Origin of the sequence: Anoxybacillus andreesenii (assembly GCF_030813005.1) — a bacterium.
GTDB lineage: Bacteria > Bacillota > Bacilli > Bacillales > Cytobacillaceae > Robertmurraya > Robertmurraya andreesenii.
Window position 1 is genome coordinate 346,029 of the sequence record NZ_JAUSTU010000001.1, and the last position, 57,671, is coordinate 403,699.

At 40.0% G+C, this 57,671-nt stretch carries 57 protein-coding genes (2 of these 57 cut by a window edge); 39 read left to right on the forward strand and 18 right to left on the reverse strand.

All coding sequences use genetic code 11. From position 1 onward, the window contains the following. The 4 genes from J2S07_RS01735 to J2S07_RS01750 form a co-directional block, all read right to left on the reverse strand. A protein-coding gene (locus J2S07_RS01735; protein ID WP_307148666.1) for a DL-endopeptidase inhibitor IseA family protein crosses the window boundary here: on the reverse strand, positions 1-250 show its start. Its footprint begins 338 nt before the window's first position; 250 of the gene's 588 nt are visible here — the first part of the coding sequence; it begins with the start codon at positions 248-250; its stop codon lies beyond the left edge, outside the window. A gap of 135 nt (positions 251-385) precedes the next feature. Beyond that, the gene (locus tag J2S07_RS01740) at positions 386-2,065 is read right to left on the reverse strand and encodes a DL-endopeptidase inhibitor IseA family protein (RefSeq protein ID WP_307148667.1); all 1,680 of its coding nucleotides are present in this window, start codon (positions 2,063-2,065) and stop codon (positions 386-388) included. Between the two features lie 97 nt (positions 2,066-2,162). Continuing rightward, positions 2,163-3,488, reverse strand: a complete 1,326-nt coding sequence (locus J2S07_RS01745; protein WP_307148668.1) for a sensor histidine kinase — start codon at positions 3,486-3,488, stop codon at positions 2,163-2,165. Positions 3,489-3,529: 41 nt separating this feature from the next. Next, a complete protein-coding gene (locus J2S07_RS01750) occupies positions 3,530-4,231 on the reverse strand; it encodes a response regulator transcription factor (RefSeq protein ID WP_307148669.1) in 702 nt (233 codons plus the stop codon). A 201-nt stretch (positions 4,232-4,432) separates the two neighbouring features. On the opposite strand from J2S07_RS01750, the gene J2S07_RS01755 reads away from it, so the two are divergent. Beyond that, on the forward strand, positions 4,433-6,133 hold the full coding sequence (locus tag J2S07_RS01755) for a methyl-accepting chemotaxis protein (RefSeq protein ID WP_307148670.1): 1,701 nt from the start codon (positions 4,433-4,435) through the stop codon (positions 6,131-6,133). A gap of 91 nt (positions 6,134-6,224) precedes the next feature. Here J2S07_RS01755 and ilvD read toward each other — a convergent pair whose 3' ends face one another. Continuing rightward, a complete protein-coding gene (gene ilvD / locus J2S07_RS01760; RefSeq protein ID WP_307148671.1) occupies positions 6,225-7,904 on the reverse strand; it encodes a dihydroxy-acid dehydratase in 1,680 nt (559 codons plus the stop codon). Positions 7,905-8,112: 208 nt separating this feature from the next. Here ilvD and J2S07_RS01765 point away from each other — a divergent pair, with 208 nt between their 5' ends. The 3 genes from J2S07_RS01765 to J2S07_RS01775 all read left to right on the forward strand — a co-directional run bounded on the left by J2S07_RS01765 (position 8,113) and on the right by J2S07_RS01775 (position 9,818). Further along, positions 8,113-8,697: a DUF1836 domain-containing protein gene (locus J2S07_RS01765; protein ID WP_307148672.1), complete on the forward strand. Its 585-nt coding sequence runs from the start codon at positions 8,113-8,115 to the stop codon at positions 8,695-8,697. Then, a complete protein-coding gene (trhA, locus tag J2S07_RS01770; protein ID WP_307148673.1) occupies positions 8,694-9,332 on the forward strand; it encodes a PAQR family membrane homeostasis protein TrhA in 639 nt (212 codons plus the stop codon). Before J2S07_RS01765 ends, trhA (J2S07_RS01770) begins: the two co-directional genes overlap by 4 nt. 180 nt (positions 9,333-9,512) lie before the next feature. Further along, on the forward strand, positions 9,513-9,818 hold the full coding sequence (locus tag J2S07_RS01775) for an iron-sulfur cluster assembly accessory protein (RefSeq protein WP_307148674.1): 306 nt from the start codon (positions 9,513-9,515) through the stop codon (positions 9,816-9,818). 36 nt (positions 9,819-9,854) lie between these two features. Here J2S07_RS01775 and J2S07_RS01780 read toward each other — a convergent pair whose 3' ends face one another. Beyond that, complete coding sequence (locus tag J2S07_RS01780; RefSeq protein ID WP_307148675.1) at positions 9,855-10,220, reverse strand: group I truncated hemoglobin; 366 nt, start codon at positions 10,218-10,220, stop codon at positions 9,855-9,857. A 376-nt stretch (positions 10,221-10,596) separates the two neighbouring features. On the opposite strand from J2S07_RS01780, the gene J2S07_RS01785 reads away from it, so the two are divergent. Then, a complete protein-coding gene (locus J2S07_RS01785; protein WP_307148676.1) occupies positions 10,597-11,253 on the forward strand; it encodes a 5-bromo-4-chloroindolyl phosphate hydrolysis family protein in 657 nt (218 codons plus the stop codon). Then, positions 11,250-12,422, forward strand: a complete 1,173-nt coding sequence (locus J2S07_RS01790) for a toxic anion resistance protein (RefSeq protein ID WP_307148677.1) — start codon at positions 11,250-11,252, stop codon at positions 12,420-12,422. Before J2S07_RS01785 ends, J2S07_RS01790 begins: the two co-directional genes overlap by 4 nt. Positions 12,423-12,520: 98 nt before the next feature. Here the strand turns inward: J2S07_RS01790 and trhA (J2S07_RS01795) are convergent, their stop codons facing one another. Then, on the reverse strand, positions 12,521-13,165 hold the full coding sequence (gene trhA / locus J2S07_RS01795; protein WP_307148678.1) for a PAQR family membrane homeostasis protein TrhA: 645 nt from the start codon (positions 13,163-13,165) through the stop codon (positions 12,521-12,523). Positions 13,166-13,292: 127 nt separating this feature from the next. After that, on the reverse strand, positions 13,293-13,568 hold the full coding sequence (locus tag J2S07_RS01800) for a YqhV family protein (RefSeq protein WP_307148679.1): 276 nt from the start codon (positions 13,566-13,568) through the stop codon (positions 13,293-13,295). Between the two features lie 164 nt (positions 13,569-13,732). Here J2S07_RS01800 and tgl point away from each other — a divergent pair, with 164 nt between their 5' ends. The 8 genes from tgl (at position 13,733) to J2S07_RS01840 (ending at position 21,509) form a co-directional block, all read left to right on the forward strand. Continuing rightward, entirely contained in the window at positions 13,733-14,455 is a 723-nt protein-coding gene (gene tgl / locus J2S07_RS01805; protein ID WP_307148680.1) for a spore coat transglutaminase TGL, read from the forward strand. Positions 14,456-14,545: 90 nt separating this feature from the next. Further along, positions 14,546-14,650 carry a YjcZ family sporulation protein gene (locus J2S07_RS01810; RefSeq protein WP_307148681.1) on the forward strand — a complete coding sequence of 35 codons (105 nt, stop codon included), beginning with the start codon at positions 14,546-14,548 and terminating at the stop codon, positions 14,648-14,650. A gap of 27 nt (positions 14,651-14,677) precedes the next feature. Then, on the forward strand, positions 14,678-14,821 hold the full coding sequence (locus J2S07_RS01815; protein WP_307148682.1) for a YjcZ family sporulation protein: 144 nt from the start codon (positions 14,678-14,680) through the stop codon (positions 14,819-14,821). 249 nt (positions 14,822-15,070) lie between these two features. After that, the gene (locus J2S07_RS01820; protein WP_307148683.1) at positions 15,071-16,651 is read left to right on the forward strand and encodes a peptide chain release factor 3; all 1,581 of its coding nucleotides are present in this window, start codon (positions 15,071-15,073) and stop codon (positions 16,649-16,651) included. Between the two features lie 151 nt (positions 16,652-16,802). After that, on the forward strand, positions 16,803-18,182 hold the full coding sequence (nhaC, locus tag J2S07_RS01825) for a Na+/H+ antiporter NhaC (protein ID WP_307148684.1): 1,380 nt from the start codon (positions 16,803-16,805) through the stop codon (positions 18,180-18,182). A 171-nt stretch (positions 18,183-18,353) separates the two neighbouring features. Continuing rightward, on the forward strand, positions 18,354-19,520 hold the full coding sequence (locus J2S07_RS01830) for a DUF5667 domain-containing protein (RefSeq protein WP_307148685.1): 1,167 nt from the start codon (positions 18,354-18,356) through the stop codon (positions 19,518-19,520). Between the two features lie 142 nt (positions 19,521-19,662). Continuing rightward, positions 19,663-20,406 carry an RNA polymerase sigma factor SigI gene (sigI, locus tag J2S07_RS01835; RefSeq protein WP_307148686.1) on the forward strand — a complete coding sequence of 248 codons (744 nt, stop codon included), beginning with the start codon at positions 19,663-19,665 and terminating at the stop codon, positions 20,404-20,406. Further along, a complete protein-coding gene (locus J2S07_RS01840) occupies positions 20,403-21,509 on the forward strand; it encodes an anti-sigma factor domain-containing protein (protein WP_307148687.1) in 1,107 nt (368 codons plus the stop codon). The genes sigI and J2S07_RS01840 overlap by 4 nt, the downstream gene beginning before the upstream one ends. Positions 21,510-21,565: 56 nt before the next feature. On the opposite strand, the gene J2S07_RS01845 is transcribed toward J2S07_RS01840, so the two are convergent. The 4 genes from J2S07_RS01845 to J2S07_RS01860 form a co-directional block, all read right to left on the reverse strand. Then, positions 21,566-21,763, reverse strand: coding sequence for an alpha/beta-type small acid-soluble spore protein (locus tag J2S07_RS01845; protein ID WP_307148688.1), 198 nt, complete (start codon positions 21,761-21,763; stop codon positions 21,566-21,568). Between the two features lie 250 nt (positions 21,764-22,013). Then, entirely contained in the window at positions 22,014-23,336 is a 1,323-nt protein-coding gene (locus J2S07_RS01850; protein WP_307148689.1) for a (Fe-S)-binding protein, read from the reverse strand. Next, the gene (gene glcD, locus J2S07_RS01855) at positions 23,333-24,745 is read right to left on the reverse strand and encodes a glycolate oxidase subunit GlcD (RefSeq protein ID WP_307148690.1); all 1,413 of its coding nucleotides are present in this window, start codon (positions 24,743-24,745) and stop codon (positions 23,333-23,335) included. Before glcD ends, J2S07_RS01850 begins: the two co-directional genes overlap by 4 nt. Positions 24,746-24,865: 120 nt before the next feature. After that, the gene (locus tag J2S07_RS01860; protein WP_307148691.1) at positions 24,866-25,990 is read right to left on the reverse strand and encodes a CdaR family transcriptional regulator; all 1,125 of its coding nucleotides are present in this window, start codon (positions 25,988-25,990) and stop codon (positions 24,866-24,868) included. A gap of 150 nt (positions 25,991-26,140) precedes the next feature. Here J2S07_RS01860 and J2S07_RS01865 point away from each other — a divergent pair, with 150 nt between their 5' ends. Beyond that, on the forward strand, positions 26,141-27,496 hold the full coding sequence (locus J2S07_RS01865; RefSeq protein WP_307148692.1) for a TrkH family potassium uptake protein: 1,356 nt from the start codon (positions 26,141-26,143) through the stop codon (positions 27,494-27,496). 48 nt (positions 27,497-27,544) lie between these two features. Here J2S07_RS01865 and J2S07_RS01870 read toward each other — a convergent pair whose 3' ends face one another. Further along, on the reverse strand, positions 27,545-27,883 hold the full coding sequence (locus J2S07_RS01870; protein WP_307148693.1) for a DUF3905 domain-containing protein: 339 nt from the start codon (positions 27,881-27,883) through the stop codon (positions 27,545-27,547). Positions 27,884-28,009: 126 nt separating this feature from the next. On the opposite strand from J2S07_RS01870, the gene ykzP reads away from it, so the two are divergent. Then, complete coding sequence (gene ykzP / locus J2S07_RS01875; protein WP_307148694.1) at positions 28,010-28,171, forward strand: protein YkzP; 162 nt, start codon at positions 28,010-28,012, stop codon at positions 28,169-28,171. Beyond that, on the forward strand, positions 28,171-28,308 hold the full coding sequence (gene ykzE / locus J2S07_RS01880; RefSeq protein ID WP_307148695.1) for a protein YkzE: 138 nt from the start codon (positions 28,171-28,173) through the stop codon (positions 28,306-28,308). Before ykzP ends, ykzE begins: the two co-directional genes overlap by 1 nt. A 12-nt stretch (positions 28,309-28,320) precedes the next feature. On the opposite strand, the gene J2S07_RS01885 is transcribed toward ykzE, so the two are convergent. Further along, positions 28,321-30,081 carry a B12-binding domain-containing radical SAM protein gene (locus J2S07_RS01885; RefSeq protein ID WP_307148696.1) on the reverse strand — a complete coding sequence of 587 codons (1,761 nt, stop codon included), beginning with the start codon at positions 30,079-30,081 and terminating at the stop codon, positions 28,321-28,323. Between the two features lie 129 nt (positions 30,082-30,210). Beyond that, the gene (locus tag J2S07_RS01890) at positions 30,211-31,902 is read right to left on the reverse strand and encodes an L-lactate permease (protein ID WP_307148697.1); all 1,692 of its coding nucleotides are present in this window, start codon (positions 31,900-31,902) and stop codon (positions 30,211-30,213) included. 327 nt (positions 31,903-32,229) lie between these two features. On the opposite strand from J2S07_RS01890, the gene J2S07_RS01895 reads away from it, so the two are divergent. The 13 genes from J2S07_RS01895 (at position 32,230) to J2S07_RS01955 (ending at position 46,194) form a co-directional block, all read left to right on the forward strand. Next, positions 32,230-32,967 (forward strand): FadR/GntR family transcriptional regulator, encoded by a 738-nt coding sequence (locus J2S07_RS01895; RefSeq protein WP_307148742.1) that lies wholly within the window; start codon positions 32,230-32,232, stop codon positions 32,965-32,967. A gap of 258 nt (positions 32,968-33,225) precedes the next feature. Continuing rightward, entirely contained in the window at positions 33,226-33,942 is a 717-nt protein-coding gene (lutA, locus tag J2S07_RS01900; RefSeq protein ID WP_307148698.1) for a lactate utilization iron-sulfur protein LutA, read from the forward strand. 39 nt (positions 33,943-33,981) lie between these two features. After that, on the forward strand, positions 33,982-35,409 hold the full coding sequence (locus tag J2S07_RS01905) for a LutB/LldF family L-lactate oxidation iron-sulfur protein (protein ID WP_307148699.1): 1,428 nt from the start codon (positions 33,982-33,984) through the stop codon (positions 35,407-35,409). Further along, the gene (locus J2S07_RS01910) at positions 35,409-36,125 is read left to right on the forward strand and encodes a LutC/YkgG family protein (RefSeq protein WP_307148700.1); all 717 of its coding nucleotides are present in this window, start codon (positions 35,409-35,411) and stop codon (positions 36,123-36,125) included. The genes J2S07_RS01905 and J2S07_RS01910 overlap by 1 nt, the downstream gene beginning before the upstream one ends. 326 nt (positions 36,126-36,451) lie before the next feature. Further along, positions 36,452-37,465, forward strand: a complete 1,014-nt coding sequence (locus J2S07_RS01915) for a 2-oxoacid:acceptor oxidoreductase family protein (protein WP_307148701.1) — start codon at positions 36,452-36,454, stop codon at positions 37,463-37,465. After that, a complete protein-coding gene (locus tag J2S07_RS01920; protein WP_307148702.1) occupies positions 37,465-39,747 on the forward strand; it encodes a thiamine pyrophosphate-dependent enzyme in 2,283 nt (760 codons plus the stop codon). Before J2S07_RS01915 ends, J2S07_RS01920 begins: the two co-directional genes overlap by 1 nt. A gap of 170 nt (positions 39,748-39,917) precedes the next feature. Then, a complete protein-coding gene (locus tag J2S07_RS01925) occupies positions 39,918-41,438 on the forward strand; it encodes a PAS domain-containing sensor histidine kinase (protein WP_307148703.1) in 1,521 nt (506 codons plus the stop codon). Beyond that, entirely contained in the window at positions 41,401-41,895 is a 495-nt protein-coding gene (locus tag J2S07_RS01930) for a methylated-DNA--[protein]-cysteine S-methyltransferase (protein WP_307148704.1), read from the forward strand. Before J2S07_RS01925 ends, J2S07_RS01930 begins: the two co-directional genes overlap by 38 nt. Before the next feature lie 216 nt (positions 41,896-42,111). Beyond that, positions 42,112-42,354 (forward strand): aspartyl-phosphate phosphatase Spo0E family protein, encoded by a 243-nt coding sequence (locus J2S07_RS01935; RefSeq protein ID WP_307148705.1) that lies wholly within the window; start codon positions 42,112-42,114, stop codon positions 42,352-42,354. 367 nt (positions 42,355-42,721) lie between these two features. Beyond that, positions 42,722-43,543 (forward strand): electron transfer flavoprotein subunit beta/FixA family protein, encoded by an 822-nt coding sequence (locus tag J2S07_RS01940; RefSeq protein ID WP_307148706.1) that lies wholly within the window; start codon positions 42,722-42,724, stop codon positions 43,541-43,543. 50 nt (positions 43,544-43,593) lie between these two features. Then, a complete protein-coding gene (locus J2S07_RS01945; RefSeq protein WP_307148707.1) occupies positions 43,594-44,622 on the forward strand; it encodes an electron transfer flavoprotein subunit alpha/FixB family protein in 1,029 nt (342 codons plus the stop codon). Next, the gene (locus tag J2S07_RS01950; RefSeq protein ID WP_307148708.1) at positions 44,615-45,910 is read left to right on the forward strand and encodes an FAD-dependent oxidoreductase; all 1,296 of its coding nucleotides are present in this window, start codon (positions 44,615-44,617) and stop codon (positions 45,908-45,910) included. Before J2S07_RS01945 ends, J2S07_RS01950 begins: the two co-directional genes overlap by 8 nt. Beyond that, entirely contained in the window at positions 45,910-46,194 is a 285-nt protein-coding gene (locus tag J2S07_RS01955; protein WP_307148709.1) for a ferredoxin family protein, read from the forward strand. Before J2S07_RS01950 ends, J2S07_RS01955 begins: the two co-directional genes overlap by 1 nt. Before the next feature lie 86 nt (positions 46,195-46,280). Here J2S07_RS01955 and J2S07_RS01960 read toward each other — a convergent pair whose 3' ends face one another. The 3 genes from J2S07_RS01960 to J2S07_RS01970 form a co-directional block, all read right to left on the reverse strand. Beyond that, positions 46,281-46,730, reverse strand: a complete 450-nt coding sequence (locus J2S07_RS01960) for a YndM family protein (protein WP_307148710.1) — start codon at positions 46,728-46,730, stop codon at positions 46,281-46,283. Positions 46,731-46,842: 112 nt separating this feature from the next. Further along, positions 46,843-48,012 carry an MFS transporter gene (locus J2S07_RS01965; protein ID WP_307148743.1) on the reverse strand — a complete coding sequence of 390 codons (1,170 nt, stop codon included), beginning with the start codon at positions 48,010-48,012 and terminating at the stop codon, positions 46,843-46,845. 182 nt (positions 48,013-48,194) lie between these two features. After that, positions 48,195-49,703 carry an ATP-binding protein gene (locus tag J2S07_RS01970; protein WP_307148711.1) on the reverse strand — a complete coding sequence of 503 codons (1,509 nt, stop codon included), beginning with the start codon at positions 49,701-49,703 and terminating at the stop codon, positions 48,195-48,197. A gap of 167 nt (positions 49,704-49,870) precedes the next feature. Between J2S07_RS01970 and J2S07_RS01975 the strand changes: the two genes are divergently transcribed. From J2S07_RS01975 to ccmA, 9 genes are all read left to right on the forward strand, one after another. Then, positions 49,871-50,308 (forward strand): MarR family winged helix-turn-helix transcriptional regulator, encoded by a 438-nt coding sequence (locus tag J2S07_RS01975; RefSeq protein WP_307148712.1) that lies wholly within the window; start codon positions 49,871-49,873, stop codon positions 50,306-50,308. A gap of 123 nt (positions 50,309-50,431) precedes the next feature. After that, on the forward strand, positions 50,432-52,126 hold the full coding sequence (locus J2S07_RS01980) for a M3 family oligoendopeptidase (protein WP_307148713.1): 1,695 nt from the start codon (positions 50,432-50,434) through the stop codon (positions 52,124-52,126). 295 nt (positions 52,127-52,421) lie between these two features. Then, on the forward strand, positions 52,422-53,393 hold the full coding sequence (locus J2S07_RS01985; RefSeq protein WP_307148714.1) for a hypothetical protein: 972 nt from the start codon (positions 52,422-52,424) through the stop codon (positions 53,391-53,393). 1 nt (position 53,394) lies between these two features. Then, positions 53,395-53,841 (forward strand): cytochrome c maturation protein CcmE, encoded by a 447-nt coding sequence (locus J2S07_RS01990; protein ID WP_307148715.1) that lies wholly within the window; start codon positions 53,395-53,397, stop codon positions 53,839-53,841. Positions 53,842-53,861: 20 nt separating this feature from the next. Further along, positions 53,862-55,847, forward strand: coding sequence for a heme lyase CcmF/NrfE family subunit (locus tag J2S07_RS01995; RefSeq protein WP_307148716.1), 1,986 nt, complete (start codon positions 53,862-53,864; stop codon positions 55,845-55,847). 2 nt (positions 55,848-55,849) lie between these two features. After that, positions 55,850-56,320, forward strand: coding sequence for a cytochrome c-type biogenesis protein CcmH (locus J2S07_RS02000; RefSeq protein WP_307148717.1), 471 nt, complete (start codon positions 55,850-55,852; stop codon positions 56,318-56,320). A gap of 12 nt (positions 56,321-56,332) precedes the next feature. Then, positions 56,333-56,692, forward strand: coding sequence for a hypothetical protein (locus J2S07_RS02005; RefSeq protein WP_307148718.1), 360 nt, complete (start codon positions 56,333-56,335; stop codon positions 56,690-56,692). 2 nt (positions 56,693-56,694) lie between these two features. Next, positions 56,695-57,036: a hypothetical protein gene (locus tag J2S07_RS02010; RefSeq protein WP_307148719.1), complete on the forward strand. Its 342-nt coding sequence runs from the start codon at positions 56,695-56,697 to the stop codon at positions 57,034-57,036. A 19-nt stretch (positions 57,037-57,055) separates the two neighbouring features. Beyond that, positions 57,056-57,671, forward strand: partial view of a heme ABC exporter ATP-binding protein CcmA gene (gene ccmA, locus J2S07_RS02015; RefSeq protein WP_307148720.1) — the 5' portion only. It continues 89 nt past the right edge of the window; only the first 616 of its 705 coding nucleotides appear in the window; it begins with the start codon at positions 57,056-57,058; its stop codon lies beyond the right edge, outside the window.

Sequence of the window (57,671 nt, forward strand, 5' to 3'; positions counted from 1 at the left end):
GGTAGAAGGTGTCATTCAGCTGAAAAGACTTATATTCACCCTCGCCATATGCTCCACCATTTTGGATGTATGTCCTCTTTTCCACCCATTGTTGAACGAGCTTTAACACCTCCTTATTGGATATTTCTTGTTTGTTCCCTTCATGGGCTACCACTGGTTTTTCTTTTGCTGCTGATATGTTTTCATGGATAAAGGGAACGGCCATCATGGTAATTGCCAGGCCAGCTGCAACGATTATTCTTATCTTCATTACTATCACCTCTGATTTCTTTGTACGGTCTAATTGTAGTTCGAAATTGAGGGTGATAAGTTAAGAAATGGTAAAGAAAGGTTTGAAATGTGGTAACAAATATTCATAAAAAAAATGACGGCAATTTGCCGTCACTTAAAAAGTTATGGGATTGGAGGAGATTCTCCAGCCGTCTTCTGTTTTCATGAAAGAGATTGGAATAATCTCAAAGGCAAACGAATTTCCAATCGGAACCTTAAGATCAAATTGGGTTTCTGTTTCCAAAATCTGATGCTTTGCAATGGAGGCTTTAAGATAGTTTAGTAGGGAGCCTCCATCCGCATTAGGCTGGGCGAGCCTGCCATTATGCTCAATAATTTTCATGCTTTCAATATAGCTTTGAATCGCTTCACGTGTAAAAGAATCTGACAGGTACGCAAAAAGCTTTTCAAAGGAATCTAGGTCGGGGCCGAGATATCGATAATCTAGTTCATTTACCTTAAAGCTTTGAATTGTATCGGATTCTACAGCTCCCCCAGCATTTACATAGGCCTTCTTCATCGTCGCATCATGAACTTTTTTGATAAGAAGCTCTTCCTCTACACTCCTATGCTTTGTAAAGGGAGGACCTATTTTAATACTTGCAATGATCTCATCCAAATAGGAAGCGGCTTGATCGAATAGAATGTTCGAGCCATCCAAGTTTTCCTTTCGCTCGATCGTATAGAAATGCTCATCCGTTTCCGTCAATAATGGAAAAGTTAGATCTTCCTTTAGGGTGAAATCCTTTGAGTATATCTCAACAGTAAATAAAGGGGTTTTTGTTGTTGAATCTGTGAAATTAACATTCAACTTATACTCAAAGTTTTGTCCCTGCTGCCCTTCAATCGTGATATTGTTCGTCAGCTCTTTAGGAATGGATAAAGTCAAATTGCTTGCCGAGTCATAGAGTTCCACGTCATTCTGTTGGGCAACCTGTATTTTCTCTTGCAACTCCACAAATTTATCATAGGAAGGAACGGTAATATTAAGGGACATTCCTTTTCTAATAATATCTGCCGCTAACTGTGGCTGCTTGGCTTTTAACCATGCATCCGCCAAATAATAGTAATAATAGGCTGTGTCCGGCACTTCTTTGATTCTTTCTTGGTAGTAGCTTGCGATGGTAGAGAAATAAGATTCATAGAGCTCTTGATCGGGAACAAATGAGCCGTTATCCCATTTCCATATTTCAATATCGTAAACATCTGCAAAGGAACGTTGCCAGGTTGCGATTCTATACTGATCATTCGCGTAAATGAGATCGAGCTCGTTATAGTTTAATTGAGTCAGCTTTTCAAATTTCTTATCCTGATAGCTATAAATATCAAGTATAGAGCCAAAGGATGCCCCCATCATAAAGCCGATTAACAACTCAGGTTTGCCATCCCCAGTGATATCTGTTGTACTACCCCAACTGATATCATATCCAGGACCTTCGACATGACCGGCTTGTTTCCATGTATTTTCCTCTTTTTGAAGAATAATTGCACCGGTGTTATCTGATTTGATACTAGATTTATAGAAGAAGACAATTTCATTTACCCCATCTTGATCAAAATCCGCTTCTAGAATAGGGCTAACCCCAACAGGTTCATTGGGGGTAAAAAGAGATGTCCCCTGTGGAAGAAATGGAGCGATAACCTGGCTGTAATTATTCCCTATCTGACTGCGTTCTTTAGCTTGAGCGGGCGCTTTTATGAGACTTACTGGTTCTGGGAAGAGATTACAGCCACTTAGCAGTAAAGGGATGAGAAAGATTAGTCCGAGCTTGCCGCATATTTTTGCGATATTCATCTACCTCCATTCAAGTAGTATTTTTGTTTCAATATAATCGGTTCATGTTCGAAAAGATATCTATTCTGGTAAAGAAATGGTTAAGAAAAGGTAACAATTACAAAGGCAGCATGATTTCAACTGTTGTACCCATTCCAACTTTACTTGTTAAGGTGATTTTTCCTTGGTGGACATGAATTATTTCTTGACAGATAGCTAGTCCCAGTCCCGTACCAGACATCGTTGATCTCCCTTTATGAAATTTTTCTTTCACCAATTGTAGCTCTTCCGGTGGAATTCCTTCCCCAGAATCAATAATTGATATGAAAACATTTGGATGTTTGATTTCAACAGAGATCATGATGTTTCCATCCGCAGGAGTAAATTTAAGTGAGTTATCCAATAGGTTAATGAACACCTGTTTTAATCGGTTAAAATCTCCTTTTATCGTTACATCAGCGTCACCAACTTTTTCAAGATGAATTCCCTGTCTTTCGGCTCTTGGAAGCAGCTGTGTAACAACCTGGTCAAGAAGCATATCAATGGAAACCTCTTTGAATTGATACTCTACCTTTCCGGAAGAAAGGCTTGATAAATCAAGTAAATCTCCAAGCATTAGTGACAGACGCTCGCTCTCGTTGGAAATAATCTCTAAGCCTTCTTTAATAAACACATCCTCTGACATAGAGTGGAGGGTAATCGCCCAGCCTTTCACCGATGTTAAAGGGGTACGTAGCTCGTGCGATACAGAGGCGATAAATTCATTTTTTAAACGCTCATGCTTTTCCACTTGTTCCGCCATATAATTTAGCGTATTTGCTAGTTTTCCTATTTCATCGGTATTTTTATTGGAGATTCTTGTGGAAAAATCCCCAACCGCCATCTGTTCAGCTGCTGTCGTAATAACTTTAAGGGGCTTTGTAATCGAATTAGCGATAAAGTAACTAATGGTAACCGCGATGGCAATAACCAGTAAGCCAATGCTCACAAGTCTCCATGCGTTTTGCTGAAAAACTTGCTCAATTGGCTCCATAGACGTCGTCAGTCGAATGGCACCATACTTATTTTGTTTCATGGAAAGGGGGTATGAAACGGACAATATTTTTTCATTATCTAATAAGCCTTTATAATAACCGGTCTTTCCACTTAATGCGGTGGATACATCTTCAAAAGCTGTCAGGTTATTGGCAGAGGAGCGATAATTCTCCGCAATGATCTCACCGTTTGGATCCACGACTTGAATATGGGCATCGATCAAAAAATTGAAGCTTTGGAGAAGAAGTGATGCCCGCTCTCCAAATGATTCATTCTGGAGGTCCCTTTCATAAAAGGATGTAAAAACAGCCCCTTGATCTCTTAAAGTTTGTTTGACTCCTTCCACATAGTAGTACCTAAGAGCAAACAGAATGAAGGCTTCAAAAATAACCACGGTGATGATAATCAATAACAAGTAGCTCCAGACTAATCGTGTTTTGATCCCTGTTTTCATACGCTTTCAAGATCTTGGAAGCAATATCCAAATCCCCATATGGTTTTGAGGTAGTCTGGGGTTGAAGGTGTTTCTTCAAGCTTTTCTCGTAATCTACGAATATGAACATCTACGGTCTTTGGATCGCCATAATAGTTTTCTCCCCATATTTCATCTAATAGTTCATTTCTTGTGATCGGCTGGTTAACCCTTTGGAAAAACAGCTTCATGAGCTGAAATTCTCTGGCAGTTAACTTTAGTGGAATCCCAGACTTATAGACCTTCTGAGTTTTTAGATCTAGAACAAACGGGCCAACCGCATCCTTTTTTTCAAGAGTGCTATCATTTCTTGTAGTACGTCTTAGCACGGTGCGAACTCGAGCAACCAGCTCCAATGGATTAAAGGGCTTGACAATATAATCGTCTGCTCCAAGCTCTAATCCTGTTATTTTATCCATATCCTGACCTCTTGCTGAGAGAATAATAATGGGGAGATAAGGAAAGTGCTCCCTTAATTTTGAGCAGATTTCAAATCCATCCATATCGGGAAGCATTAAATCTAGGATCACGAGATTCGGATTTTTCTCTTTAACCGTTTGCAAGACATGCTCTCCTGCTCCTAGTTCAATTACGTTAAAATTTGACCTGCTAAGGTTAAAGCTAATGAGCTTTCGAATCGGCAATTCATCCTCAACAATTAAAATGGTTTCTTGATTCATTGTTATACCTCACATTTTTAATTAATACCTTTATTTCCCTATTTTACCATGATGAGAAAAATAATAAATCTATCAATGGATAAAATCTGTATTTAGAGGGGTCCCAGTTTTGACATTTTTGTGATCGTTTTCACGGAAAGGCTAGTACAAATTATATAAACTGATACAATACAGAATGAGTAAAGAATAAGGAGATATTTTATGAGAAAGAAACGCTTTAGGTTGAAACTTGGCCAAAAAATTAATCTCATTGTGCTAGGAATCATCTTGTCTTTAGCCGTCGTCATCGGAATCGTTGTCGTGCAACAGGTTACGAGTGGTATTAAGGAGATTGCGACTGAAAAAGCGAGAGGGGATTTAAACTTAGGTAAAAGCTATTTGGATGCGAAGTTTCCTGGGGACTGGGTGATTAAAGATGGAAGCCTTTTCAAGGGTTCTGTCAAAATCAATGATAATTTTGACATCGTTGATGAGTTGGGAGAGAAAACAGGAGATACAGTTACCATTTTCCAGGGGGATACCCGTGTTGCAACGAATGTGATGATGGAAGGGAAGCGAGCTGTTGGTACGCAGGTCTCACAGGAGGTTGCAAATAAAGTCTTAAAGGAGAAAAAGGATTTTTTCGGTGAAGCCAATGTGGTTGGGCACAAGTATGTGTCAGCCTATACGCCGATAATGGATAAAAGTGGAGAGGTTATCGGAATCTTTTATGTAGGTGCCCCGCAGAACATTATTGATGAAACGATCGCATCATTTATGAAAGTATTCATTATTGTGTTGCTGGTTGTGATCGTTTTCTCTTCCGTGATTGTCTATTTGTTTACCAGAGGTCTTACGAAACGATTATCCACTGTTTCTGCAGCCATGGATCAAGCAAAAGAGGGAGATTTTACTAAGGAAATTTTGGATGAAACCGGTGATGAGCTAAGTCATCTGGGGGAAAGCTATAATGCTATGAAAGAGAATTTGGGTTCGATGTTTCATAGAGTTATAGAGATCTCGGAGAAATTAACCGCTTCTTCACAGGAATTAACGGCTGGTGCGGAACAGACAACAAGAGCTACCGAGCAAATTACAAGCTCGATTCAAGAGGTTGTTGATGGGATAGAATCCCAGGCAGCAAGTGTGGATGAAAGTGCAAAGGCGGTAGAAGAAGTAACATGCGGAATCAATAATTTAGTAGTAAATTCAACGACGATTTCACAATCAGCACAGGATACTCAAGGGTATGGAAGAGAGGGTGGAGAGCTAATTGAAGAAACAGTAGAGCAAATGAAGAAAATTCACCGTTCTGTTCATTCGAGCAGTGAAAAAATCCAACTCCTCGATGAACGCTCGAAACAAATTGGAGACATTACAAGTACTATTTCCGAAATTGCGAACCAAACCAACCTGTTGGCATTAAATGCTGCGATTGAGGCGGCTAGAGCAGGTGAGCATGGGAGAGGTTTTGCAGTGGTAGCTGAAGAGGTTCAAAAGCTTGCTGTTCAGTCACAGCAATCCTCGATACAAATTTCAGAGCTCATCCGTGCGATAATAAATGATATGAGAGATACATATGAATCGATGGAGCAGGTAAAAGCAGATGTGACTGAAGGAATTGGAATTGTAGGAAAAACGGAGGAAAGTTTTGTGAAAATCCAGCATGCGGTCGAGGAAATGGAACTGCAAATTTCTGCGGCAGCTGAGAATGCGGAGCAAATATTAGCTGGCGCGAAGGTCGTTTCTGCTTCGGTTCATGGGATATCCGACGTCACGAAGAAATCTGCAACCCATACACAGACAGTTTCTGCTGCTACCGAAGAGCAATTAGCTTCGATGGAGGAGGTTCTCGCATCTGCTAATTCACTCTTGCAAATGGCAGAGGACCTACAGGAAAATACGAGTAAATTCAAAGTATAGGAAGGCTCTTCAGCCATTACAACTTCAACATAAGAAACGAAACAGCCATTAGAAAACATCCCAAGAGCAAGCTTCTTGGGATGTTTGACTTTTATATTTTCATAACTCCGCCGGTGCTAGCGTTGGTGACAAGCTTAGAATAACGTGCCAAGTAGCCTTTTTTGACTTTTGGCTCAAAGCCTTTCCAATTTGCTTTGCGAGTCTCAAATTCTTCATCTGAAATCTCTAGGTTGATCGTACGATTGTTTAGATCCAGTTCAATGATATCCCCATCTTCAACGAATGCGATGGGGCCACCCTCAGCTGCCTCTGGGGAAATATGCCCGATTGAAATTCCTCTTGATGCCCCAGAGAAGCGACCGTCGGTGATGAGACCTACCTTTGCGCCAAGACCGCGACCGACAATTTGTGAGGTAGGGGCAAGCATTTCAGGCATTCCAGGTCCACCCTTAGGACCTTCATAGCGGATGACGACAACATGCCCCTCCTGAACCTTGCCAGTGATAATACCTGATAATGCCTCCTCTTGGGAATCAAAACAAATCGCAGGTCCTCTATGGTAACCGCCAACGGATTCATCGACAGCTCCAACCTTAATAATGGAACCTTCTGGAGCAAGATTTCCAAATAGTACTGCAAGTCCGCCCGTTTCAGAGTGGGGGTTATCTATAGGTCGAATGACATTCTTATCAAGAATATCACAGCCAGCTACATTCTCCGCTAATGTTTTTCCCGTTACGGTTAAGCAATTTCCGTTCATGGCGCCAGGCTTCTTTAACACTTCATTAATAATTGCGCTGACCCCACCGGCATTGTGGACATCCTCAATATGATAGTCAGAGGCTGGTGCAATCTTAGCAAGATGTGGTACACGAGCGGCAATTTCATTAATGCGCTCTAGGGAATAATCAATCTCCGCTTCGTGGGCCAAAGCAAGTGTGTGGAGAACAGTATTGGTTGATCCACCCATTGCCATGTCCAAAGCGAAAGCATTATCGATCGCATCAATCGTGACAATATCACGTGGTTTGATGTCTTCTTTGATAAGATACATCAATTGCTTGGCTGATTTCTTAACAAATTCCTTTCGCTCCTCGGAAATGGCTAGAATCGTGCCGTTTCCTGGAAGAGCAAGTCCTAGACCTTCCGCTAAGCAGTTCATGGAGTTCGCCGTGAACATCCCTGAGCACGAGCCACAGGATGGACAGGCAACCTGCTCTAATTCTTGCAATCTAGCTTCGTCAATTTTTCCAGATTGGAAGGCACCGACTCCTTCAAATACGGAAGTAAGGGATAGTGCATTCCCTTGGCTATCTCGACCAGCCTTCATCGGTCCACCACTTACGACAATGGTTGGAATATTGACACGAAGGGCCGCCATTAGCATCCCCGGTGTGATTTTATCGCAGTTCGGAATGCAGACCATTCCATCGAACCAGTGGGCAGAAACGACGGTTTCCACTGAGTCAGCAATGATCTCACGGCTTGGCAAAGAATAGCGCATCCCGATATGTCCCATTGCAATTCCGTCATCCACGCCGATCGTATTCATTTCAAAGGGAACGCCGCCCGCCTCACGAATCGCATTCTTCACGATTTTTCCAAATTCCTGCAGGTGAACATGTCCAGGTACAATATCAATATATGAATTGACGACCGCAATGAACGGTTTGTCAAAATCCTCATCTTTTACACCAGCTGCTCGGAGCAAGCTTCGATGTGGTGCACGGTCAAATCCATTTTTAATCATATTACTTCTTAACTCTGCCAACTTAACTCCCCCACTTTCTAGTATCCAACCTTTAAATTATTTAACTTTTTCATATTTTATCACTATTCTTGGAATTAGGATAGGATTTTTGCTTTAATCATTTGCATTGTTGAAGCGGATATTTCTATGTAGTTATTAATACTACTTGTGGAATGGTGGATATTAAGTTACAATAATAAAGTGAAATAATTCGAAAAGAGGTCTCTTAATGGGGAAGTTAGATGAGTTTATCAAAGGTCTTGATAATCCAAACCAAATATCTTTGATGGATATTCCGGAAATTGATTTATATATGGATCAGGTCATTCAATTATTTGAAAATAAGTTCAAGGACTCGAAAAGAAACGATGAGGAAAAAATTCTCACGAAAACGATGATTAACAATTACGCAAAAGCGAAATTATTTTTCCCAATCAAGAATAAGAAGTATTCTAAGGAGCATTTGCTGCTGATTAGCTTAATTTATCAATTAAAAGGCGCTTTATCGATTAATGATATTAAGGAAACCTTGAACGGGATTAATAAAATGATAACTAATGACAGTTCGTTCCAGCTAGAGGAGCTATATAGCAGCTATTTAAGCCTAAATACTACCAACATTGCTAGCTTCCAGGAGCAAATGAGCGAACACATGGATGAGGTCAATAAGGAAGTTGAAAAATTCGAAGAGGATGCACAAGGATATCTACAAAAAGTACTGCTCATTGCAACGCTTGCTAACATTAGTAACCTGTATCGCAGGGCTGCTGAAAAAATAGTGGATGAGATTATAGAAGAGAGGGAATCACAGTGAGTGAGACGCATATTTTTACGAAGGGTGAAGAAATTGCCAATGCCATCAGTCACGGAATAGGAGCATTGTTAAGCGTTGCCGCCCTAGTTTTATTAATTGTGGATGCTGCCGTTCATGGAAATGCATGGCATGTGGTTAGCTTTACGTTGTTTGGTAGCACGATGCTTCTGATGTATATTTTTTCAACGATGCTTCACAGCCTTCCAAGCGGAAAAGCAAAGGATGTTTTTGAAATACTGGACCATTCCTCGATTTATTTTTTTATCGCTGGTACGTATACACCATTTCTCTTTCTTGTAGTAAAAGGCTGGGAAGGGTGGACGATCTTTGGGATTGTCTGGGGGCTTGCGATTGGCGGTACCGTATTTAAATCATTTTTTGTTAAAAAATTTGTATTTTATTCCACGTTGTTGTATGTGATCATGGGCTGGCTCATTGTTTTTGCTTGGAAGCCGTTAGTGGAGAATCTCCATCCAAATGGAATTCTGCTTCTAGTCATCGGTGGTATTTTGTATACGCTTGGCTCTATTTTTTATGTGTGGCGTGGGTTTAAGTATCATCATACCCTTTGGCATTTATTTGTTATTGGAGGAAGTGCGGCCCATTTCTTCTGTGTGTTTTTATATCTGGTTTAGTTTTCTAAATAAAAATATGAAATAATATGAATCCAAAGAAAATGAAAGCCATTGTGTAATGAAATCTTCTTCTTTTTCCGGTGGCTTTTTTTCTTCTTAGCCAATCTTAAGTGTATAATGTAGATCATCGATTATTCTCATGGACAACCTCGTTCATGGACTTTTTTGGAGGTAATCAAAATGAAATGCAAAATTAACAAAAATGCTGCAAAGGTACTAAAGGAAATGCTTGAAACGGAAGAGGCCCAAGGAAAGATGATCCGTGTCTATGTTACATATATGCATGGTGACCATGCTCACTATGATCTTAAGCTAGATACCCCAACCGAGCATGACGAAATTGTGGAAACCGACAAGGGGATTCAGATTCTTCTTGATAAAAGAGAGGAATTTCTTGATGGAGTTTGGATTAAGTATTTTTATGTTCCCCAGGAGCAATTTGAAATTACCAACCCATCAAAGGAAGGTCATGGACACCATCATTAATAATGAAGAAATTGAAGCTCTTGCGTCTTGCAAGAGCTATTTAAATAGAATATCATCTCTTAATGTGCCAATTTTTGCTAATGCTTCATTAATATCCGCCTCATCTACATTGAAATGGGCCAGTGCATCATGAAGATGCCGTACGATGGCATCATAGTGCTCAGGTTGAAGATTCATTCCTTTATGTGCTTTCGCCATCGATGTACCAGTGTACTGATTAGGCCCACCTAAAGCAAAGCTAATAAATTTCGTTTGATGTTTCCTTTGTTTCTCCATATCAGTATTTTCGAAGAACTTATTTACTGTTGGATCCTTGAGAACCAATTCCTCATAAAAGTAATCTACAACCTTTTCAATTGCTTCCGATCCGCCAACTTTGCCATAAAGGGTTTGTTCAGCCATGTTATCTTCTCCTTTTGTTTGTCCTTATGCTTCTTCAAACTTCAAACACAAACTATGTTGTTGCAATCCTGCTGTTTTCCTATGCAAACAATAATTGTGACTTTATGGAAGAAATAATCGGAGGGGAGTGATTAAATAAATGAGCAACTGTGAAACCAATCATGTCTCTTCGGTTGGTTTTTTGTTTGGAAGAACAAAAAATTCTTAAACACTTCTGAAAATACGTCTTAAGTCTTAGATTCAATTACATTCACGGTCTATATAAAACCCTACAAATTTTGGTATGATTACAGTATAGAAATCTGAGTGATGTTTGAAACATTTATGAACGGAAATCCGTATGACATATGAGGATTAATGTTAGGAGTCGATAAGAATGAATCCATTTATCTCTTTTGTTTTGCGAACGTTATTGGCGATTCCAACGGCTGGTTTTGTCTGGTTAATTAGCTTTTTTGCTTTTGACCAAACCCTTTTGTTATCCACTGTTTTTTCAATTTTTAGTGGTGGGCTGATGTATTATTCTGCAAAGGCCGTGATGAAGCATCGCTTTATTAAGAGTCAAGGGCTTTCCAGAAAAGAATATAAATATATTGAGACAAATTTGGATGAGGCCAAGCAAAAAATTGAACGGCTGAACAAAGCGTTATTTTCCATCAAGCAACTGACTGCACTGAAACAAAACATGGAGATTCTTCGTATTTCCCGAAAAATATACCGGATTACGAAAAAAGAACCGAAACGATTTTATCTGGCTGAGAAGTTTTATTTTTATCATCTGGATTCTTATGTAGAACTAGCAGAAAAATATTCCTTTTTGGCAGCTCAGCCGACAAGAAATCGTGAGCTGAACCAATCGTTAAAGGATACGAGGAGAACCTTAGATGAAATGAGATATGCTTTGGAGAAGGATTTGGATATGGTTCTCTCCAATGATCTCGATGAGCTACAGTTCGAACTAGATGTGGCAAGGAAAAATATCGATACCTTTCGACATTCTGAATTTCTTGATGAAAGTAGGAGACTTAAATGAGTGATAAAAACGAATCCCTTTATGGAAATACAACCGGTGTCTTTGATGATTTGCTTGCCAATCCATTTGGTGAAGAAAAGCCAAAGACCGAAGTTTTTCAAGCAACCGAGCAGAAACCAGTAAAGCTCATAGATGTCATCCCGGAAGAAAATCGGGCAAAGGCCTACCAGCTGGCAGAACAAATTGATCCGAAAAATCATGAAGCAATGATTTCTTATGGATCTCAGGCTCAAGGGAAGCTATTGTCGTTTTCTCATACGATGCTTGAGCATGTTCAAAAGCAGGATGTCGGGGAAGTTGGGGAGATTATTAGCAATCTCATGAAAAAGCTGAACAGCGTTAACCCTGATGATCTAAAGCCTGAGAAGCCATCTTTTTTATCAAAGATGTTTGGCAAAATCTCTTCAACTGTTCAAGAGGTGTTATCCCGCTATCAGAAGACGGGTGCGCAAATTGACCGTATCAGTGTGCAGCTTGAACGAAGCAAGAACACGCTTCTGAGTGATATTCATTATTTAGAGAAGCTATATGATAACAATAAGGATTATTTCAATGCGTTAAATGTCTACATCGCTGCTGGTGAAATAAAGCTTGAGGAATTGTATGAGAAGACGATCCCTGAGCTAAAAAAGGCTGCAGAAGCCACGGGCGATCAAATGAAAGTCCAAGAAGTGAACGATATGATTCAGTTTGCTGACCGTTTGGACAAACGTCTGTACGACCTGAAATTAAGCCGGGAAATTACTATTCAAAGTGCACCACAAATCCGTCTGATTCAAAATACAAACCAGGCATTGGTCGAAAAGATCCAATCTTCTATTCTAACGGCAATTCCTTTGTGGAAAAATCAGGTGGCGATTGCTTTAACCTTAATCAGACAGCGTCATGCGGTCGAAGCGCAAAAACAGGTGTCTAAGACGACGAATGAACTATTGCTTCGAAATGCAGAAATGCTCAAGGCTAATACGATCGAAACAGCGCGGGAAAATGAGAGAGGACTAGTTGACATCGAAACCCTGAAAAAGACACAGGAAAATCTGATTTCGACACTTGAAGAGACGATGCGTATTCAAGAGGAAGGACGTCACAAACGTCGCCAGGCAGAATACGAGCTTGCTGCGATGGAAAATAATTTAAAGCAAAAGCTCCTCATGATTAAAGGGGAGTAGAAATATAAACAGGTGTTGATTCTCATAGGAGAGTCAGCACCTGTTTTCGTTTATTATAGGTAATTTTGTTAGTACCTGCTTTTTCAACGGTTTTCAATTTAAAGGACATACATATACACACAAAGAAAGTGAGCGGTTGTACCAAGCATGATGAAAATATGGAAAATTTCATGAAACCCCATATGTTTGGATTTTAGAAAATTGGGTTTTGCTGCGTAAATGATTCCCCCCACGGTATAAAGTATCCCTCCCAGTACGAGTAGGAATAATCCAGTTGAGCTTAATACCTTGGACAACGGGGAGGCGACAAAAATAACCATCCAACCCATCAATATATAAATGGAAGTTGAAAGCCATCTAGGGCAGTGAAACCAAACCATTTTAAAAAGCACGCCAGTTAAAGCTACAAAAACGATGATTGAAAATAACAACCAGCCAGTCATGCCATTCAAGCTAATCAGGCAAAATGGGGTATAGGTTCCAGCAATTAGGATAAAAATCATGGAATGGTCCAACTTTCGCAAGAAGGCAATCACCTTGTCCCTCGCGATGACCATATGATATGTCGCTGATGCTGAGTAGAGAAGGATCATGCTTACCCCAAACACAATCACAGCGGTGATGGAAAGAGCTGATTCTGTAGTGATTGCTGCCTTAATGACCATAGCTAAAAGTGCCACAAAGGATAAGATTGCTCCACTTAAATGTGTCAAACCATTAATGGGTTCACGGATGTACTTCATTTTCATACCTCCATACTTTAATATGTAGTTTTGATAACTATTTATAATAATACGGTAACGATTAATAGTAGTCAATAAAAAAAGACCGAGTTGGTCTTTTAATGTGGAAAGATGTGTATGAGAACACCTATGAGCTTTTCACCCCATAAAGAATCAGGCCGACTCCACAAATGATCCAAAGCATTTTTGTCAGAGATACCTTTTCAGCTACCCCGAAGAGTCCAATTGTCGTTGTAAGTATAAGAATGATCGGACCAATTAATGCCAAGGAGCTATTGATGATTAAGGCTTTCTCCACTTCATTTACCTTCAAAAATAAAAAGGCAGCAAAAATTTCAATACTACCAGATAACATTCTTAACAAGGCCATCCCGATAATTGCTTTTTCAAGGAATTGAAACATAGTGACCTCCCCCTTATTTTTCACCATTCTATTCTATGCTTGTACCCCACGGAGAAGGACAAGTTTTTTTGGAAAGGTCTCAAACGGACTACCTAATAAGCCCATCCACCTTGACGATAGGTCGCATAGGATGAAAGAAAAAGAGTATTGGAGTGCTGCCCAAAATGATTATTATGATGGGTACTTTATTAGAGAAAAAAGCGCCGGCGAATCTTCCTGAAACGGAAGCCAATATATACGAGGAACTGCAAAAAAGTGACCTCCCCCATTATTATCGATCTTGGCAAAGCTTAAACTTTGAACTGCTATTAAGAAGGAATATTATCGAATCGGCGAAAGAGCTGGCTAAGAGTGGGGCAGAATTCACTGTTTTTTATAATTCGAAGTTTAACGAACAATTTTGGACAAAGACGTATAGAGGCTACCGATTGAAGCCATTTGCCAAACCGTCTGAAGCCATCGAGGATATTTTCAAAAATGGAAAAAAATATGGGTTTGAATGCTCCACTGCCATTGTCATTATCTATTATTATGCTGTTCTAAAATCTATCAACCCGTCGGCATTTAATCAACTATTTCAAAATTTGTTGGTTTGGGATTGGAGCTATGATGAGGATTTAAGAATAATTACCAAAGTAGGGACTGAATTTATTCCTGGAGATGTTTTGTACTTTCATAATCCCGATTTTCTCCACCCTGTTTGGATAGGTGAAAATGCAGTGTACTTGGGAAGGAATCAGTATTTTGGACATGGAATAGGGATAAGAACGAAGGAAGAGATGATTAAAGCGCTGAACACATTGAGAAAACCAAATGCCAAGAAATCCGCCTATTTATTATCCCAGTACAGTAGGTTGGATTTTGATTATTTGTCTCGATTTGCATAGTTGATCGTCCTGAAAAATGTGCGTTTGTCTATTCCCGATTCCACATTCGCTGAATAGGATATATTGACTCACAATAAGGAGGTCTAAAATATGTCAGATGGATATGGATATGGCGGCGGATTTGCCCTAGTAGTAGTACTGTTTATTTTATTAATTATAATCGGTGCTTCTTGGGGTTACGGCGGATTTTACTAAAAAACTCATGTTAAAGGAGGGGATATAATGCCATTCGGTTATGGATATGGAGGCTTTGGTGGCTACGGCTTTGGTGGTTGCGGTGGCTTCGGATACGGCGGAGGCTTCGCTTTAATTGTCGTACTCTTCATTCTCTTAATTATTGTCGGAGCTGCATGCTTTAAGTGGTAATTAGAAAAGCGGAAGCGCTGGACCAAGACAGTTCTCTAAGCAAAAGGAGATTTTAGATTTTTCGGACTGTAGGAAAGTGGGGGAAACCCTGCTTTCTTTGTGTGATCGTATTTATTTTTTGTTCAAAACAATCATGTTTAAGAGCTACATAAAAGGGTGAGAATTTGTTATAATATAGCGTCGCAAGTTTTTTTGAAGAGCTAACAAACATCGTTAAGAAATGAATAGATGGAAAGGATACAACTATTTATGGGTAATGACTTTAAGAATGAGGTACTATCCCGTCGCACCTTTGCAATTATTTCTCACCCGGATGCTGGGAAAACAACTTTGACCGAGAAGCTTCTTCTTTTTGGCGGAGCCATTCGTGATGCTGGTACAGTGAAAGGGAAAAAGACAGGGAAATATGCAACAAGTGACTGGATGGAAATTGAGAAGCAACGTGGGATTTCAGTAACATCAAGCGTGATGCAATTTGAGTATCAAAACTGTCGTGTAAACATCTTAGATACCCCAGGACACCAGGATTTTAGTGAGGATACGTATCGAACATTAACCGCTGTAGATAGTGCTGTAATGATTATCGATTCAGCAAAAGGAATTGAGGAGCAGACCTTAAAGCTGTTCAAGGTTTGCCGCATGCGTGGGATTCCGATATTTACCTTCATTAATAAGCTAGACCGAGAAGGCAGAACTCCTTTAGAGCTGCTTGCAGAACTTGAGGAGGTCATGGAAATAGAATCCTATCCAATGAACTGGCCAATCGGTATGGGCAAGGAATTCCTAGGGATCTATGATCGCTACTATAAGCGAATTGAGCAATTTCGTGTGGACGAGGACAAACGCTATGTGGAGCTTAATGAGGATGGAGAAATTGAAGGGGAGCACCCTCTTAAGCAAAGCGGTCTCTATGACCAGACGCTTGAAGAAATTATGCTGTTAAATGAGGCTGGAAATGAATTTTCCCGAGAAAGAATCGAGAATGGTGAACTAACACCTGTATTTTTCGGAAGTGCCTTAACAAATTTTGGCGTCCAAACCTTCCTTGAAACCTATTTACAATTCGCTCCACCCCCGCAGGGAAGAAATTCAACCGAGGGTAAAATCGATCCAATGTCTGAAGAGTTTTCTGGATTTATTTTCAAGATTCAAGCCAACATGAATCCAGCTCATCGGGACAGAATTGCCTTTTTACGCATCTGTTCAGGAAAATTTGAAAGAGGCATGACGGTCAACTTACCGAGATTGAACAAGCAAATAAAGCTTGCTCAATCTACACAGTTTATGGCGGATGATCGCAGCACAGTTGAGGAAGCTGTAAGTGGAGACATCATTGGCTTGTACGATCCGGGTATGTACCAAATTGGAGATACGTTGACCGTGGGCAAGAATGATTTCCAATATGAGAGATTACCGCAGTTTACACCGGAACTGTTTGTACGTGTAACCGCAAAGAACGTCATGAAGCAAAAGCATTTTTACAAGGGAATCGAGCAGTTAGTGCAAGAGGGAGCGATTCAGCTATTTCGGAATGTTAGAAACGAGGATTATTTATTAGGGGCAGTCGGTCAGCTACAATTTGAAGTCTTTGAGCACCGCATGAAGAATGAATACAATGTCGAAGTGATTATGGAGCGGTTAGGCTCGAAAATCACGAGATGGGTCGAAAATGAAACCGTGAATGAAAGCCTATCTGCTCAAAGAAGTATTCTTGTGAAGGATCGCTATGGAAAATTAGCCTTCCTTTTTGAAAATGATTTTGCGCTCCGATGGTTCCAGGACAAAAATCCTGATATCAAATTATACAATCCGATGGATGATTACCAGTAACATACAAGGAAAACGACTCAAATATGGGTCGTTTTTTATTTTGGCTTTACATTGACATCCGTCCTAATCATATATTAATATAATGTTATTCTTTGCTTTAATGCTAAAAAGCGTTTCAGTGCGAAAATATTTTTGAACGAGGGATAAGGCGATGAGACAGGAGCAAGCAATAATAAAACTAACTTTCTTGGAGGCTATTCTACTAACCTTGCTTATTTTGGGAGGAGTTAGTTTTCTTATAATCAAATACGAAGCTGTTCCACATATTCCGATTGTCCTCGCAATTTTTTTGCTATTTTTATATGGAATGATCAAAAAGGTTTCCATTAAGGACTTAGAGAGTGGGATGATTGAAGGGGCAAAATCTGGGCTTGGCGCAGTGATGATCTTCTTTTTTATTGGCATGCTGATTAGCAGCTGGATGGCAAGTGGCACGATTCCAACCTTCATCTATTTTGCATTAGAGTTTGTAAACGGTAAATTTTTTTACTGTGTTGTGTTTGTAGTGACATCACTAATTGGCATTAGCATTGGGAGCTCACTAACGACTGCTGCAACCTTAGGCGTTGCCTTTATGAGTGTCAGCTCAGCCTTGGATTTCTCATTGCCTATTACAGCAGGGGCGATTATTTCGGGGGCTTTCTTTGGTGATAAAATGTCTCCCATATCAGATACAACGAATCTCGCTTCGATGACTGTGAAGGTAGATTTATTCGAGCATATCAAAAATATGATGTGGACAACGGTTCCGGCTTTCCTGTTATCCTTTGTCCTTTTTGCTGCACTTTCTCCAGCTGAAGCATCGGCTAGCTTTGAGAAGATTTCTTTATTAAAAGAAACCTTACGCTCTTTAAATCTCGTACATTTATACTCTATCTTGCCATTTCTTGTGCTTACATTTTTGGCAATCAAAAGAGTTTCGTCCATTGTTACTTTATCCGCAGGAATTCTATCATCATTAGTGTTGACATTTTTCGTTCAGGAGAATTTTAACTTTGCAGTTATGATTAAGCTCTTGTTTAGCGGCTTTGAAATAAAGAGTGGTGTGGAAGAAATCGATGTGCTCTTAGGCAGAGGAGGGATGGAAAGCATGATGTTTTCTATGTCGCTCGTGCTCCTTGCACTAGCTTTAGGAGGGCTTTTGTTCAAAATTGGGATTATGGATGCTCTCCTAAATGCCATTTCCGCTTTCCTATATAAAGTGCCACTTCTAGTTCTTTCAACGGTAACAACTGCCATTGGTATCAATTTTTTAGTAGGAGAGCAATATTTATCGATCCTTCTAACAGGAAATGCATTTGAGCAGCCTTTTAAAAAAGCAGGGCTTCATCTAAAAAATCTATCCCGAATCTTGGAGGATGCAGGGACGGTGATCAATCCACTCGTTCCATGGGGAGTTTGTGGAGTCTTTTTGTCAGGAGTTCTAGGTGTCGATACGATTGATTATGTACCATATGCCTTCTTCTGTCTCCTATCTCCTATTATTACACTTTTCTTTGGGTTTACAGGGATTAGAATTTCAAAACTATAGCATTCACTTTAGCAGCTACTCTATCGGCTGCTTTTTTTTGCGTCCATTTCTGGTACTAGAAATGTCGAATTATTGTTTTTTTATTTTCCCAACCCCCAAAATGGATTTTGCTCATGCGTATCTCTTTAATAGATGGCGGCCGCCTTAAAAAAAATCATGAGGTGAAAGAAGATGAACAAAAAATCGAAGAAATTACTCGCAATAGCAGCAACAGGATTTTTGGTATTCTCCACAACACCAGCATTTGCTGAAGATAATGGGCTTGGCCTCACAGTTGTAGATGATACAAAAGCAGTGAATCAGAACGCTGAGACTGATGTGAATAGCATAACAAGCGAAGATGGTAATGAAGCAACAGTTGATCAAAATACGGAAGCTCCCTCCCTTCTTCCTGGAGACTTCTTTTATTTTGCAAAAACAGTCTTAGAAAAAATAAAGCTCGCCTTTACCTTCGATAACGAAGAGGAAGCGAAACTATTTACTACATATGCATCTGAACGATTGGCGGAAGCAGAGGCTCTTTTCAAAAATGGAGAAGAGGATAAAGCGCTGGAGACTATCCAAAAAGCGCTCGAGAATCTAGATAGTGCGGGAGATTTAGTGGAAGGTGGGTCTTCTACAGTTGAAGAAAAGGAGGAGAATTCGAAGGTGACAGATGACGACTCCACTCCAAAGGACGAAGAAGCTTCCACTACGGAAGAAACGATGACACCGAAAACGGATGAGGAGACAACTGTTGAGGATTCTTATAATGAAGTGGAAAAGCTCATTTCCCAAAATATTATTGCCTTGAAAGCAGCCCTAGAAAAGGTAAAGAATCCGGTTGCAAAGGCAGCACTTCAAAGAAACATTGAAAAAAGCTATGCAAAACTCGCGAAGAAGCTTGAAAAGATAGAAGAAAAATACGCCAATAAAGACGATGACTCCGCTGCTGATGTTGACATTCCGAATGAAATAAAGGAGGAAGACGGTACTCAACCATCTGCAAAGGCGCCAGAAGTTGTAGAGCCTCCTGTTATTAAGGATGAGCAAGCTACTGAGAAATCAGTTGAAGATGAACGTGTAGTTGAAAGTATTAAGAAAGACCAGAAGAACAGGGTGAAAGAAGTAAGACAAGAAATCAAGGAAATAAAACAGCAGGAAAAGGCTAAACAGAAACAAGTTAAAATGGAACAGAAACAAGTAGCAAAGGAAGGCAAGCGAGTTGAAAAAGAAATAAAGAAACAGGAGAAACAAGCTGAAAAGCAGGCAAAGCATGCTGAGAAGCAGCAAGAAAAGAAACATGGTCAAGGTCATTCAAAGGACCAAAGCAAAAAGGAACACGGTAAAGATAAATAAGCCCATTCAGGAGCTCCATCCATTATGGTGGAGCTTCAAACATCTCACCTCAGGTCACAGGATTCACATTTCCAAAACCTTACCCTTAAAAAAAGACCAAGCATATCGTAATATATAGATGTGATCAAAAAGGGGTGAGACTGTGCTTGGTTTATTGTTCTTGACCAAAAAGAAGGAAAAATCACTTGAGGAAACGGTTTTATACATACAAAAAGGTGATTTGGCACTTCAAAACGAACTCATTACAGCTTATAAGCCATTCATTGCAAAATCAGTTTCAGCCGTTTGCAAAAGGTATATTAGTGAAATAGATGATGAATTTAGTATTGGGTTAATCGCCTTTCACGAAGCGATTGAGAAATTCGAACCAACAAAAGGCAGCTCTATGCTGAAGTTTGCTGATGTCATTATAAAACGAAGAGTGATTGATTATATTCGTTCTCAAATCAAGCATAGGAATGTGAGCTTTGAGATAAGTGAAGAACAAGACGATGAAAATCCTCAATCGACTATTGAAGCGAAGGTGTCGATTGATGCATTTCAAAAGGAATTAGACGTGGAGTTAAGAAAGCATGAGATTATCCAATTTGCTCATGTACTCCGGGAATATGGCTTAACCTTCGAGGATTTAGTAAAGAACTCTCCAAAACATGTTGATGCCAGGAAAAGTGCCATGGAAGTGGCTCAAATCGTCGTACAGAAGGAAGAATTAAAGAGCTTTTTATTAGAAAAAAGAAAGCTTCCAATCAAACAATTAGAAGAATTGGTACAGGTAAGCAGAAAAACAATTGAAAGAAACCGGAAATATATTATTGCCATGTCGCTGATTTTGATGGGCGATTATGTTTACTTACGAGATTATATAAAAGGGGTGTTAGAAACGTGATCAAAGGAATTATTATGGAAATGAATGAACGTTTTTTAACATTGTTAACCCCCGATGGTGAATTCCTTCAAGTTAGAAAAAAAAGCAACGATTATCAAATCGGACAAGAAATTTTGGTTCCAGTGGAAGATAGAGGAACATTTTTTTCTAATGTAAAGGTGTGGAAAGGAAAGTCGGTTGTCGCATTTGCTATCGCCTGTATCCTTGCACTAGTTACTTTTATCCCGATTGGCAAGGATGAAGTATACGCCTATATGAGCATTGATGTTAATCCTAGTATAGAACTGGGTGTTAACGAGGATTTAGCCGTAATCGAGTTGATTTCCTACAACGATAGTGGGAAGAAAATTATTGCTGATCTGCCTAAGTGGAGAAACAAAGATATTCATGAAGTAACAGGCTATATCCTGAAGAGCCTGAAAACAAACGGTTATCTTAAAGGGGAACAGGAAGTAATTGTTGGCACTGTCCACACAGGAGGGATTAACGAGAAGAGTGATCTGAAGCTTGAGGCCGCTATAGGAGAAATGAAGGAAGCGGTTACGAAAGATAAGGGAGAGCTTATCACCTTTGAGGCCACCAAAAAGGAAAGACAAACGGCTCTAGAAGCTGGAGTTTCAACTGGGAAGCTGATGGCGGAGCAACAAAAGGGTAAGCTTGAACAAATCGAAAGCACAAGAAAGAACAAGGAAGATTCTCGACAAAAGGAAAGTCGTACTGTGCAACAAAAGCCAGTAATTGAAAAGAATACAAAAAAGGAGCAGACCCCAAATAACAATGGGAAAGCCAAAAAGGAAAAAATAAATAAGAACAAAGCTCCTCATGACAAAATAGATCATAATCCATCTAAGAATAATAAGAATGAGTCAAGAAGAGACCAACGACCGGGTCAAGAAGATAAGTTAAAAGAAGAAAAAGCGGGGAAGAATCAGGGGAATTCTGATCAATATAAGAATAAAAATCAGAAGCATAACTGGGACAAAAACCCTTCCCGTAATAAAAATCAATCCAATCATAATGGAAAGTCCAATAGCAAAGGGAAAAAGGATGAAAAACCGAACCGAGCTAACGACGCTAAAAAGGAAAAGGAAAACTGGAAATAAGAAGTCCGGCGCTGTTGCCGGACTTCTTTGCCATCTATTATGGTTATTTGTGGGGATTATTTGTTTTGTCCAGAAAGCTGTGCTTGAGCCTGGTGAACAAGTCGTTTCGTGATTTCTCCACCAACGGATCCATTTGCTCGGGAAACGGTATCAGAACCAAGTGTCACTCCGAATTCCTGTGCGATTTCATATTTAACCTGGTCTAAATATTGCTCAATCCCAGGGACTAATAGCTTATTGCTGCTTCTTGCCATTTCTCTCAGCTCCTTAAATAATTTACAGAAGATTAATCTCTGTGTATTTATTATTTGAGAAAGCTCAAAATACATAAGTGGAAAATATGACAAAAAACCATTATGAGCCTGCTTAATAATAGTCGGTAGCATACCTTCTCTTCGTTGTTGCTCCAAAACCATGAGCAAAGACTCGTTCAGGTATACCACCGACAATGAACTATTCACAAAAAAAAGAGCAGGAATATTCCCGCTCTTGTTACATGTTTTATTACTTTACAGCCTCCAGCAATAAGTCAACAATATGCACGGCTCTCATTTTATCGCTAAGGCCTTCTCTTTCAATCCCGAGCTTCATTTGAAGAAGACAGCCAGGATTTGCGGTCACGACCGTTGTTGCATGAGTTGACTTTGTTTGCTCCATTTTATAATCCAAAATTTGCATCGACATTTCTGATTCGACAATATTATAGATACCTGCTGAGCCACAACAGCGATCAGCATCCTTCATCTCTTTGTAGTCTGCTCCTTCAATCGCTTGTAAAAGGGCACGTGGTGCTGCAGCTGTCTTCATGACATTTCGCAAATGACAGGAATCCTGATAGGTGACAATTTGGTATGGTAGCTCTAGTTTGACCTTTTTATGAAAATCAACTTCATACAATATTTGTGTAATATCCTTTATTTTATTCTTAAAGTCAATGGCACGATCCTTCCATACCGGGTCATCCTTCAGAAGATGGTCGTAATCGACAAGGAAGGCTCCACAGCCACCCGCATTCGTGATAATGTAATCGACATCCAAATCTTCAAAGGCTTGAATATTTTTTCTTGCCAGATCCTTTGAGCCACTCTTCTCACCGCTATGTCCATGCAGGGCACCACAGCAATTTTGACCCTTTGGAATAACGATTTCACAACCAGCGAGCTGTAATAGCTTCATGGTCGCATTATTTGTCTCAAGGAACATCGTATCCATCAAACAGCCAGTGAAAAAGGCAACTCGCTTCGTTTTTGGAGCTTCTGCAGGTAAGAATTCAGGTCGGTTTTTCATTTCCTTCATCGATGGAACCTTTGGCAGCACTCTTTCCATCGTAGCTAATGATTCAGGGAATAGCTTCATAATGCCAGTTCCTCTTGCTACCTTTTGCAGGCCAGAGCGCTGGTAAAATCCCAATAAGCCCATTGCGGTTCTCATGCGATTTTGATGAGGAAAAAGTCCATCAAACACGACCTTGCGAACAGTGCGAACAGGTAAGCTATGCTTTTTATTTTGATTGATAATATCTCGTGCTTCCTCAAGTAGATGACCATAGTTGACGCCAGATGGACAAACAGGTTCACAGGCACGGCAGCCAAGACATTGATTTAACGACTTCTCAAAATCTTCATCTGGCTCGATTAATCCATCGACAACCGCCTTCATTAACGCAATTCGGCCACGGGGAGAATGGGATTCTTTAAAGCCCGATTCGATATAAGTTGGGCATGATGGTAAGCAAAAGCCGCAGCGCATACAGTTCAGTAGTTCGTCTTCGTTCATACGGTTCTTGAATTCTGTTTGAATTGTTTGTTGTTCTTGCACTGTTGTCATTTTCCAACCACCACACGTTTTCTAGTATCTTTCGCGAACATCTTACCAGGATTCATAATATTATTTGGATCGAGTCCTGCCTTGATGGCCTTCATCGCTGCAATTCCTGCCTCACCAAGCTTCAATTCAAGATAAGGTGCTTTCATCACACCGACACCATGCTCTCCAGTAATTGTTCCACCGAATTCAACGGCTTTGATAAAAATTTCTTCAAAGGCTTTTTCAACCCGCTCCATTTCTTCCCGATTTCTCGCATCAGTAGGGACGGTAGGATGAAGATTTCCGTCACCTGAATGTCCAAAGGTACAAATTTGTAGGTTGTATTTAGCACCAATTTCATTAATGGCCCTTACCATTCTAGCTATTTCGGAACGTGGTACGGTTGCATCCTCGAGAATGGTTGTTGGCTTAATTCTAGCGATGGCAGATAGAGCCCATCTTCTAGCTGTTGTTAAAGCCTCCGCCTCCTCGGTCGTTTTGGCAACTTGAACAGAAACGGCTTGCTCTGATTTACAAATTTCTTCAATTTTTAAGATATCTCGATCTACCTGTTCAGGTGAACCATCTTGTTCAATCAGTAAAACAGCCTTTGCTTCTGTAGGAAGTCCAATTTTTACATAATCCTCAACAGCTGCAATCGTTGGCTGATCAAGGAATTCTAGCGTTGCTGGGATGATTCGATTGGCAATAATCTTCGAAACTGTACGTGCCGCTGCTTCAAGGTCCTCATAAAGAGCGAGCATCGTTTTCTTCGTTTCAGGCTTTGGAACAAGCTTAAGAATCGCTTCCGTAATGATGCCAAGCGTTCCTTCCGCACCGACATAAAGTCTCGTTAGGTCGTAGCCGGCAACATCCTTGGCGAGTTTTCCTCCTGTACGAATAATATCGCCATTTGCTAGTACGATTTCTAATCCCATCACATAATCTCTAGTTACCCCATATTTTAATCCTCGAAGTCCACCAGAGTTTTCGCTTATATTTCCTCCGATTGTGGAAGATTTCATCGAACCTGGGTCCGGTGGATAGAATAGGCCGTTCGCTTCCGCCATATTAATAATATCTAGGGTAATGACTCCTGGCTGCACCGTCATTGTCAAATTTTCCAAATCAAGCTCCAAAATTTTGTTCATATGCTTAAAAAGGAAGACAATCCCACCTTCAGTTGGGCAAGTTCCTCCACAAAGGTTTGTACCTGTACCTCTTGGAACGATCGGAATTTTATATTCATTACAGATTTTTACCAATTCTGAAATTTCTTTTGTGTTTCTTGGACTTACAACAGCATCTGGCATGGACTGCATATCCGGTGTCGCATCATAAGAATACGTAAGTCTTCCTACCTTGCTGTCATCAAAATTCTCCTCACCCACAATGTCGACGATCATCTTTTTGATCTCTGCGTTAATCATATGAGCAATTTCCCCCTTCTTAAGTTAAAGCGCTTTCGAAAAAGTACGGTATATAAAAATCTTTAATACTATAAGTATAAAAAAAAGCGGGGGAAGCCGCTATGGATGATTATACAAAATTCAATTAGGATTTCTACCTTTTTTTATATGTTTATCTAAGAAAATAATGGATAAATAAAGAGTAAAAAAATCATCGATGTTTCTTGGGTTCAATCCGGTCAATTCTGTCATTTTTTTTAAGCGATAGTGCAAGGTATTAATATGAATATGGAGTGCCTGAGCGGTTTTCTTTAAGGAAAAATGGTTCTCAATCAGCTTTCTAAGTGTAACAAGGAGTTCAGGTTCTGCCAATAGAGGGTTAATAGTTCTTTTGACAAAATCCTCTTTCGTTTGCTGTTTGATGTCATCGAAAATCATTTCCAAAGCCAAATCTTCATCAAAAACCAGTGCTCCTTCGGAATCACGTGCATTTAATGCTCTCTCTGCTTGATGATAAGACTGCTTAAGCTTTGAGGGAGCTGTGATCAAACCGACGCCAACACTGACATCACATTTGAAACGGTTGAGTAAAAAATCATGGAATCTTAGCGCTTTCTTACGGGTGTCACGGTTTCTTTGAGACGGGGTTAAAAGATAAATGATTCGTTTATTTCCCCATCTCGAAATAATTTCGTTCTGCCCACGTTCGTCCCAGGACAGAATGGAGAGCCATAAATCACGATGAAGGGCTTGAGGGTCTCCACCTACCTCTGCAATCATCACCTGTCTATCCACCTTTAAATCAATATTGAGCAATGTTGCCCGCTCGATAAAGGATTCGCTCCATTCCTTTAATTGAATCCAATCAAGAAGGAAGGCCTCTATGGAACGGGATTGCCAGTCAAACTGCTCGGTATAGTAGCTCTCACTAATAAGGAGTTCAGTCATTTTTCGAATAATTTCAGCAAATGGAGATACCGCATCCGGATTTCCAGTTATCCCGATAACCCCTACAACATCCCTTTGAAAAAAGATGGGGAGGTTAATGCCAGCTTTTACCCCTTTAAGTACTGCTTGGTCTTCCTCGGTGATCACCAGTTTTTCTTTTCTTTCTGAAGCGATCAGAGCTCCTTCGTGAAAGGTATTGACCCTATTTGGATCGGTGCTAGCCATAATTTGTCCTTTCGTATCGACGACAATGATATCCTCGTTCAATAATCGGCGTACCTCTACGACAATTTTTTCAGCAAGCTCTTTTATTAGCATCACAGTTTCCTCCTATTTCTTTCATTATAGAAGAATGAGTGAAAATGTGTAAATTTCTTGATAAGTGCTTTAAAAAAGAGAAGTTTTTCTTTATTATAAGGGGATAGGAAAAGAGAGGATGTCGGAATGACTTAGGAAGGAACAAATATAATGAGGACTCAATTGAAATTATTTCTGAAAAAACTGACTCCAGCTCGAATTATAGTTGGGTATTATATGTTAGCTGTCACGATTTCAGTATTGATGCTAAGAATACCTGCCGTTCATCTACCTGGTGTTGAGGTATCTTTTATTGATTCCGTTTTTACAGCGGTTAGTGCTGTTAGTGTGACTGGTTTAACGGTAGTAAATATTTCTGAAACTTACAGTGTATTCGGTATTTTTGTCCTAATATTGATATTCCAATTAGGTGGAATTGGAGTCATGACTCTGGGTACATTTTTCTGGCTCCTATTAGGGAAGAAAATTGGGTTAAAGGAACGGCAATTAATTATGGTTGATCAAAATCAACCGAATCTTTCTGGCTTGGTTAATTTAATGAAGGATATCCTAAAAATCATTTTGTTAATCGAGCTATTAGGCACATTAATTTTGGGTGTTTATTTTCTAAAATTTTATCCCGATTGGAAGGACGCTTTTTTGCATGGACTATTTGCTTCGATTAGTGCAACCACTAATGCGGGCTTTGATATTACTGGGCAGTCGCTTATCCCTTATGCAAATGATTATTTTGTACAGCTTATAAACATTATATTAATTACTCTAGGTGCGATTGGTTTTCCGGTTTTAATCGAGTTAAAACAATTTCTTATGCACCGAGATAACAGCCGAATCTTTCGTTTTTCACTATTTGCGAAATTAACCTCTATAACGTTTTTGGCTTTATTGGTGTTTGGTACTATTGTGATTCTACTGTTAGAGTGGAACCATGCTTTTCGGGGGGCATCATGGCATGAGTCATTCTTTTATGCCCTTTTCCAATCTGCCACAACTCGGAGCTCAGGGTTAGCAACGATTGATGTCAGTACATTTTCGCAGGCAACATTGATCGTGATGAGCGGTTTGATGTTCATCGGGGCTTCGCCAAGCTCTGTCGGCGGTGGGATTCGAACGACGACATTTGCTTTAAATATTCTTTATTTATATCATTTTGCTAACGGGAATCGTCACATTAAAGTTTTTCGTAGGGAACTGCATGAAGATGATATCCGCAAAGCGTTGGCTGTTACGATGCTTGCCTTTATTTTATGTTCCGTATCTTTAGTCGTTTTATCGATTTCAGAGACCCATTCTTTATTGGCGTTGCTGTTTGAAATTTGCTCGGCGTTCGGAACAACGGGACTTTCCATGGGAATCACCCCTGATCTATCGACCTTTGGAAAATGTGTGATTATGCTGTTAATGTTTATTGGTAGAATTGGTTTGCCTTCGTTCTTATTCATGATCGGTGGAAAAGAAGAGAAGACCAAATTCCACTATCCGAAGGAAAGAGTCATAATAGGGTAGGCTCTTTTTACGCAGGAAAAGGTCCAGGGAAATTTCCTTGGACCTTTCTTAATCCTTTCCATGGCTAACATCATGAGTCGGATGCATAAATGGATATGCCTGGGGCTTCCTTTTGCTTTCTACTAGCTCTCTATTTTCTGGCGTATTCCAACCAATGTCATTCGTGGGATGGACCCATTCATCCCCTGCCATAATGGCAGGATCGGTTTCATCCGTCCAATTCTCAAGGGGAGAATTCTTAGAGGAGTAGTTGCTATCTCCGATGACTACACCGTAATCGTTCACGAAAGGCGGCATGACCTCCATTCCGGTTCCCTTGAAATCTGGAGCATTGATTTGATGTGGCATCGTTTCATCGATTGTAACCTTCTTCAGCTTCTTCTTCATTTTAGATCACCTCTCAATCTTAACCTAACCTATTTTCATAAGGATTATGGATGAAATAAAAGGCAGGGTATTGTAATGGATTATGGAAATAATAATAGCTGTAGTAATTGGATAGGAGGTATGTAAATGGCAAAGAGAAAAGCGGAGTTTGATGCAGTAGAGAAGCATAGCAAAACACCAAAGAGAAATTTACAGGAAGCGGAATTTTCAGCAGAATTTGCTCGTGGTGAAGATGATATGAAGGGCTTCAACCGCAATTCAAAGCAGGGAAGAAAGGGGAGGGGCTAATGAAGAAAAAGGAGCCCCCCAAGGATTTAGCTAACGTAGAATTCGGGAATGAGTTAGGCGATCTCAACGCTAGTAAGATATTTGAAATACCTGAAGCAAACCGCAAGGAATCCCAAGGGAAAAAGAAATCAAAATAAAGGAACACACGATCATTGGATCGTGTGTTCTGTTATTTTATAAGAGAAAAAATTCGCCTTCTCAGAGGTTGGATCAAAGTAAATAAGCATGGGTGATTTCCTCGGCACAATCGTTCCGCTGTTCATATATTCATGTAGATCAAAGGATATTTCTTCTAGCATCGTATGCTTGTATAGTTCCTTTTCGTTTAGAGATAATTTCTCAAACTGTTCCTCAAGTAGGTCTGGATTTTGCAGTAGTCTTTGATAAATGTCCGATCGTTGCTTTTTGTCGTAGCTTGGTTCCCACCATGGTTTTCTTGGCTTGTATTTCGATCTTGTTAGATAATCAAGCTTCATAATATCAATGACAACCCGGGACTCCTCAAAATCCTTCGTTTCAATGAATTCGAGCAGTCGTTTATATAAGTCCTCCAACTGATGACCGATACGTGCCCAGCCTCTTTCCTCCCAATAAGAACCAAATTCCTGGAAGAAATCAAATGGGGAAGGGAATAGATTGGATACTAAATACTCAATTGTCTGATCCATTCGGTGATCGTTCCAGTATTTCTCCAAAACATCCTCGACTTGCTTGATTTTGATAATATCCTCAAAGGATAGAACACGGTTGCCAAGAATTTCATATGGAGCATGGTCCATATAGATGTATTGATGCTCATCTGCTCGCAGACGTAGGCCGGTGCCACGTAGCATTTTCAGAAATCCAAGCTGCAGTTCCTCAGGTCTCATGGCAAACACATCATTAAAGGTTTTTCGGAATGATTGGTAATCCTCTTCTGGAAGGCCGGCAATTAAATCGAGATGCTGGTCAATTTTCCCGCCATTTTTCACCATGGTCACGGTGCGTGTTAGCTTTTCAAAATTCTGCTTTCTCATCACCAATTCATTCGTATAGTCATTGGTTGATTGCACCCCAATTTCAAAGCGAAAAAGGCCGGGAGGGGCTTCTTGATTGAGAAACTCGATGACTTCTGGCCTCATAATATCGGCGGTAATTTCAAATTGAAACACGGTACCTGGTACGTGTTCATCGATGAGAAAGCGGAACATTTCCAAGGCGTAGCTTCGGCTAATATTAAATGTCCGATCGACAAATTTAATCGTTTTGGCCCCATGCTTCATTAAGAAACGAATATCCTCTTTAATTTTTTCCCGATCAAAATAGCGGACACCTATTTCAATAGAAGAAAGACAGAATTGACAGCTGAATGGACAGCCACGACTTGTTTCGATATAGGTCACTCTTTTTGAAAGATGAGGGAGATCCTCTTCAAAGCGATAGGGAGAAGGAAGGACTCGAAGATCAATTTTATTCGCCTGTGGGTTGATGCGAATGTTTCCTTCCTCACGATAGGCAATTCCATGGACCTTGGAAAAATTATTTTCACCTTGCAGCTGAGTCAGCAGCTGTTTGAAGGTTGCCTCCCCCTCACCAATGACGATGAAGTCGAACTCCGGTACATTTTTCATCCATTCGAGCACATCGTAGGTAACCTCAGGGCCACCGACAACAATAGGAATAGAAGCATCAATTTTCTTGATCATATTAATGACTTTAATTGTTTCTTCGATATTCCATATGTAACAGCTGAAACCAATGACGTCCGGCTTTCTTTTGATTAGGTCGGTGACTATGTTCATCGTTGGGTCCTTGATCGTGAACTCAACTAGCTGAATGTCAAATTCAGGTGCGGCATTGGCCTTCAAATATCGTATAGCCAAATTTGTATGTATATATTTTGCGTTTAGGGTTGTACAGATTATGTTCATTTGAGAGCTTGAACTCCTTTTTGAAATAAATATTGACATATCATTATATCTTATTGTAGACAAAATGAATAGAAAAGGTACTAAAATAGCGATAAAAAAGCTCTCTCCAAGAGGGAGAGAGCTTACTTCTTAAGGAATCATCCAAGTTAATACGGTGCTTTGTAAGAATGTAATACAGCAGATAATGAATAATAGGAAGATACTGTGTTTTACAGTGAAGCGTAGTAATTCAGATTCTCTTCCTGCTAATCCGACGGCAGCACAAGCTACGGCAATGGACTGAGGCGAAATCATTTTTCCTGTTACACCACCAGATGAGTTAGCGGCAAGTGCTAATACTGGGTCCATGCCAACTGATGATGCAGTAACCTGCTGTAATTTCGCAAATAGTACGTTGGCAGAAGTATCGGAACCGGTAATGAAAACACCAAGCCAACCAAGTACTGGTGAGAAGAATGGGAAGAGTTTTCCCGTCTTTGCAAGGACCATTCCCAATGTTGTTGTCATTCCAGCGACATTGGCTACATACGCAAAGGCTACAACAGAGCAAATTGTGATTAGTGGGTACTTGATTTCATTAAGTGTGTGACCAAATGTAATGAAAAAGTCCTTCCAGCTCATCTTAAAGATGAATTTCGTTACGATTGCTGCTAAGAGAATCGCTGTACCTGCTGCACCAAGAAGCTCTAGCTTATAAACAGCTGCGATCGGGTCACCGGCAGCATTGAGAACTTTGTTATGCAAAAGCGGCACTTCTGGCATAAAAGTTAACGCATGACCGATTGAATTAACTATTTTTAGAATGGCATTTGTTCCTTCATAGTGGCCAGTTAGAGCTAGCTTAACTGTAGGAGTTCCCCAAAGAGAAATAAACGCCGTTAAGATAATAAATGGAGACCACGCTTTGAAAATTTGACCCCCAGTGTAATGAACGTCATGTGTTCCCTTGCTTTTAGCAGCCGCTGTAGCTGCCATTTCCTGTTCCGCAGAGAAACGGTAAATATTTTTTGGTTGCCAGAATTTCATGAAAATAGCTAAGGCAAATAATGAAACTAATGCAGAAAGAATATCCGGTAATTCAGGTCCTAAGAAGTTAGAAGTTAAATACTGTGTGATAGCAAATGATACACCAGAAACTAAGATAGCAGGCATAACTTCAAGTGCTTTCTTAAAACCTACCATAATGAATACTAAGAAAAATGGAACGAATACAGATAGGAATGGTAATTGGCGTCCAACCATTTTGGAAATTTCAGTTGCTGGAATTCCTGTTATCCCTTCCATCGCTGTGATTGGAACCCCGATGGCACCAAAAGCAACCGGTGCAGTATTCGCAATTAAGCAAAGGCCTGCTGCGTATAAAGGATTAAAGCCAAGTCCTACTAAGAGTGCTGCAGAGATCGCAACTGGTGCTCCAAATCCAGCAGCCCCTTCAAGAAAGGCTCCGAATGAAAAAGCAATCAATAATGCTTGAATCCGTCTGTCTTCTGTAATCGATAATACGGAATGACGAATTATATCAAAATGTCCAGTTTTAACGGTCATATTATATAGGAATACGGATGCAATGATAATCCAGCCAATTGGTAGTAATCCGTATACGGCACCTTGTGTTCCAGACATTATCGCAGTTCCAACAGGAACCTTAAAAGCAACGATAGCAAGGACTAATGCAATAAGAAAAGTTGTTATTCCTGCGATATACCCCTTCATTTTCTTAATGGCTAATGCCCAGAAGAAATAGAGAATTGGAATTAGTGCTACGATAGCGGACCATGCCAGACTATCGCCAACAGCAGTGAAGTTTTGTTGAAATGTCACGATGATTTCCCCCAATTAATAAATTTTAGTGATTGTTTGAATGCGCTAACAATCAACTTTTTCCAAAAAATATGTTACTCCTCTCCCCCTTTGTGAAGTAATCGTTTTCATATTTGCATATTTTCATAGGACATGATGATGTGGTCATCAGATGACTTGATGTAATGAATTATATTTTCTATTTCGACAAAATTCAACACCTTTGTGAAATTTTCTTAAATTTTTTTTCAAAAGGGAAGAAAAATATTGACAAGCTAAATTTTATTTTTTATGTATAATAGAGCTATATCTTAATAGCGAACAAGGGAGAATATGGGAGTGAACCGCTTGAAATATAAACAAATCAAACCGAAGAAGATATATGAGCAGGTTGCTGAAGCACTTCATGAAATGATTAGAACCGGGCAAATCAAACCGGGGGATAAGCTCGATTCCGTGCAGCAGCTCGCAGAAAATTTCCAGGTTGGCCGTTCGGCAATTAGGGAAGCGCTTTCTGCGTTGAAGGCGATGGGGCTAGTGGAAATGAGACAAGGGGAAGGAACATTTATTAGAAGCTTTGAAGCAAAGCAGGTCACTTTTCCACTTTCAACTGCGATTTTAATGAATAAAGAGGATATTGGTCACTTGTTGGAAGTGAGAAAAATTGTTGAAACAGGAGCTTCTGCATCCGCTGCAAGAAATCGTACGGAAAAGGATTTAGAAACGATGGAATTGGTCTTGGAAGAAATGAGGTTAGCTCAGGGCGATGGTGAGTTAGGAGAAAAGGCAGATTTCAAATTTCACCTTGCCTTATCAGCTGCTGCCCATAATCCATTATTATCTGGTTTAATGGATCAAATTTCAGAGCTCATGATTGAAACCCAGAGGGAAACACGCCGCTTGTGGCTGTTTTCTAAGCAAACAACTAGTGAAAAGCTGTACGATCAGCATATGGAAATTTATAAGGCGATTCTTAAAAGAGACGAAGAGCTTGCTCGAGAAGCTATGCTTTCCCATCTTGAAAATGTCGAGAACATTTTAAGAAAATACTTCGAAGAAACCGTTCATACTGAGAAATCTCAGTGATGAAAATGGAAAGTTTGAGGCTTATTCAGGCGATTGAATAGGTCTCAAACTATTTGTATTTCTCGTATTTTATTCCCTTATTCCTTTCTGGTTATAATTTCCTTTGTCATGTTTTGAGTGAAAACTCTTTCTAACAAAGGCTTGTTTGTAGTAGTATTAATTTAGTGAAATTGGTGTTTCCAATTTTTAGTCATCAGATGACCAGTTGACTATAGATCGAAATGATCGACAAATACTGTTTTATAAGGAGCGGGGAAAATGAAAGTAACCCTTTTTGCTACTTGTTTAGTAGATATGTTTCAAGGTGATGTAGGTAAAGCAACAGTTGAGCTGTTGGAGCGTTTGGGCTGTGAGATTGATTTTCCTGAGAACCAAATTTGCTGTGGACAGCCAGCCTATAACAGCGGATATGTGAAAGAAACAATTCCAGTAATGAAGCAAATGATGACTGCTTTTGAAAATGCTGAGTATATTGTGGCACCATCTGGATCCTGTGCATTCTTTTTTAAAGAATATCCACATATTTTTAAAGATGACCCAGTTTGGTTTCCGAAAGCAAAGGCTCTCGCTGATAAAACTTATGAATTAACACAATTTATTGTGGAAGTTCTAAAAGTAACAGATGTAGGGGCACGCTTGGAAGGAAAAGCGACCTACCATACCTCTTGCCATATGACAAGATTACTTGGAGTGAAAGAACCTCCTATGACTTTATTGAAAAATGTAAAAGGTTTGGAATTAGTTGAACTTCCTTTTAAAGAGCAGTGCTGTGGATTTGGTGGAACGTTCTCCGTTAAAATGGCTCATATTTCAGAGCAAATGGTGGATGAAAAAGTCGAGCATGTTGAAGAGACAGAGGCAGAATACTTAATTGGTGCAGATGCAGCATGCTTAATGAATATCGGTGGAAGAATTCAAAGACAAGGGAAGCCGATTAAGGTCATGCATATTGCTGAAGTACTAAATTGTCGATAAGTTGTACCTTTTTTACATTGAGAAAAGGAGGAAAAACAAATGCCAATGAAAACAAGTACCCAACCATTTAAGGAACGGGTAAATGATAATATTCAGGATTCTTTTATGCGGGGAGCAGTTTCGAGTGCTCAAAATCGATTTCAAACAAATCGACTTAAGCAAGCGGAAGAACTAGGACATTGGGAGGATTGGCGCTCCCATGCAGAAGAAATTCGTCAGCATGTCTTGGAGAATTTGGATTACTATTTATTTGAATTAAGTGAGAATGTTTCCAAAAGAGGCGGACATGTCTTTTTTGCTTCAACCCCAGAAGAGGCAAATCGCTATATAAAAGAAGTTGTCGAGAAAAAAGCAGCAAAGAAAGTCGTCAAGTCTAAGTCCATGGTAACGGAAGAAATTAACTTGAATTCAACCCTTGAAAATCTGGGCTGTGAAGTCATTGAAACGGATTTAGGTGAGTATATACTACAGGTTGATGATCATGAACCTCCGTCTCACATCGTTGTTCCTGCCTTGCATAAAAACAGACAGCAAATCCGTGATGTGTTTAAAGAAAAACAAGGTTACCAAAATAGTGATAAGGCTGAAGATATTGCGGCCTATGTCCGTGGGAAGTTACGTGAAGAGTTCTTAACAGCTGACGTTGGAATCACTGGCTGTAATTTTGCGATTGCAGAAACAGGCTCCATTACCTTGGTGACAAACGAAGGTAATGCAGACTTAGTAGCTGCCTTACCGAAGACGCAAATTACCGTAATGGGGATGGAAAGACTTGTACCAACAATGGAGGAAATGGAAGTCCTCGTTGGTATGCTCACTAGAAGTGCTGTTGGTAAAAAACTAACAAGCTATGTAACGACCTTATCAGGTCCCAGAGATGAAGGAGATGTTGATGGGCCAGAGGAGTTTCATCTAGTCGTCATTGATAATGGTCGATCTGGCATCCTAGGAACTGAGTTTCAATCTGTCCTTCAGTGTATTCGTTGTGCGGCCTGTGTGAATGCTTGTCCGGTCTATCGCCATGTCGGTGGCCATACGTATGGATCCATTTATTCCGGCCCAATTGGAGCAGTTCTATCCCCATTGCTTGGCGGTTATGATGATTATAAAGAATTGCCATATGCTTCTTCTCTATGTGGAGCATGTACAGAAGCATGTCCAGTAAAGATTCCTTTGCATGAGCTACTGATTAAACATCGCCAAGTGATTGTGGAGCGAGAAGGAAAGGCTCCATTTGCAGAAAAAATGGCAATGAAAGCCTTTGGAATGGGGGCTTCTTCATCAGGGCTTTATAAATTTGCAACGAAGATGGTTCCATCTGTTACGAAGCCATTCACAGACGGCGAGAAATTTACTAAAGGTCCTGGCCCTTTAAAAGATTGGATTGCAATCCGTGAGTTTCCAGCACCAAATAAACAAAGCTTCCGGGATTGGTTCAAAAATCGTCCAAAAGGAGGGAATCAATAATGAATGGAACCATACAGAATCGTGATGCATTCTTAAGTCAAATTGCTAACCGCCTTGGTCGTGAAAGAAAAACCTCATTAGAGAGACCTAAGTGGAAATACAATCCTCAGGATGAAGTATTGAAAGATGCAACACAAGATGACCTTGTAGAGGTATTAAAGCAACAATGCAATAATATCCATACAAAATTTGTTCAAACGAATTCAGCCAATCTTGTTGCTTCCCTGAAAGAAGTTGTCGATGGCTATGGTGGCGGTTCCATCGTTGTAGGGAACGATAAGCGATTTGAACAATTTGGTCTAAGCGAGCTTTTGAAAAAAGACTGGCCAGAATCCGGGTCGGAGGTACATGTTTGGGATCATACTTTGGGAAGAGAAAATATAGAAAAAGCGAACCTGGCAAATGTAGGGATTTCCATCAGTGAAATTACTTTGGCTGAGTCAGCTACAGCTGTTCTTTTTAGCAGCAAAGATCAAGGAAGAACCATTAGTTTTCTACCAAATTATTCGATTATCATTATGCCTAAGAGCACGATTGTTCCTCGTATGACTCAAGGAGCTCGATTTGTTCGAGAAAAAGTGAAAAACGGTGAGCAAATTGCCTCTTGTGTCAACTTTATTTCTGGACCAAGTGATTCTGCCGATATCGAAATGATTCCAGTTATTGGGGTTCATGGACCAATAAAAATGACCTATATCGTCGTTGATGATCTGTAAAAAAGAAGAATTTTATATCAATATAGTAAGGTATGCCGATTAAACGGTATGCCTTATTTTTTTGCCTGTTAACTATATTATAGGAGTATAGAAAACTGTTATAATACATTTATACAACTGTTATATAACTATATTTGTGTATCGGTTAGCTTGAAAGCACGATTTTTATTTAAATAATAAGAACTGTATCACATATTTTTTGTTTGATGTTTGATTTTTATCACAGCAAGAATAAATTTTTTAAAATAAAATAAGAAGTGGATTTAGAAAGAGCTCAATAGAAAGCTCAAAACACTATTCATACAGTACATATAGGGAGGGAGAACATGTCTATTTTACCGAAAAAAAATGAGTTGGGATTTTTTGAGATTCGCTTGGAATCTATCGGTGGTTTAGGTGCAAATTTAGCTGGAAAGATGCTTGCTGAGGCTGGTGTACTGGGACTTGGTCTTAACGGATCAAACTTTTCTTCATATGGTTCAGAGAAGAAGGGATCGCCAGTGAAAAGCTTCATTCGATTCTGTGATTCAGATGTAGAAATTCGTGATCATAGTCCGATTGAGCAGCCGCATGTCATTGGGGTCTTTCATGAGGCGTTATATAAAACGATTGATGTTGTAAGTGGATTAAATTCCGATGGAATCGTTCTAGTGAATTCAACAAGGGGCTTTGAGGAAATTAAGAAGGATTTACAATTAGAGTATGGAACATTAGCCATTGTCGATGCATTAGGGATTGCGGTTGAAGAGCGTACAAAGGTAAATACAGCAATGCTAGGAGCGTTATTCCGCATTTGTGATTTCCTTGATCCAGATTCGATGAGAGCTGTTATTCGCAAAACCTTTGAGAAGAAATATCCTCACTTAGTAGAACCGAATATTCGTACATTCGATCGTGGCTATAACGAGGTCCAATTTAAAACCTATGAGGTACCAGCTCATGCGGAAGGAAAGAGTTTTACTAGACCAGAGCCTCGACTTGGCTATGAAACTCAAGCTATTGGCGGTGTAATTACGGCTCAAGGAAATAGTATTCTTAAGGATTTAAGTGGCTCACGTCAGGGCTTCTTGCCTGAGCTCGATCTCGGTGCATGTATTCACTGTGCCCAGTGTGATACGGTATGTCCTGATTTCTGCTTCGTTTGGGAAGAAGGAGAAGACAAACGCGGCAGAAAGCAAATGTTCCTTAAGGGGATTGACTATCAATATTGCAAGGGCTGCCTAAAATGTGTGGAGGCTTGTCCAACAACTGCCCTTAATGATTTACGTGAAACGATTGGCTATGCGGATGCGCATCGAGTGAAGCAGAACTTTCCATATGTAGCAGGAGGTGTTTCTTAATGGCAATGGTGGAAAAAGAAGTTCAAGCTGAACAAGTGGCTACCTTTGAATCAGGAAACGAAATGGCAGCCATGGCTGCTGCACAAATTAACTATCATTTAATGGGGTATTTCCCAATTACTCCTTCGACAGAGGTTGCGCAATATTTAGACCAAATGAAGTCGCGTGGAGAGCATGATATCAAACTCATCGCTGCTGATGGAGAGCATGGTTCCGCTGGTATTTGTTACGGAGCTGCCGCTACAGGTGCACGTGTCTTTAATGCAACCAGTGCGAATGGATTCATGTACATGCTTGAGCAGCTTCCTGTACAATCAGGAACACGCTTTCCAATGGTTATGAATCTTGTGACCCGTGCGATCAGCGGGCCGCTGGATATTAGAGGGGACCATTCAGATCTATACTTTGCTCTGAATACCGGATGGGTCATATTAACAGCAAGAACGCCTCAAGCGGTCTATGATTTAAATATCATGGCATTAAAGATCGCTGAGCATTCTAAGGTTCGTCTTCCGGTAATCGTTGCTTACGATGGATTCTTTACCTCTCATCAAAAGCGGAAGGTCCATTATTTTAAGGATAGAAGAGTTGTTCAAGAATTTGTTGGTGAATGTCCTACAGATTATAATTTCATCCGTGATCCAAAGAAGCCTGTTACGATTGGTGCTCATATGGATGGAAAGGATTTAACGAATAACCATTTCCAGCAATCAGAAGCAATGTATGCAGCAGGGGATGTGTTCCAAGAGGTAGCAGCAGAATATGCGAAGCTTTCTGGCCGTGAATACCCAGTGCTTGACCTCTATCAAATGGAGGATGCTGAGGTAGCCCTATTCCTACTGAACTCTGCTGCTGAATCAGCGAAGGATGTTGTGGATAAGCTGCGTAAGCAAGGAATAAAAGCAGGTGTTATTAGTCCAAATATTATCCGCCCATTCCCACAAGAAGCGATTCGTAAGGCATTGAAAAATGTAAAAGCTGTACTAGTTGGGGAGAGAGCTGATTCCTATGGGGCTCATGGTCCAAACCTCACTCATGAAGTGAAGTCAGCTCTGCAGGAGGACAAGGATAACAGGACTATTGTGTTAAGCAGAGTTTTTGGATTAGGTGGAACCGACTTCTATGCTGATGATGCTGAAAAGTTCTTTGAATTCGCCATTGACGCAATGGAAAAGGGCTATGCAGAGAAACCATTTGATTATTATGGACATGTGCCAGGAAATCCGGAGAATGTCCTTAAGCCAGTAATCGAGCCGCAGCATGGAGATGTCTATAATTCAGGTCTAATCGAAGTGAAGATGGATGAGGAAACAAATAAACTAAAGGTGAAAATACCCCCACTTCGTGCATTGACAACAAAGCCAAAAAGAATTGCATCTGGTCATGGAGCATGCCCTGGATGTGGAATTTTTGGTGGGCTTGAGCTCTTTTTCAAAGGGATTGAAGGCGATGTTGTGGTCCTATTCCAGACAGGATGTGCCTATGTAACAACGACATCATACCCACATTCATCCCATAAACAAACGATGATGCATAATCTTTTCCAAAATGGTGCAGCAACCCTATCAGGTACGGTTGAAGCCTTCCTAGAGCTAAAGCGTAGAGGAGAAATTCAAGTATCAGATGACGCCACCTTTGTCATGATCACAGGTGATGGTGGAATGGATATCGGGATGGGTTCTGCTATTGGTACAGCCCTTCGTAACCATAAGCTGATCATCCTTGAGTACGATAATGAGGGTTATATGAATACAGGCTCGCAAATGTCCTACTCCACACCAATTGGAAATATGACAAGTACAACAAATGTTGGTAAGACGCAAAAAGGGAAGGCCTTCCACCATAAGGATACCCCACAAATTATGGCGTCAACCAATATCCCTTATGTGTTCACAGGTACGGAAGCATTCCCGCAGGATCTAGTGAAGAAGGCTGCTAAAGCGCAGTGGTATGCTCAAAATGTAGGTACGGTCTATGGAAAAATTCTTATCACTTGTCCATTAAACTGGAAATCTGAAGATCGCTATGGAAATACGATAATGGAAGCAGCTGTGAACTGTAATTTCTTCCCACTCTATGAAGTGGAGCAAGGAATTACTACCATTACCCATGACCCAGAAGCAAAGAAAAAGAAAATTCCTCTTTCCGACTGGTTGAAGTATATGGGTAAGACGAAGCACTTATTGAAGGAAGAAAATAAGGAAATTCTCTCTGATTTTGAAAAAGAAATTGAAAGAAGATGGCAGCGTCTAAAAGCACAGCATGAAAATCCACTCTTATAATAAATTTGAGGCCGTTTCTCGTGAGACGGTCTCTATTTCATAATTTTTTGCAGTTCCGACTATCCATTTTTTATCAAATTGATGGGAGGTGTTTCAAGCGTGAATGTAGAATATGAGATTTATATTCTATTTTTTGGTCCAATCACGATTATGCTTAAAGGGGGGATACGATGAAGGAAAGGCGGTTGCAAGATGATTTGGCACAGCTAAAGCGGGATGAAGAATTGCAAGAACTTGAAAAGAAAGTGCAAAAAAATGCAGATCTATACAGAGATTTATTTCTAGAGGCTTTAGATGGAATTATTTTTTGGAACAATGAGGAAGGAATCATTGAAGCGAATGAATCCGCTTGCAGAATTTTCGAAAGCAGTGAGCAACAGTTAAAGAATAAGAAGCTAGAAGACTTTGTTTGCTTAAGTCAGAAAAAATATTCGAAAGTATTGAATGAACTTAAACAAAAAGGCTCGGTCAGAGATTCCCTTGTTTTTTTGATGCCTAATGGCCAGAAGAAAATACTGGAGTTCACAACAAAGCTTCATTCTGTCGATGGTCACCACATGACGATCCTGCGTAACGTAACCGATAGTTATAAAATGGAGCAGGAGCTGAGGAAACGAGAAGCAAAGTTTCGCAGTATTTTTGAATGCTCCATTGAAGGAATCATCCTTTGGAATAATCAATTTGAAATCGTAGATGTTAATCCCGCTGTAGAGGAATTATTGAACGAAACGAAGCATGCATTAATAGGGCAGTCAATTTTGTCTATATTGGCTAGAAATAAGATGACGAGGGAACATATCAAAGAACAAATTCAGCTTCATAAATACACGGAACAATCAAGTGGGATTTTATCATTAACTCTTAGAAACGGTGAAAATTTAGATGTTGAGTATTCGACAAGAAGAAATGTATTTTCGAAACTTAACCTGACAACTTTTAGAGATATCACTGCGAAGCTGAAAATGGAAGAACAGCTCCGAAAGTCAGATACGCTAAGTGTGATTGGACAGCTTGCAGCGGGGATTGCCCATGAGATCCGCAATCCCTTAACAGCGCTTAAAGGGTTTATTCAGTTACTAGAGGATATGATTAAGGAAGATCACTCTATGTATTTTAGTGTCATAAAATCTGAATTAAATAGAATTGATTCCATTATTAATGAATTTCTCATTTTGGCCAAACCAAAAGTTGTTCAATACATAGACAGCGACATTGTGAATATCATGAAGGATACAATTGAATTATTGAAACCACAGGCAGTATTACATAATGTGCAGTTTAAATTCGAAGTGGAAGATGAAATCCCTACCATTGTTTGTGAACCTAATCAGCTTAAGAAAGTTTTCATAAATTTGATCAAAAATGCGATTGAAGTGATGCCAAATGGTGGCTTTATTACGATAAACTTGAGATTATTAGAGGGGAAAGAGATTCTCATCTCTATTCAGGATGAAGGAGAGGGCATCCCTCCAGAAAAATTACAGATGTTAGGTGAGCCATTCTATACGACAAAGGAAAAAGGAACCGGCTTAGGATTGATGGTTTCCTATCAAATTATTGATGAACATAATGGGCAAATTGAAATTGAAAGTGTGCAAGGAAAAGGGACTACTTTTTTGATTAGACTTCCTACCCGAAAGGATGACAGACAGAATGAAGGAATACACAAGCATCCAAACGATTATAGGTGAACTCTATATTGTCATAGAGGATGAGAGGATTGTAGCCATCCATATGGGTGAAGAGGACTTTTTACAATCTGAAAATCCAAGTCACATGACTAATAATAGAAATCATCCGTTATTAAATGAAGCTTCTCGGCAGTTACAGGAGTACCTGTCGGGGAAGCGGTCAGAATTTGATTTACCCTTAAAGGTTGAAGGGACAGAGTTTCAAATGAAGGTATGGAAACAGCTTCAGTCAATCCCCTATGGAAAGACTAGCAGCTATCAAGATGTTGCTGCTGCAATAGGTAATGAGAAAGCGGTCAGGGCTATCGGACAAGCCAATAAAGCAAATAGACTGCCAATAATTATTCCTTGTCATCGTGTCATAGGAAAAAATCAGTCATTGACTGGATATGCAGGAAAACGCATAAATATTAAAGAAGAACTGCTGTTGATAGAAGGTGCACCCTTTAAGAAATAGATAAAAACCTCCTAAGTAAGTGCGGAAAATGTCGAAAGTATTGCCGAAACAGAAGGTTTCTTAACCTTTTTGAGAATATTCGATAAAAATTTTGTCTAAAATTGCGATTCTATTTACTTTTGTATAAATTCTTGCCATAATTCATCAAGTAGGTTTAATATTCTAGTCATAGGTCATTGGAAGGATTACGGGATGAATACTTAGGGGGAAAAGACTGTGGGATACGATAGCAGTATGATACTAGATGAAATTCAAAAAAAGAGAGAGATAATGATGGAAACCGCTAAGAGAAAGGGTTTCACAAACGATGACACGGTTCGTTACAGCCAGGAATTAGATCAACTTATCTATGAATATCAATGCCATTCTAAAAGACCAGGAAAGAGACAAGATGAAATAAGAATGGGGATCACTCAAATTATGTGGACGCTGCCGTCGGTACATTTAATAGTCCAGTAAATTCATTATAAATAGCAATGTTGGGGGAAGGTTCTATCAGAGGGCCTTTTTTTTATTTTTCTAAAAAGATATCCATTTGGGAAATATTCGCACTTGTGTGATTTTTATCATAGTTTGTTACAAATTGTTTTTTATATGATGTTGGTAAATGTAATTTATCATCTATTAAAAATTTACCTCTTAGATTTCCAGTAGTTTTTCTTCAAACACCATTTGATTATTCTGCACAAATAGAGTATGAAACTTCACCTTCAACGAGAATGAACCCGTTTGTACATTTCTGTTCTATAGGATCTAGACTATAGAAGGCATGACAAAATATATCCACTATTAAGCAATACCAATCGAGAAGGGGGTTTTTTTAAGCATGCATATTGTCGTTTGTGTCAAACAAGTACCAGACACAAAAATAATTAAGATCAATCCAAGGACGAACACGCTTGACCGTCGAAGTGCCCCAGCCATCCTGAATCCTTATGATGCGCACGCAGTCCAAGAAGCAGTTAAACTAAAGGAAAAACTGGGAAAGGGGAAAATTTCAGTTTTGTCGATGGGTCCACCGCAAGCAACGGAGGTTATTAAAAAATCCATTGAGATTGGTGCGGATGAAGGATATCTAATTTCTGACCGTGCTTTTGCTGGTGCGGACACGCTCGCAACCAGTTATGCATTATCAAAGGCTTTGGAGAAGATTGCTGATGAACTGCCAATTGACATGGTTCTTTGTGGAAAGCATGCGATCGATGGCGATACGGGTCAGGTCGGTCCAGGTATCGCAAGAAGATTGGATATCCCTCCCGTGACGAATGTCATAGAAGTATGTGAAATTAATAAGCAAGAGAAGATGGCAGTGGTCAAAAGAAAGCTTACAAATGGCTACGAACTGGTTCAAGTGAAACTGCCTTGTCTGTTAACCGTAGAGAAGGAAATTAACATGATTGAGTATTCTCCTCTGCCAAACATGATTAAGGCTGCTAGATATAAAGCCAATATTTGGACCGTAGCGGATTTGGGCGAGGTAGATAAGACACAGCTTGGTTTAAAGGGCTCTCCTACAGTAGTTGGAAAAATGTTTACCCCTCCAAAGCTTGAGGGCGGAAAGATGCTAGAAGGTTCCTCAGATGAACAGATTGCACAGCTTATGGAGGTTCTAATGGAGCGGAAAGAGCTCTTAAATGTGAGTAATTAACGAAAAATTGCTATTTTTGCCAATATAATTGATAGATTGGGGGATCATCCATGATTGAAGAATACCGTGGAGTTTGGGTATTCATTGAGCAGAATGATGGTGAAATTGAGGGGGTATCACTCGAGTTACTTGGTGCTGGTCGCAAGCTTGCTGATAAACTAGAGGTCCCACTTGCCGGTGTTTTGCTTGGTGAGGGAATAAGAGAGCTTTATTCTAAGCTGATAGGTTATGGTGCGGATATTGTCTATTGCATAGACCATCCAGTATTGCGGGATTATCGAACAGAGTCCTACATGAAGGGTGTAAATTATCTTGCTGAGAAATACAAGCCAGAAATTTTCTTATTTGGTGCTACTCCAAATGGAAAGGATTTAGCTAGTGCGATCGCAACCGATCTGAGCACAGGGCTAACTGCAGATACAACGATGTTAGATGTGGATGTGGAAAAAAGACTATTGGAGGCAAGCCGACCTGCCTTCGGTGGAAACATAATGGCGACGATTCTATGTAAGAAGCATCGTCCACAAATGGCTACGGTGAGGCCAAAGGTGATGAAGGCACTTCCATTTGATGCAACGAGACAAGGTGAGATTATCGAGGAAACGATCGACCTGTCAGAAGAGACGATGCGGACAAAAGTGCTTGAAATTGTGAAGGATGTAACAAAAAATGCTAAACTAGCTGATGCCCACGTCATCGTATGCGGTGGAAAAGGGATGGGGGATGCGGCTGGCTTCCAGTTGATTCATGATCTTGCAGAAACGATCGGAGCAAGTGTAGGAGGGACAAGAGACGTCATTGAAGCAGGTTGGCTTCCTCATGAGCTGCAAATTGGCCAAACAGGAGAAACCGTTACTCCTAAGATTTATTTTGCCATCGGAATCTCAGGAGCGATTCAGCATGTTGTGGGGATGAAGAACTCTGAATTGATTATCGCCATCAATAAGGATCCGAATGCAGCGATATTTGAGGTCGCTACCTATGGCATTGTTGGAGATGCATTGGAAATTGTACCGAAGTTAATAGAACAGTTTAAAGAGCAACAGAAAAGCATGGGGGGTGAGCTTAACTATGCCTGAGAAGTTTGATGTGATCGTTGTAGGGGCTGGTCCTGCGGGTACCGCCTGTGCCTATACTTGTGCCAAAAATGGATTAAAAGTATTACAAATTGAGCGTGGAGAATATCCGGGCAGTAAGAACGTAATGGGAGGCGTTCTTTACCGAAAGCAAATGGAAGACATAATTCCAGAGTTTTGGAAGGAGGCACCGCTTGAGCGACCGATCATCGAGCAGCGCTTTTGGATGATGGATCAGGAATCAACCGTTACCTTCGGTTATAAGGGTCTGGAATGGGGAGTGGAGCCTTATAATAACTTTACCGTCTTGCGAGCACCCTTCGATCAATGGTTTGCTAAGAAAGGGGTCGAAGAGGGCGTTCTATTAATCAATGAGACAGTTGTGACAGAATGTATCGTCGAAAATGGAAAGGTAATAGGGGTAAGAACCGATCGTCCTGATGGAGACATTCATGCAGATGTAGTAGTGCTGGCCGATGGAGTCAACTCCCTTTTAGCAAAGGAATTAGGGTTTCATAAGGAGTTAAGACCCGATGAGGTAGCCCTCACGGTGATGGAGGTTATTAATCTTCCAAAGGACAAAATCAATGACCGTTTCAATTTAGAAGATAATCAAGGCTGTACGATCGAAATTTTTGGTGATTCGACCAAAGGAAATTTAGGCACCGCTTTTCTCTACACCAACAAAGACAGCTTGAATATTGGAGTGGGAACCACCTTGTCCAGTATGATGAAGGCAAAGCTCAAACCGTATGATTTATTGGATTATCTGAAAACACATCCTATGGTAGCTCCCCTTTTAGCAGGTGGAGAATCAGCGGAATATTTGGCCCATCTAATTCCAGAGGGCGGCTACAACTCTGTGCCTAAGGTGGCAGGAAATGGCGTTTTGGTGGTTGGAGATGCAGCCCAGTTTGTGAACGCCATCCACCGTGAGGGGTCTAATATGGCCATGACCTCAGGGAAAATGGCGGCTGAAGCAGTGATCAAGGCGAAGGAGCGGAATGATTATAGTGAAGCGAGCCTAAATAGCTATCGTGAAGCACTAAACAATAGCTTTATTATGAAGGATCTCGAAAAATATAAGGATGCTGCCCATACGTTTGAAAATCATCCACAATATTTCAAGGAATATGTACCGATGATGAATCAGGCCATGAGCAAATTCTTCACCGTCGATGGTACGCCAAAGAAAGAGAAACAAAAGCAGATCATGAAGAGCTTTACGAGTGAAAAAGGGACCTTTGGTGTGATCAAGGATATTTATCGAGCATGGAAGGCGGTGAAATAATGTCAACAACCACAATTGAAGAAAAACAATATTTGACTCGATTCAGGGCTGACACTAAGTCTCACTTAACCGTGCTTGATCACGATCTTTGTCAGACACAATGTCCTGATAAATTATGCACCCTTTTTTGCCCAGGAGAAGTGTACAAATGGGAAGGGAATCGAATGCAGGTAGGCTATGAGGGCTGTCATGAATGTGGTAGCTGTCGCATTGGCTGCCCTCACCAAAATATTAAGTGGGAATATCCAAAGGGCGGACATGGGATTGTTTTTCGATTGGCTTAATGAATAGAAGAGCTCCTTAAAGCTTGCAAAAAATAGACAAAGGAAAAAACACAAGTCGAAGAGGCTTGTGTTTTTTCCTTTCATGCTTATTCGTTGTCATTTTTATTGTTATTGAAATCTGGCGAGAACTCTTCAGATGCCTCTGTTTGGTATTGGAATGTATGGGGGCGAGTTGATTCCCTTCTATTTCGGCCGTTATTTGTGAAATTGAACATATAATTATGGAAGAAATACTCGCATACTGCCACTCCAATTGCTGAAAAAAGAGCCATTGTGAAGGCAGTTTTTGAGGCAGTTAGTAGGGAGATCATGACCCAAATAACTGCAAGGGATAGCCCTAGGTCAGCCAGTGTCGCAACAAAATTGTTTGTCCTCGGCAAAATTCCCAAATCACCTACAAAATAGGATACGACCCCTAAGATTAAAGTGATGAGGAATACATTCCCAAATGTCATCCCGTAATAAAGACCTAAAATAAAATACAAAATTGCTAAGGTTGCTAAAAACTTTATTGCCATTGCCTTAAAGTGTCCCATTTTGATCACCTACCTTTTGAATTGTTTGGAAGAGCCTTTTTCTATTTTGCCTTCAATTTAGGATTTTATGAGTAAAATGTGGATCAAAAAAAGGATGGGGCATCCCATCCTTTTAATCCTTCGGAAGAAGCAAAGTCAGTATTCCTAGCAACGGTAAAAATCCTGTTAAAATAATCGTTAAAGATAGACCGATCTGATCGGCGAGATACCCTAATACAATCGAGCCAATAGCTCCCATTCCAAATGCTAAGCCCACTGTTAACCCTGACATCAAGCCAACCTTCCCAGGTACAAGCTCCTGAGCATAGACGACCGTTACCGAAAAGCTTGACATAAGAATGAATCCAGTAAGCATCAAAATAATAAAGGCAAATGTTTGTGGGACAAAGGGCATGATGATAGAAAGTGGAGCAGTCCCTACAAGGGAAATAAGAATAATATTTCTTTTTCCAAAACGGTCGGCAAGTGGACCACCAAAAAACGTACCTAACGCACCTGCGACTAAAAAGGCAAATAAGAATCCTTGCGCTTTCTGGATGGAAAATCCATAGTTATCGATGGCATAAAAAGCATAAAAATTGGTGATTCCAGATACATACCAGGACCGAGCAAAGATTAAAAATAGCAATAAGGTAAGATAAAAAATGATCTTGCCTGAAAAAGGATTCTCAGCTGCTAATGCATTCTTTCCTTTTTGCTTCAGGGCTTGTATGTCAAGATTTAATTTTTTCGAGTACCAGATGGCAATATAAACTAACAGGATTACAGCCATGGCAGCTACAAGCGTAAACCATGCAGCTCCCTTCTGACCTAGTGGTACGAGGATTAGTGCTGTAATTAAAGGTGCCAACGCTTGGCCGGTGTTACCACCAACCTGGTAGATGGACTGTGCCAATCCTCTTTTGCTCCCTGCTGCCATATGAGCGACTCTTGAACCTTCCGGGTGGAATACCGCTGAACCAAGACCGATAAAAAAAACGGCAAGAACAATCCAAGCAAAAGATGGGGCGAAAGCTAAGCCAAGCACACCGAAAAGTGTTGAAGTTAAGCCTATAGGCAAGGCAAATGGCATGGGTCTTTTATCTGTAGCGACCCCAACGATTGGCTGCATGACGGAGGAAACCATATTCAGTGAGAATGCAATAATACCCAGTTGAGTAAAGGTTAATCCCATTGATTTCTCGAGGATCGGAAACATTGCTGGAACCACAGCCTGAATCGAATCATTTAGAAGATGACAGATCCCAAGAATGACGAGAATTTTGAAGTTTGTATTTGTCATTTCCTTCTTATAGGATGATGTAAGTGCAGCTTGACTCAAATGTTTACCCTTCTTTCTTCAGTTCGTATATTCCTATGTTACAAGAAATCAACTAGAATTTGGGTAATTTTCGTTAAAAAGATCAAAAAATGATCCTGCATGAAAGACTGCAGGATCATTCTTATTGGCTATTTTCGTCAAGCTTATTGATTTCTTTTCAGAGGGAGGATTATGGTAACCGTTGTTCCTTTGTTCTCCTTACTGGTAATTTGAATCCTACCTCCAAAGGAATTCAAAATACGTTGGCAAACAACTAGTCCCAAACCAGTACCGGTTGCTTTTGATGTATAGAATGGAGTAAACACTTTCTCAAGCAGCTCTGGCTCAATTCCTGTCCCGTTATCCATAATGGTTAACTCGCAATGCCGATGCTTCTTCCGCAATACAATTGAAATCATTCCCCCACTATCCATCGCTTCAAAGGCATTTCTCGTAATATTTAGGATGACTTGCTTCATTTGATCCTTTGTACACATGACCAGAATTGGCTGTGATGGAATTTCGCAAACAAATTCCGTTTGTTTTAGCACAGCCTCTGTTGAAATAAGGGGATGGAGCTCTTGAAGTATCTCTGTTAAATCTACAGGTGCTAAGCTTTGGGCTGTTGGCTTTCCAAGGATTAGAAATTCACTCGCTATTTCATTGATTCTTTCTATTTCTTGATTGATTACTGAGAAATAAAATTGGTCTGCTGGGTTTTCGTATTTTTCACTTAATAGCTGAACCAAACCCTTAATCCCAGTTAAAGGATTTCTAATTTCATGAGCAGTACTCGCAGCAAGTGTCCCAACTAATTCTAGCTTCTGTGTTTCAAGTTCTTGTTTCTCGCGAGCAGCTTGTTGTTTTAGGAGCAGATATATGATGAATAAAAATAGCACATGTGTAAGAATCAAAATGGTTCCAATTACTTTTAAATTGTTGAAATAGATTCCTTTTGCATCCTGCTCTGCCACTTTCACCTTTATTTTCCATGGCAGCCTATCAATGGGCATCGTTATCCATTTTCCTTTGCTCAAGCTTTCATTTTGAGCTCCAATGTTAAATTTAATTAGTGGTTCATTATCGGAACTTAACACAAATAAGCTTGATTCAGGAGTGAGGACCTTCATGATATTTTCAATATAATCCAGTCTTAGAAAAATCACGCTAATGGCAATTAATTCATCGTTCTCGTTGATGACTGGAGCAGCAAGACCAATCAAGTATTGCCCATTTTCCGAAACCATCTTCTTATTCGAAATGACAATATCTTTTGTTAACATCACTTCTTTTACAAAATCAACATGGAGCAAGCCGTCCTTTGTAAAAGCATCATTTGAACCCGTTATGATATTTCCTCTTTTATTAAGGATGTATATTCCCCCATACCGAGGGTCGGATTCCTGGGTAGTATCAAGGAGGGGCTTCATCTTATTCAAATCAGCAAACAGAGTGGTAGCGGTCATCGATAGCATTTCGAGGGTTTTAACCGTGTCTCCGATGCATTCATCCCAGTATGATTCATGTATGGATGCGAACCATCTCGCATCCTCTATTCTATCTTGAAGATTTTCTTTGTTTCGTGCTTGAATAAACATAAAACTAGCAAGTAATGTCGGAATAATCACAATGATGATATAAAGAATCATTGTTCTTTTACGTATCCTAATCATAAATAACCTCAACACTTTTAATAAATGGCGCTTTTCATTATAACACTTTTAGAGATTAAAAAGGCCAAACATATATATGAAATTGACATCTGCATAAGGATTTTTCTATAATAACTTTAAGTGAATACTTCATATTGAAAATTCTCAAATTAAAGGAAATGAAAAAAATGCCTTCAGAAGATGTTAAACAATCATTAAAATTATTCATTGTTTTATCCAGAGCCTATCGTGCTGTCAATGAAAATGTAAATAAAATGATCCAGACATATGGCTTGAATCCAACAGAATTTGCGGTATTGGAGCTTTTATATCATAAAGGGGATCAACCTCTGCAGCAAATCGGTGGTAAAATTCTTTTAGCAAGTGGAAGCATCACTTATGTCGTGGATAAGCTTGAGGAAAAGGGATATTTAAGAAGGGTCGCCTGTCCCAATGATCGAAGGGTCACGTTTGCCCAAATTACTGATCATGGCAAGCAATTTATTGAAGATGTTTTCCCTGATCATGAAAGAAAGATCCATCAATTAATGTCTGAGCTTTCACCTGAGGAGAAAGAGGTCGCGATCACACTATTGAAGAAGCTTGGATTATCTGCCGGAAAATAACTGTATATTTGCTGCTTACGGTCCTGAATAAAGGGCCGTATTTTTTTCAAAATAGACCGCTTCGTTTCTTTCTAGTATAATTGCTTTTGTAATTTCTTAATTTTTTGAAAAGGGGGCTTTCAAATGGGGTTCAGTCAATATACATATTCCAGACCAAATTTTGAAGCTGTTGAGCAGAGCTTTGATAAAGCTTTGCAAAAATTTAAAGATGCCACCACTTTTGAAGAGCAAAATGAAGCAATGAGGGAGATTAATGATCTTCGCAATGATTTAGGAACGATGTTCAATCTTGTGTATATTCGTCATTCTGTTGATACAAACGATGAATTCTATCAGGCCGAGCAAGATGTAATGGATGAATTAGAGCCTCAGGTTGATGGTTTAGTTACGAAATACTATGAAGCACTTGTTCACTCTAGGTTTCGTGCGGAGCTAGAAGCGAGGTGGGGGAAGCAATTATTTGCCCTTGCAGAAGCACAGTTGAAGGTGTTCTCACCGGAAATTGTTCCTCTATTACAAAAGGAAAATAAATTATCAACTGAATATACGAAGCTGATGGCTTCAGCGAAAATCATGTTTGAAGGGGAGGAACGAACTCTTGCCCAAATGGAGCCTTTTACGGAATCAAAGGACCGCGATATGAGAAAGAGAGCGAGTGAAGCCCGCTTTGGATTCTTGGCTAGTCATGAGGAGGAGCTCGACAGAATCTTTGACGATTTAGTAAAAGTTCGTACTGAAATTGCTCATAAACTTGGCTACAATAACTTCGTCGAGCTTGCTTACCACCGTATGCAACGGACTGATTATAATGCTGAAATGGTAGCAAAATTCCGTGACCAGGTGAAAGAGTATATCGTCCCTGTAGCAACGAAGCTAAAAAAACGTCAGCAGGAAAGAATTGGGGTAGATTCCCTTAAATACTATGATGAAGGGTTCAATTTCGAATCTGGTAATGCGGTTCCAAAAGGTAGCCCTGAATGGATTATCGAAAACGGCCAAAAAATGTATGATGAGCTCTCGAAGGAAACTGGTGAGTTCTTTACCTTTATGAGAGAGAATGAGTTAATGGATCTTGTGGCTAAGAAGGGGAAAGCTGGTGGGGGCTATTGTACCTTTATTGAAAATTATAAGGCACCATTTATTTTTTCGAACTTTAATGGGACTTCCTATGACATTGATGTTTTAACCCATGAAGCAGGCCATGCGTTCCAAGTATATTCAAGCCGTCATTTTGACATCCCTGAATATTACTGGCCTACCTATGAAGCATGTGAAATTCATTCAATGAGCATGGAATTTTTCACTTGGCCGTGGATGGAGCGGTTCTTTAAGGAAGACAGCGACAAATATAAGTTCACTCATTTGAGCTCTGGCCTACTGTTCTTACCTTATGGTGTTTCTGTCGATGAGTTCCAGCATTGGGTCTATGAAAATCCGAATGCGACTCCAAAAGAACGGAAGCAGGTTTGGAGAGAAATTGAGAAAAAATATTTGCCTCATAAGGATTATGACGGAAATGAATATTTGGAAAATGGGGGATTTTGGCAACGCCAGGGCCATATTTATAACTCACCATTCTATTATATTGACTATACTTTGGCACAAATTTGTGCCTTCCAGTTCTGGAAGCGTTCAAGGGAAGACCAGAAATGCGCATGGGAAGATTATGTTAAGCTTTGCAAGCTAGGGGGTAGTAAACCATTTACCGAGCTTGTGAAGGAAGCGAACCTCATTTCTCCATTTGAAGACGGCTGTGTTGAGTCGGTTGTCGGAGAAATTGAAAGCTGGCTAAATACTGTAGATGACAAAAAATTATAAATTATTCTGACTGATCCAGATGTTTTGGGGTCAGTCTTTTTTTTATAAGCTTTTTATTCAAAGAGACTCATTAACAATCTGATCATACCTTGTTCACAATTTGGTAATACGTAGAGAGTAATTTGTGACAATGATCACAGAATGACAGTGATTAAAAATGGTTTAAATATAGATAGAAGTTATACCCACTTAGAAGAAATCTATCTATTTAACTAATAAGGAAACTTATGTGAAAAGTTTCACAAAAATGTCACATTTCCTCTGATGAAATCAAGGCTCAGAAAGGATGCTCATGATGAAAAAAATATCGGTCTTATGGACGCTCACGCTTTGTTTCTTTCTGGCTATGCCAGCTTTTACAAAGGCAGAAGAATCGGAAAATTCATTGAAAATGGAGGAGCTGACCATTCAGGTCCTACCGGAATACTCCTATCATCCGAAAGCAAAGGATAAAAATCAACCACCCTTGTTAATTGGCTATCATGGCTCACTTATTAACAACACCGACAAGGCTCTCAAAGGAAAAATTGAAATTCCTCTACCAACAAAGGAAAAGAATTTTCAATTAGGCTATGTCGCAGACTATTCCACTGATTTAAGGGAAATGAACGAAATAGAGTATGAGCTTGATCAGAAACAAGGGATTATTTCTTGGGAAACGAGCAGAGAAATTGAACCTCAGGAAGTCTATAAATTTGTCATTGAATACTATACAGACGGCATTGAAGTATCAAAGGAACAGAAGACTCTTGAATATAGCTTTAAAAGCTTTGCTGATATTGGCTTAGTAAACTTAATTTTTGTCGAACCTCTCAAATCTGATAGTTTCAAGCTTGAACCAGCGGCTGAAACTCATCAAAAGAATACCTACAACATGGATATGTTTCTGTATCAAATAAAGGGTATGAAGTCAGGCGATGAAAAGAAGGTTAAGCTCGCATATGAGCGCAGCGATGATCGCACGACGGCTGAAATTTTGGAGGAGATGGCCGGAGAAACAGGTCAAAAGACCGCAGCTACAACGAAGAAGAACGAGGAGAAAATCCCTACATGGTTGATTGTTTCAGTTGTAGGTGGGACGACTGCTCTAGCAGGTATTCTACTTTTCTTCATCCTTAAAACACGAAGCAAGAAAACAAAACCAGCTGAAAAGGCAAAAGAAAATAACACCGAAATGAAGAAAGCGAAGCTTCGGCAGATGGTAATGGACGGTCAAATCACAGAAGAGGAATACAAAGAGCTATTAAATAAACTCGGGGGGAATTAGGTTGAGTAAAAATGCGAAAATCATTGCAGGATTAGTCCTTGCGGCTGTGGCACTTTCGATTCTAATGTTTACATCCATGCCTAGTGCAGGAAGTAAGGAGCTCAAAATTTCTGAGCTTGTCAAAAACAGTGCTCAATATAAGAATGACTACGTGATGACACAAGGACTGTTAAATAAGGATTCAGTAAAATGGAATGCTGACAAAATTGAGCTTCAATTTGAAATCTATGACGAGGATAATCAAACATTGTCCGTTTTTCATAATGGGATTAAGCCAGATAACTTCACAGATGATGTCATTGTTATCGTAGAGGGATTTATGAATGATAAGGGTGTTTTTGAGGCAGAGAAGGTACAGACGAAATGCCCTTCCAAGTATGAAGGTCAAGACATGGAAAATTACGACCCAAAAACACATCAAAAGGTTATTGAAGACAAACAAGAATAGAAAGGAGGGTGGTGATCGGTATGTATATTATTGGGAATACGGCACTTTATTTAGGAATAGCGATTGCGGTCTATGCACTAATCGCCAATTTGATTGGAATTAAGAACAAGAATAATAGATTACTAGAAAGTGCTCGAGGTGGAGTGCTATCCCTTGTGTTCGTGTCTAGTATCGCTACATTTCTCCTTCTCTATAATCTTGGAACCAGCCAGTTTCAATATGAGTATGTAGCTGCTTATACGAGTAAGAATTTGCCATTAGTATATAAATTAACTGCCTTTTGGGCAGGAAATGCTGGTTCGCTATTATTATGGCTCTTCCTCTTATGCATATATGCAGGGTTTCTTGTTTTCTCCAAGGAAAAAAGAAACCCGATGATGCCATATGTTTCTAGCATTCTGCTATTGAATATCCTATTTTTCTTCCTAGTTCTCGTGTTCAGCAGCAATCCATTTAAAATGACAGACATCATTCCTGCTGACGGGAAAGGCTTGAACCCGATGCTACAGCATCCAGGAATGATCCTGCACCCTGTAACTTTATATTTAGGCTATGTAGGACTTGCAGTTCCATTTGCATTTGCGATTGCCGCCCTTATTCTCAAAAGAATGGATGCAGAATGGATCAAGCTTACAAGACGATGGACATTAGTTGCTTGGTTGTTTCTTACCCTTGGAAACATCATTGGCGGCTGGTGGGCGTATCTCGAATTGGGCTGGGGTGGATACTGGGCTTGGGATCCAGTTGAAAATGCAAGCTTCCTCCCATGGTTAACCGTATCAGCCTTCCTGCATTCCGTCATGATTCAAGAGCGGAAAGGAATGCTCAAGACCTGGAATATTAGCTTAGTGATCATTTCTTATGCACTCAGCTTGTTTGGAACTTTCTTAGTACGAAGTGGTGTTCTAACTAGTGTACACGCCTTTGGAGATGGAAACCTCGGAACCTATTTCTTAATCTTCATGGCGATTATGTTGACCCTATCACTTTATGTCGTGATAACGAGATATCAGCTTATCAAAAAAGAAACAAATCCAATTGAATCCTATTTTTCTAAGGAAAGCTCCTTCCTTTTAAATAACTTAATTCTTGTTGCTGGGGCATTCGCCGTTTTCTGGGGCTCCATGTACCCGCTGATTTCCGAAGCGTTAACCGGAACGAAGGTGAATGTTGGACCACCGTATTTCAATAAAGTAATGGCACCAATCATGCTTGCGTTGATTGTCTTAATGGCGATTTGTCCACTGATCGCATGGCAAAAAGCAACCGTAGAGAAATTCCTGAAAAGCGTGATTTGGCCTTTAGCTGCAGGAGTTATTTCAGCGATTATTCTTGTCGTGATGGGTGTGAAAGGGATATTTGCCATTATTGGGTTAGCTGCCACCGTCTTCATGTTTGCCACACATGTGAAGGAATATATCGATGGTACACGAGCAAGAAGAAAGGCAACAAAAGAAAATGTGTTAAAGGCTGCATACAAGCTACTAACGAAGAATCAAAGAAGGTATGGCGGCTATATTGTCCACATGGGAATTGCGATCATCGCGATTGGCGTTATCTCTTCTCATGCCTATGTCCAGGACGTGATGAAGACCGTAAATCTTGGTGAAACGATCAAGATTGGCCATTACGAAATGACCTTCCAAGGGCTATCTGAGCATCAAAAAAATGGCAATGGCATCGTCGTAGCTAAGCTTGACACCACCTATAAAGGAAAAAGCATCGGCACGATTAAGCCTGAAAAAATCTTCTATGAAACATGGCCAGAGCCATCAACGGAAGTAGCCATCAAAACAAATTGGAAAGAGGATTTGTATATCGTTCTAAGCTCCTGGGAGGACAAGGAGAAAGCAACCTTCCAAGTAAAGGTTAATCCATTCGTTAGCTGGATTTGGACGGGAGGACTTATTATGGTATTTGGAACAGCAATTGCGCTTATTGGGGGCAAAACAACATCCTCTCGTGCTCTTAGATTAAAGCAAAGAAGCGCTAAGGCGGGTGTGTGAAATTGAGAAGGAAAGCATTCCTATTATTAGTCATTTTATTATTCATTCCGATAACAGCATTCGCAGACTATGATTATAACTCGAAGGAATTTCAGGAAGTCGTTTCCCAGCTTTATATGCAGGGGCATGCGAATGATGAACTTTCTACCTGTAAGGTAAAGCAAATGTATTACGATGAAGTGACCCAGATGCTCAATGATGGCATGAAAGCCGATGAAATCATCCAATTTTACGTCGATGAATATGGCCAGGCAGCACTCAAGGAACCAGCAACTGATAAAAGTGGACTAATCGCTTGGGGAATGCCTGTTGTAGGAGTTTTGGCAGGAATAGCTGTTGTCGGGTTTTGGTTAAGGAAGATTAAGGTTAAGAACAAGGTAGAGGCGAAGGAGCAAGACCTTTCGTGGGATTCCGAATTAGATAAGGAAATTACTGCGAAAATTTTCGAAGAAGAGCGCCGAAAGCATTTTTAGGAGCTGATAAAAATGGATTTTATTTTTCTCATAGCAAGTTCCATTATGATTCTGACCTGCCTCTATTTTATCATTTCTCCCTTTTTCACAGGTAAAGAGGGAAAGCTTACGGAAGCAAATACTGGAGAAGATACTTTTACTCTAGAAGCAATTTACGGGGCAGTAAATGAGCTTGAGATGGATTACTTAATGAAAAAAATTAGCGAAGCAGACTATACAAGCCTTAAGGAGCAATATCAGCTACTTGCGGCAGGCATGATGAAACAGGGACAGACGAAGAAAAAGCAGAGTAATACAAAACGCGGTTCCGACAAGGTAGAATTAGAAATTCTAGCAGAGCTACAAAAATTAAGAAAGCAGAAAGGAAGGTAAAGATGGACATTCCAGCATTTCATCCGGAATGGCTTGTCACGTTTTGGTTAACAACACCAGGCTTGAACAAATTGAACCCGCACCTTCTCTTAGTCATCATTGTGATCTTTGTAATCGGCTATTATTTCATCAAAAGAAGAAAAAAGCCAATCGAAAAGTCAGACTCGAATGAAGAGCAGTTTCAACTGCTGTTAACGAAGAAAAATATGCTTGAAAAGGAATTAAATGAGTTAAGAAGCAAATACGAGCAAGAAGAATTAGAAAATGCAGGGCTAGCAAACAAAAAGAAAGAGCTGGAAAAGCATCTTGAGCAAACGATGAGACAATTGCAGCAGTTTATTTGAAAAGAAAGAGTTGAAAGCGATGCTGGAAATCAAAAATCTAACAAAGATTCTCGGAGACAAGCTAATTTTAAGAAATGTGTCCCTGACGTTAGGAAAGGGTGAAATCCTTGCAGTTGTTGGACCTAACGGTGCAGGCAAGAGCACATTCTTCAAATGTACGGTCGGGCTGTTGCAGCCGAGTGGCGGAGAAATCATTCTCGATGGGAATCTCGTTAAGAAAAAATCGGCGATTGCACGAAAAAAAATTGGATTTCTAGGGCATGAATCCTTTCTATACAACAATCTTTCACCGCTGGAAAATCTGCAGTTTTATGGAAAGCTGTATAAGGTTAAGAATCTTGAGGAAAGAATGAAAGAACTTCTGAAAGAGGTTGGCTTGTATCTGTTCAAGGATGTTCCGATTCGTTCCTTCTCAAGGGGAATGATGCAGCGGCTTGCGATAGCAAGAGTGTTGCTTGCAGAACCTGATATTTTAATGCTTGATGAGCCGCATACAGGGCTGGATCAAGAAGCAGTCCAATTATTAAATAAAATCATTATCGACAAAAAGAATAGTGGAACATCCATTCTCATCATCTCCCATGATTTTGAACAGGTGCATAAGCTTGCTGATCGAGTAGCGGTATTAAAAAAAG

What these genes read in the sequence shown, in the direction of transcription:
- J2S07_RS01740 (WP_307148667.1), bottom strand. Translation starts at nt 2,065, where the DNA reads ATGAATATCGCAAAAATATGCGGCAAGCTCGGACTAATCTTTCTCATC.
- J2S07_RS01750 (WP_307148669.1), bottom strand. Translation starts at nt 4,231, where the DNA reads ATGAATCAAGAAACCATTTTAATTGTTGAGGATGAATTGCCGATTCGA.
- J2S07_RS01755 (WP_307148670.1), top strand. Translation starts at nt 4,433, where the DNA reads ATGAGAAAGAAACGCTTTAGGTTGAAACTTGGCCAAAAAATTAATCTC.
- J2S07_RS01765 (WP_307148672.1), top strand. Translation starts at nt 8,113, where the DNA reads ATGGGGAAGTTAGATGAGTTTATCAAAGGTCTTGATAATCCAAACCAA.
- J2S07_RS01775 (WP_307148674.1), top strand. Translation starts at nt 9,513, where the DNA reads ATGAAATGCAAAATTAACAAAAATGCTGCAAAGGTACTAAAGGAAATG.
- J2S07_RS01780 (WP_307148675.1), bottom strand. Translation starts at nt 10,220, where the DNA reads ATGGCTGAACAAACCCTTTATGGCAAAGTTGGCGGATCGGAAGCAATT.
- J2S07_RS01785 (WP_307148676.1), top strand. Translation starts at nt 10,597, where the DNA reads ATGAATCCATTTATCTCTTTTGTTTTGCGAACGTTATTGGCGATTCCA.
- J2S07_RS01790 (WP_307148677.1), top strand. Translation starts at nt 11,250, where the DNA reads ATGAGTGATAAAAACGAATCCCTTTATGGAAATACAACCGGTGTCTTT.
- trhA (WP_307148678.1), bottom strand. Translation starts at nt 13,165, where the DNA reads ATGAAGTACATCCGTGAACCCATTAATGGTTTGACACATTTAAGTGGA.
- J2S07_RS01800 (WP_307148679.1), bottom strand. Translation starts at nt 13,568, where the DNA reads ATGTTTCAATTCCTTGAAAAAGCAATTATCGGGATGGCCTTGTTAAGA.
- tgl (WP_307148680.1), top strand. Translation starts at nt 13,733, where the DNA reads ATGATTATTATGATGGGTACTTTATTAGAGAAAAAAGCGCCGGCGAAT.
- J2S07_RS01810 (WP_307148681.1), top strand. Translation starts at nt 14,546, where the DNA reads ATGTCAGATGGATATGGATATGGCGGCGGATTTGCCCTAGTAGTAGTA.
- J2S07_RS01815 (WP_307148682.1), top strand. Translation starts at nt 14,678, where the DNA reads ATGCCATTCGGTTATGGATATGGAGGCTTTGGTGGCTACGGCTTTGGT.
- J2S07_RS01820 (WP_307148683.1), top strand. Translation starts at nt 15,071, where the DNA reads ATGGGTAATGACTTTAAGAATGAGGTACTATCCCGTCGCACCTTTGCA.
- nhaC (WP_307148684.1), top strand. Translation starts at nt 16,803, where the DNA reads ATGAGACAGGAGCAAGCAATAATAAAACTAACTTTCTTGGAGGCTATT.
- J2S07_RS01830 (WP_307148685.1), top strand. Translation starts at nt 18,354, where the DNA reads ATGAACAAAAAATCGAAGAAATTACTCGCAATAGCAGCAACAGGATTT.
- J2S07_RS01845 (WP_307148688.1), bottom strand. Translation starts at nt 21,763, where the DNA reads ATGGCAAGAAGCAGCAATAAGCTATTAGTCCCTGGGATTGAGCAATAT.
- J2S07_RS01850 (WP_307148689.1), bottom strand. Translation starts at nt 23,336, where the DNA reads ATGACAACAGTGCAAGAACAACAAACAATTCAAACAGAATTCAAGAAC.
- glcD (WP_307148690.1), bottom strand. Translation starts at nt 24,745, where the DNA reads ATGATTAACGCAGAGATCAAAAAGATGATCGTCGACATTGTGGGTGAG.
- J2S07_RS01860 (WP_307148691.1), bottom strand. Translation starts at nt 25,990, where the DNA reads ATGCTAATAAAAGAGCTTGCTGAAAAAATTGTCGTAGAGGTACGCCGA.
- J2S07_RS01865 (WP_307148692.1), top strand. Translation starts at nt 26,141, where the DNA reads ATGAGGACTCAATTGAAATTATTTCTGAAAAAACTGACTCCAGCTCGA.
- J2S07_RS01870 (WP_307148693.1), bottom strand. Translation starts at nt 27,883, where the DNA reads ATGAAGAAGAAGCTGAAGAAGGTTACAATCGATGAAACGATGCCACAT.
- ykzP (WP_307148694.1), top strand. Translation starts at nt 28,010, where the DNA reads ATGGCAAAGAGAAAAGCGGAGTTTGATGCAGTAGAGAAGCATAGCAAA.
- ykzE (WP_307148695.1), top strand. Translation starts at nt 28,171, where the DNA reads ATGAAGAAAAAGGAGCCCCCCAAGGATTTAGCTAACGTAGAATTCGGG.
- J2S07_RS01885 (WP_307148696.1), bottom strand. Translation starts at nt 30,081, where the DNA reads ATGAACATAATCTGTACAACCCTAAACGCAAAATATATACATACAAAT.
- lutA (WP_307148698.1), top strand. Translation starts at nt 33,226, where the DNA reads ATGAAAGTAACCCTTTTTGCTACTTGTTTAGTAGATATGTTTCAAGGT.
- J2S07_RS01905 (WP_307148699.1), top strand. Translation starts at nt 33,982, where the DNA reads ATGCCAATGAAAACAAGTACCCAACCATTTAAGGAACGGGTAAATGAT.
- J2S07_RS01910 (WP_307148700.1), top strand. Translation starts at nt 35,409, where the DNA reads ATGAATGGAACCATACAGAATCGTGATGCATTCTTAAGTCAAATTGCT.
- J2S07_RS01915 (WP_307148701.1), top strand. Translation starts at nt 36,452, where the DNA reads ATGTCTATTTTACCGAAAAAAAATGAGTTGGGATTTTTTGAGATTCGC.
- J2S07_RS01920 (WP_307148702.1), top strand. Translation starts at nt 37,465, where the DNA reads ATGGCAATGGTGGAAAAAGAAGTTCAAGCTGAACAAGTGGCTACCTTT.
- J2S07_RS01925 (WP_307148703.1), top strand. Translation starts at nt 39,918, where the DNA reads ATGAAGGAAAGGCGGTTGCAAGATGATTTGGCACAGCTAAAGCGGGAT.
- J2S07_RS01930 (WP_307148704.1), top strand. Translation starts at nt 41,401, where the DNA reads ATGAAGGAATACACAAGCATCCAAACGATTATAGGTGAACTCTATATT.
- J2S07_RS01940 (WP_307148706.1), top strand. Translation starts at nt 42,722, where the DNA reads ATGCATATTGTCGTTTGTGTCAAACAAGTACCAGACACAAAAATAATT.
- J2S07_RS01945 (WP_307148707.1), top strand. Translation starts at nt 43,594, where the DNA reads ATGATTGAAGAATACCGTGGAGTTTGGGTATTCATTGAGCAGAATGAT.
- J2S07_RS01950 (WP_307148708.1), top strand. Translation starts at nt 44,615, where the DNA reads ATGCCTGAGAAGTTTGATGTGATCGTTGTAGGGGCTGGTCCTGCGGGT.
- J2S07_RS01955 (WP_307148709.1), top strand. Translation starts at nt 45,910, where the DNA reads ATGTCAACAACCACAATTGAAGAAAAACAATATTTGACTCGATTCAGG.
- J2S07_RS01960 (WP_307148710.1), bottom strand. Translation starts at nt 46,730, where the DNA reads ATGGGACACTTTAAGGCAATGGCAATAAAGTTTTTAGCAACCTTAGCA.
- J2S07_RS01965 (WP_307148743.1), bottom strand. Translation starts at nt 48,012, where the DNA reads ATGACAAATACAAACTTCAAAATTCTCGTCATTCTTGGGATCTGTCAT.
- J2S07_RS01970 (WP_307148711.1), bottom strand. Translation starts at nt 49,703, where the DNA reads ATGATTAGGATACGTAAAAGAACAATGATTCTTTATATCATCATTGTG.
- J2S07_RS01975 (WP_307148712.1), top strand. Translation starts at nt 49,871, where the DNA reads ATGCCTTCAGAAGATGTTAAACAATCATTAAAATTATTCATTGTTTTA.
- J2S07_RS01980 (WP_307148713.1), top strand. Translation starts at nt 50,432, where the DNA reads ATGGGGTTCAGTCAATATACATATTCCAGACCAAATTTTGAAGCTGTT.
- J2S07_RS01985 (WP_307148714.1), top strand. Translation starts at nt 52,422, where the DNA reads ATGAAAAAAATATCGGTCTTATGGACGCTCACGCTTTGTTTCTTTCTG.
- J2S07_RS01995 (WP_307148716.1), top strand. Translation starts at nt 53,862, where the DNA reads ATGTATATTATTGGGAATACGGCACTTTATTTAGGAATAGCGATTGCG.
- J2S07_RS02005 (WP_307148718.1), top strand. Translation starts at nt 56,333, where the DNA reads ATGGATTTTATTTTTCTCATAGCAAGTTCCATTATGATTCTGACCTGC.
- J2S07_RS02010 (WP_307148719.1), top strand. Translation starts at nt 56,695, where the DNA reads ATGGACATTCCAGCATTTCATCCGGAATGGCTTGTCACGTTTTGGTTA.